Annotated in this window: 51 protein-coding genes, 1 tRNA gene, 1 rRNA gene and 1 pseudogene (1 of these 54 running past the window's edge); 23 read left to right on the forward strand and 31 right to left on the reverse strand. The window is 38.4% G+C overall.

The annotated features are described in order from the left end of the window. Window positions 1–55: 55 nt before the first annotated feature. The 3 genes from FJR06_RS00405 to FJR06_RS00415 all read right to left on the reverse strand — a co-directional run bounded on the left by FJR06_RS00405 (window position 56) and on the right by FJR06_RS00415 (window position 2,816). A 16S ribosomal RNA gene (locus tag FJR06_RS00405) occupies window positions 56–1,484 on the reverse strand. Window positions 1,485–1,764: 280 nt separating this feature from the next. Continuing rightward, window positions 1,765–2,436, reverse strand: a complete 672-nt coding sequence (gene tsaB, locus FJR06_RS00410) for a tRNA (adenosine(37)-N6)-threonylcarbamoyltransferase complex dimerization subunit type 1 TsaB (protein WP_015081550.1) — start codon at window positions 2,434–2,436, stop codon at window positions 1,765–1,767. A 131-nt stretch (window positions 2,437–2,567) separates the two neighbouring features. Beyond that, window positions 2,568–2,816: a Ycf34 family protein gene (locus FJR06_RS00415; RefSeq protein ID WP_015081549.1), complete on the reverse strand. Its 249-nt coding sequence runs from the start codon at window positions 2,814–2,816 to the stop codon at window positions 2,568–2,570. Window positions 2,817–2,902: 86 nt separating this feature from the next. Between FJR06_RS00415 and FJR06_RS00420 the strand changes: the two genes are divergently transcribed. The 4 genes from FJR06_RS00420 to FJR06_RS00435 all read left to right on the forward strand — a co-directional run bounded on the left by FJR06_RS00420 (window position 2,903) and on the right by FJR06_RS00435 (window position 8,236). Continuing rightward, window positions 2,903–4,174 carry a CCA tRNA nucleotidyltransferase gene (locus FJR06_RS00420; protein WP_041458547.1) on the forward strand — a complete coding sequence of 424 codons (1,272 nt, stop codon included), beginning with the start codon at window positions 2,903–2,905 and terminating at the stop codon, window positions 4,172–4,174. Between the two features lie 47 nt (window positions 4,175–4,221). Then, window positions 4,222–5,019 carry a Tab2/Atab2 family RNA-binding protein gene (locus FJR06_RS00425; protein ID WP_015081547.1) on the forward strand — a complete coding sequence of 266 codons (798 nt, stop codon included), beginning with the start codon at window positions 4,222–4,224 and terminating at the stop codon, window positions 5,017–5,019. A 552-nt stretch (window positions 5,020–5,571) separates the two neighbouring features. Next, on the forward strand, window positions 5,572–7,146 hold the full coding sequence (locus FJR06_RS00430; protein WP_168650286.1) for a reverse transcriptase domain-containing protein: 1,575 nt from the start codon (window positions 5,572–5,574) through the stop codon (window positions 7,144–7,146). A 328-nt stretch (window positions 7,147–7,474) separates the two neighbouring features. Next, window positions 7,475–8,236, forward strand: coding sequence for a metallophosphoesterase family protein (locus FJR06_RS00435; RefSeq protein WP_015081545.1), 762 nt, complete (start codon window positions 7,475–7,477; stop codon window positions 8,234–8,236). Here the strand turns inward: FJR06_RS00435 and FJR06_RS00440 are convergent, their stop codons facing one another. Beyond that, entirely contained in the window at window positions 8,237–9,100 is an 864-nt protein-coding gene (locus FJR06_RS00440) for a M48 family metallopeptidase (protein WP_015081544.1), read from the reverse strand. Between the two features lie 285 nt (window positions 9,101–9,385). On the opposite strand from FJR06_RS00440, the gene FJR06_RS00445 reads away from it, so the two are divergent. Both FJR06_RS00445 and FJR06_RS00450 read left to right on the forward strand, forming a co-directional pair. Continuing rightward, window positions 9,386–9,919 (forward strand): DUF4330 domain-containing protein, encoded by a 534-nt coding sequence (locus FJR06_RS00445; protein WP_015081543.1) that lies wholly within the window; start codon window positions 9,386–9,388, stop codon window positions 9,917–9,919. 92 nt (window positions 9,920–10,011) lie between these two features. Continuing rightward, window positions 10,012–10,767 carry an ABC transporter ATP-binding protein gene (locus FJR06_RS00450; protein ID WP_168650288.1) on the forward strand — a complete coding sequence of 252 codons (756 nt, stop codon included), beginning with the start codon at window positions 10,012–10,014 and terminating at the stop codon, window positions 10,765–10,767. Window position 10,768: 1 nt separating this feature from the next. Here the strand turns inward: FJR06_RS00450 and FJR06_RS00455 are convergent, their stop codons facing one another. After that, window positions 10,769–11,455 carry a glycoside hydrolase family protein gene (locus tag FJR06_RS00455; RefSeq protein WP_015081541.1) on the reverse strand — a complete coding sequence of 229 codons (687 nt, stop codon included), beginning with the start codon at window positions 11,453–11,455 and terminating at the stop codon, window positions 10,769–10,771. 351 nt (window positions 11,456–11,806) lie between these two features. Between FJR06_RS00455 and FJR06_RS00460 the strand changes: the two genes are divergently transcribed. Then, complete coding sequence (locus tag FJR06_RS00460; RefSeq protein ID WP_168650290.1) at window positions 11,807–12,424, forward strand: DUF1997 domain-containing protein; 618 nt, start codon at window positions 11,807–11,809, stop codon at window positions 12,422–12,424. 68 nt (window positions 12,425–12,492) lie between these two features. Here the strand turns inward: FJR06_RS00460 and FJR06_RS00465 are convergent, their stop codons facing one another. Next, the gene (locus FJR06_RS00465; protein WP_015081539.1) at window positions 12,493–12,963 is read right to left on the reverse strand and encodes a DUF4079 domain-containing protein; all 471 of its coding nucleotides are present in this window, start codon (window positions 12,961–12,963) and stop codon (window positions 12,493–12,495) included. Window positions 12,964–13,098: 135 nt separating this feature from the next. On the opposite strand from FJR06_RS00465, the gene FJR06_RS00470 reads away from it, so the two are divergent. After that, the gene (locus FJR06_RS00470; protein ID WP_168650292.1) at window positions 13,099–14,382 is read left to right on the forward strand and encodes an ankyrin repeat domain-containing protein; all 1,284 of its coding nucleotides are present in this window, start codon (window positions 13,099–13,101) and stop codon (window positions 14,380–14,382) included. 10 nt (window positions 14,383–14,392) lie between these two features. Here the strand turns inward: FJR06_RS00470 and queD are convergent, their stop codons facing one another. The 10 genes from queD to FJR06_RS00520 all read right to left on the reverse strand — a co-directional run bounded on the left by queD (window position 14,393) and on the right by FJR06_RS00520 (window position 23,473). Next, entirely contained in the window at window positions 14,393–14,857 is a 465-nt protein-coding gene (gene queD / locus FJR06_RS00475) for a 6-carboxytetrahydropterin synthase QueD (RefSeq protein ID WP_015081537.1), read from the reverse strand. Then, window positions 14,854–15,480, reverse strand: coding sequence for a 7-carboxy-7-deazaguanine synthase QueE (locus FJR06_RS00480; protein WP_015081536.1), 627 nt, complete (start codon window positions 15,478–15,480; stop codon window positions 14,854–14,856). Before FJR06_RS00480 ends, queD begins: the two co-directional genes overlap by 4 nt. Before the next feature lie 905 nt (window positions 15,481–16,385). Beyond that, window positions 16,386–16,459, reverse strand: a tRNA-Val gene (locus FJR06_RS00485). Between the two features lie 70 nt (window positions 16,460–16,529). Next, window positions 16,530–17,309 (reverse strand): photosystem II S4 domain protein, encoded by a 780-nt coding sequence (locus tag FJR06_RS00490; protein ID WP_015081534.1) that lies wholly within the window; start codon window positions 17,307–17,309, stop codon window positions 16,530–16,532. A gap of 75 nt (window positions 17,310–17,384) precedes the next feature. Next, a complete protein-coding gene (locus FJR06_RS00495; RefSeq protein ID WP_015081533.1) occupies window positions 17,385–17,885 on the reverse strand; it encodes a hypothetical protein in 501 nt (166 codons plus the stop codon). 18 nt (window positions 17,886–17,903) lie between these two features. Beyond that, window positions 17,904–18,287 (reverse strand): hypothetical protein, encoded by a 384-nt coding sequence (locus tag FJR06_RS00500; protein WP_168650295.1) that lies wholly within the window; start codon window positions 18,285–18,287, stop codon window positions 17,904–17,906. Between the two features lie 342 nt (window positions 18,288–18,629). Then, window positions 18,630–20,648 carry a TolC family protein gene (locus FJR06_RS00505; protein ID WP_168650297.1) on the reverse strand — a complete coding sequence of 673 codons (2,019 nt, stop codon included), beginning with the start codon at window positions 20,646–20,648 and terminating at the stop codon, window positions 18,630–18,632. A 109-nt stretch (window positions 20,649–20,757) separates the two neighbouring features. Further along, the gene (gene kaiC, locus FJR06_RS00510; RefSeq protein ID WP_148765326.1) at window positions 20,758–22,314 is read right to left on the reverse strand and encodes a circadian clock protein KaiC; all 1,557 of its coding nucleotides are present in this window, start codon (window positions 22,312–22,314) and stop codon (window positions 20,758–20,760) included. Window positions 22,315–22,480: 166 nt separating this feature from the next. Then, entirely contained in the window at window positions 22,481–22,795 is a 315-nt protein-coding gene (gene kaiB, locus FJR06_RS00515; protein ID WP_015081529.1) for a circadian clock protein KaiB, read from the reverse strand. A gap of 99 nt (window positions 22,796–22,894) precedes the next feature. Further along, the gene (locus FJR06_RS00520) at window positions 22,895–23,473 is read right to left on the reverse strand and encodes a circadian clock protein KaiA (RefSeq protein WP_015081528.1); all 579 of its coding nucleotides are present in this window, start codon (window positions 23,471–23,473) and stop codon (window positions 22,895–22,897) included. A 627-nt stretch (window positions 23,474–24,100) separates the two neighbouring features. Between FJR06_RS00520 and FJR06_RS00525 the strand changes: the two genes are divergently transcribed. Next, window positions 24,101–27,337, forward strand: coding sequence for an ATP-binding protein (locus tag FJR06_RS00525; RefSeq protein WP_168650299.1), 3,237 nt, complete (start codon window positions 24,101–24,103; stop codon window positions 27,335–27,337). A 114-nt stretch (window positions 27,338–27,451) separates the two neighbouring features. Here the strand turns inward: FJR06_RS00525 and FJR06_RS00530 are convergent, their stop codons facing one another. From FJR06_RS00530 to FJR06_RS00540, 3 genes are read right to left on the reverse strand one after another with little or no spacing between them, the layout of a single operon-like run. Next, on the reverse strand, window positions 27,452–29,281 hold the full coding sequence (locus FJR06_RS00530) for a glycosyltransferase family 39 protein (RefSeq protein WP_168650301.1): 1,830 nt from the start codon (window positions 29,279–29,281) through the stop codon (window positions 27,452–27,454). Between the two features lie 50 nt (window positions 29,282–29,331). Then, window positions 29,332–29,502, reverse strand: coding sequence for a hypothetical protein (locus tag FJR06_RS00535; protein WP_168650303.1), 171 nt, complete (start codon window positions 29,500–29,502; stop codon window positions 29,332–29,334). Further along, window positions 29,499–30,098: a hypothetical protein gene (locus FJR06_RS00540; protein WP_015081525.1), complete on the reverse strand. Its 600-nt coding sequence runs from the start codon at window positions 30,096–30,098 to the stop codon at window positions 29,499–29,501. Before FJR06_RS00540 ends, FJR06_RS00535 begins: the two co-directional genes overlap by 4 nt. A 152-nt stretch (window positions 30,099–30,250) precedes the next feature. Between FJR06_RS00540 and FJR06_RS00545 the strand changes: the two genes are divergently transcribed. Both FJR06_RS00545 and FJR06_RS00550 read left to right on the forward strand, forming a co-directional pair. Then, the gene (locus FJR06_RS00545; RefSeq protein WP_015081524.1) at window positions 30,251–30,583 is read left to right on the forward strand and encodes a DUF565 domain-containing protein; all 333 of its coding nucleotides are present in this window, start codon (window positions 30,251–30,253) and stop codon (window positions 30,581–30,583) included. A 4-nt stretch (window positions 30,584–30,587) separates the two neighbouring features. After that, window positions 30,588–31,625, forward strand: a complete 1,038-nt coding sequence (locus FJR06_RS00550) for a uridine kinase (protein ID WP_015081523.1) — start codon at window positions 30,588–30,590, stop codon at window positions 31,623–31,625. Here the strand turns inward: FJR06_RS00550 and FJR06_RS00555 are convergent. From FJR06_RS00555 to FJR06_RS00565, 3 genes are all read right to left on the reverse strand, one after another. Beyond that, entirely contained in the window at window positions 31,618–31,830 is a 213-nt protein-coding gene (locus tag FJR06_RS00555; RefSeq protein WP_015081522.1) for a type II toxin-antitoxin system HicA family toxin, read from the reverse strand. The two genes, FJR06_RS00550 and FJR06_RS00555, sit on opposite strands and share 8 nt — an antisense overlap. After that, entirely contained in the window at window positions 31,820–32,047 is a 228-nt protein-coding gene (locus FJR06_RS00560; RefSeq protein ID WP_015081521.1) for a type II toxin-antitoxin system HicB family antitoxin, read from the reverse strand. Before FJR06_RS00560 ends, FJR06_RS00555 begins: the two co-directional genes overlap by 11 nt. An 81-nt stretch (window positions 32,048–32,128) precedes the next feature. Beyond that, complete coding sequence (locus tag FJR06_RS00565) at window positions 32,129–33,586, reverse strand: YdiU family protein (protein WP_168650305.1); 1,458 nt, start codon at window positions 33,584–33,586, stop codon at window positions 32,129–32,131. Window positions 33,587–33,823: 237 nt separating this feature from the next. Between FJR06_RS00565 and FJR06_RS00570 the strand changes: the two genes are divergently transcribed. The 3 genes from FJR06_RS00570 to tumE all read left to right on the forward strand — a co-directional run bounded on the left by FJR06_RS00570 (window position 33,824) and on the right by tumE (window position 34,868). Beyond that, the gene (locus FJR06_RS00570; RefSeq protein WP_217359751.1) at window positions 33,824–34,006 is read left to right on the forward strand and encodes a hypothetical protein; all 183 of its coding nucleotides are present in this window, start codon (window positions 33,824–33,826) and stop codon (window positions 34,004–34,006) included. Between the two features lie 276 nt (window positions 34,007–34,282). Further along, the gene (gene tumA / locus FJR06_RS00575) at window positions 34,283–34,513 is read left to right on the forward strand and encodes an antitoxin TumA (protein ID WP_168650309.1); all 231 of its coding nucleotides are present in this window, start codon (window positions 34,283–34,285) and stop codon (window positions 34,511–34,513) included. Then, window positions 34,503–34,868, forward strand: coding sequence for a toxin TumE (gene tumE, locus FJR06_RS00580; protein ID WP_168650311.1), 366 nt, complete (start codon window positions 34,503–34,505; stop codon window positions 34,866–34,868). The genes tumA and tumE overlap by 11 nt, the downstream gene beginning before the upstream one ends. Window positions 34,869–35,067: 199 nt before the next feature. Here tumE and FJR06_RS00585 read toward each other — a convergent pair whose 3' ends face one another. The 3 genes and pseudogenes from FJR06_RS00585 to FJR06_RS00595 all read right to left on the reverse strand — a co-directional run bounded on the left by FJR06_RS00585 (window position 35,068) and on the right by FJR06_RS00595 (window position 36,699). Further along, a complete protein-coding gene (locus FJR06_RS00585; RefSeq protein ID WP_168650313.1) occupies window positions 35,068–35,919 on the reverse strand; it encodes a DUF6671 family protein in 852 nt (283 codons plus the stop codon). Between the two features lie 72 nt (window positions 35,920–35,991). Beyond that, window positions 35,992–36,258 (reverse strand): annotated as a pseudogene (locus FJR06_RS00590) (GNAT family N-acetyltransferase); the annotation flags it as partial. Between the two features lie 21 nt (window positions 36,259–36,279). Then, window positions 36,280–36,699: an ATP-binding protein gene (locus tag FJR06_RS00595; RefSeq protein WP_168650315.1), complete on the reverse strand. Its 420-nt coding sequence runs from the start codon at window positions 36,697–36,699 to the stop codon at window positions 36,280–36,282. 122 nt (window positions 36,700–36,821) lie between these two features. Here FJR06_RS00595 and FJR06_RS00600 point away from each other — a divergent pair, with 122 nt between their 5' ends. Next, window positions 36,822–38,027: a SpoIIE family protein phosphatase gene (locus FJR06_RS00600; protein WP_168650347.1), complete on the forward strand. Its 1,206-nt coding sequence runs from the start codon at window positions 36,822–36,824 to the stop codon at window positions 38,025–38,027. A 14-nt stretch (window positions 38,028–38,041) separates the two neighbouring features. On the opposite strand, the gene FJR06_RS00605 is transcribed toward FJR06_RS00600, so the two are convergent. Continuing rightward, window positions 38,042–38,395 carry an STAS domain-containing protein gene (locus FJR06_RS00605; protein WP_168650317.1) on the reverse strand — a complete coding sequence of 118 codons (354 nt, stop codon included), beginning with the start codon at window positions 38,393–38,395 and terminating at the stop codon, window positions 38,042–38,044. Window positions 38,396–38,691: 296 nt separating this feature from the next. After that, window positions 38,692–40,722, reverse strand: coding sequence for a glycosyltransferase (locus FJR06_RS00610; protein ID WP_168650319.1), 2,031 nt, complete (start codon window positions 40,720–40,722; stop codon window positions 38,692–38,694). A gap of 278 nt (window positions 40,723–41,000) precedes the next feature. Here FJR06_RS00610 and FJR06_RS00615 point away from each other — a divergent pair, with 278 nt between their 5' ends. Both FJR06_RS00615 and FJR06_RS00620 read left to right on the forward strand, forming a co-directional pair. Beyond that, window positions 41,001–43,940: a DUF3131 domain-containing protein gene (locus tag FJR06_RS00615; protein ID WP_168650321.1), complete on the forward strand. Its 2,940-nt coding sequence runs from the start codon at window positions 41,001–41,003 to the stop codon at window positions 43,938–43,940. A 339-nt stretch (window positions 43,941–44,279) separates the two neighbouring features. Next, complete coding sequence (locus tag FJR06_RS00620; protein WP_168650323.1) at window positions 44,280–45,719, forward strand: hypothetical protein; 1,440 nt, start codon at window positions 44,280–44,282, stop codon at window positions 45,717–45,719. 258 nt (window positions 45,720–45,977) lie between these two features. On the opposite strand, the gene FJR06_RS00625 is transcribed toward FJR06_RS00620, so the two are convergent. The 3 genes from FJR06_RS00625 to opgC form a co-directional block, all read right to left on the reverse strand. Further along, window positions 45,978–47,366, reverse strand: a complete 1,389-nt coding sequence (locus tag FJR06_RS00625; RefSeq protein ID WP_168650349.1) for a DUF3131 domain-containing protein — start codon at window positions 47,364–47,366, stop codon at window positions 45,978–45,980. Between the two features lie 180 nt (window positions 47,367–47,546). Then, on the reverse strand, window positions 47,547–48,848 hold the full coding sequence (locus FJR06_RS00630; protein ID WP_168650325.1) for a DUF3131 domain-containing protein: 1,302 nt from the start codon (window positions 48,846–48,848) through the stop codon (window positions 47,547–47,549). A gap of 2 nt (window positions 48,849–48,850) precedes the next feature. After that, window positions 48,851–49,999, reverse strand: a complete 1,149-nt coding sequence (opgC, locus tag FJR06_RS00635; RefSeq protein ID WP_168650327.1) for an OpgC domain-containing protein — start codon at window positions 49,997–49,999, stop codon at window positions 48,851–48,853. A 336-nt stretch (window positions 50,000–50,335) separates the two neighbouring features. On the opposite strand from opgC, the gene FJR06_RS00640 reads away from it, so the two are divergent. Further along, the gene (locus FJR06_RS00640) at window positions 50,336–54,106 is read left to right on the forward strand and encodes a response regulator (protein WP_168650329.1); all 3,771 of its coding nucleotides are present in this window, start codon (window positions 50,336–50,338) and stop codon (window positions 54,104–54,106) included. Between the two features lie 347 nt (window positions 54,107–54,453). Here the strand turns inward: FJR06_RS00640 and FJR06_RS00645 are convergent, their stop codons facing one another. Continuing rightward, the gene (locus FJR06_RS00645; RefSeq protein ID WP_168650330.1) at window positions 54,454–55,026 is read right to left on the reverse strand and encodes a GNAT family N-acetyltransferase; all 573 of its coding nucleotides are present in this window, start codon (window positions 55,024–55,026) and stop codon (window positions 54,454–54,456) included. 78 nt (window positions 55,027–55,104) lie between these two features. Here FJR06_RS00645 and bioB point away from each other — a divergent pair, with 78 nt between their 5' ends. The 5 genes from bioB to FJR06_RS00670 form a co-directional block, all read left to right on the forward strand. Further along, window positions 55,105–56,106, forward strand: coding sequence for a biotin synthase BioB (gene bioB, locus FJR06_RS00650; protein WP_371723174.1), 1,002 nt, complete (start codon window positions 55,105–55,107; stop codon window positions 56,104–56,106). Between the two features lie 81 nt (window positions 56,107–56,187). After that, on the forward strand, window positions 56,188–56,508 hold the full coding sequence (locus tag FJR06_RS00655; RefSeq protein WP_168650331.1) for a hypothetical protein: 321 nt from the start codon (window positions 56,188–56,190) through the stop codon (window positions 56,506–56,508). Continuing rightward, window positions 56,505–56,870 (forward strand): hypothetical protein, encoded by a 366-nt coding sequence (locus FJR06_RS00660; RefSeq protein WP_015081515.1) that lies wholly within the window; start codon window positions 56,505–56,507, stop codon window positions 56,868–56,870. Before FJR06_RS00655 ends, FJR06_RS00660 begins: the two co-directional genes overlap by 4 nt. A 299-nt stretch (window positions 56,871–57,169) precedes the next feature. Continuing rightward, the gene (locus tag FJR06_RS00665) at window positions 57,170–57,667 is read left to right on the forward strand and encodes a hypothetical protein (RefSeq protein WP_015081514.1); all 498 of its coding nucleotides are present in this window, start codon (window positions 57,170–57,172) and stop codon (window positions 57,665–57,667) included. Window position 57,668: 1 nt separating this feature from the next. After that, on the forward strand, window positions 57,669–57,671 hold the start of the coding sequence (locus FJR06_RS00670) for a GUN4 domain-containing protein (protein ID WP_168650332.1). 1,086 nt of this gene lie beyond the right edge of the window; only the first 3 of its 1,089 coding nucleotides appear in the window; its start codon is at window positions 57,669–57,671; the stop codon falls past the right edge of the window.

Consider the following 57,671-nt stretch of genomic DNA (forward strand, 5'->3'; position numbering starts at 1 on the left):
GCTCTATTAGCAATTTTCATTGCTGTCGAAATTCTAAATGGATTAGGTCTCCCTAAAAGGAGGTGATCCAGCCACACCTTCCGGTACGGCTACCTTGTTACGACTTCACCCCAGTCATCAGTCCTACCTTAGGCATCCCCCTCCAAAAGGTTGGGGTAACGACTTCGGGCGTGACCAACTTCCATGGTGTGACGGGCGGTGTGTACAAGGCCCGGGAACGAATTCACTGCAGTATGCTGACCTGCAATTACTAGCGATTCCTCCTTCACGAAGGCGAGTTGCAGCCTTCGATCTGAACTGAGCTCCGGTTTATGAGATTCGCATCACATCGCTGTGTAGCTGCCCTTTGTCCGGAGCATTGTAGTACGTGTGTAGCCCAAGACGTAAGGGGCATGCTGACTTGACGTCATCCCCACCTTCCTCCGGTTTGTCACCGGCAGTCTCTCTAGAGTGCCCAACTTAATGCTGGCAACTAAAAACGAGGGTTGCGCTCGTTGCGGGACTTAACCCAACATCTCATTTTCGCCGGGATTCGTGACATGTCAAGCCTTGGTAAGGTTCTTCGCGTTGCATCGAATTAAACCACATACTCCACCGCTTGTGCGGGCCCCCGTCAATTCCTTTGAGTTTCACAGTTGCCTGCGTACTCCCCAGGCGGGATACTTAACGCGTTAGCTACGGTACAGCTCGGGTCGATACGAGCTACACCTAGTATCCATCGTTTACGGCTAGGACTACTGGGGTATCTAATCCCATTCGCTCCCCTAGCTTTCGTCCCTCAGTGTCAGTTTTGGCCTAGCAGAGCGCCTTCGCCACCGGTGTTCTTCCTGATATCTACGCATTTCACCGCTACACCAGGAATTCCCTCTGCCCCGACCATACTCTAGCTTTGTAGTTTCCACTGCTTTGATTTGGTTGAGCCAAACTCTTTAACAGCAGACATACAATGCCACCTGCGGACCCTTTACGCCCAATCATTCCGGATAACGCTTGCATCCTCCGTATTACCGCGGCTGCTGGCACGGAGTTAGCCGATGCTTATTCCTCAGGTACCGTCATTTTTTTCTTCCCTGAGAAAAGAGGTTTACAACCCAAGAGCCTTCCTCCCTCACGCGGTATTGCTCCGTCAGGCTTTCGCCCATTGCGGAAAATTCCCCACTGCTGCCTCCCGTAGGAGTCTGGGCCGTGTCTCAGTCCCAGTGTGGCTGATCATCCTCTCAGACCAGCTACTGATCGTCGCCTTGGTAGGCTCTTACCCCACCAACTAGCTAATCAGACGCAAGCTCTTCTTCAGGCAGCAAGCCTTTCACCTCTCGGCACATTCGGTATTAGCCACCGTTTCCAGTGGTTGTCCCCAACCTGAAGGTAGATTCTTACGCGTTACTCACCCGTCCGCCACTAAATCCCTAAAGATTCCGTTCGACTTGCATGTGTTAAGCATACCGCCAGCGTTCATCCTGAGCCAGGATCAAACTCTCCATTTTGTTTCTTTCGAGTTTGTCGGCTCCGAAATTAGTTAAAATCTCGAATCCTCTTTCAATTATCTTGACGACGAGGATTGGTTTAATCTATTCTTTCAAAGTATTATTTTTTCTCGGTTCAGTTGCCGTGAGTTGTTTTATCTCCCCGGCACTTAACTAATATAGCAATCCTTCCTTTTCCTGTCAAGGGGGTTGGGAAAATATTTTTTTGGGAGGGGAAATTTAATGCTTATTTTTAGCTATAAGCTTTATTTGGTAAGGATTAGGAGGATTTCGATAATCATCAAATATCTACAGGATGTTGTCCATAATAAGGAAGAGCCTCAGACCAATGGGGATTTTTACCGTGCTGCCAATCTAAATATGCTAATTCCAAAATACTGTTAACGGTGGCTGCTAACTGGGATGTGGCGGAAATTAATTGATAACTTGTATGCTCAGAAGATTGGACTGCTAGGGTTTCTTGCCATGCGGTTGGGGTGAATACTGTATCTGGTAATAGAGCAGTAATGCCAGAATTATCAGGGTTGGGTTGATAAACAGCACCAAAAACTTGTCCCCTCTGTGCTGGCATTTCTACGGCAATTATTGGCTGTTGGCAATTTTTTTGGGCTTTATGGGCTTGCCAAGCTAATGCGGCTAGGGTGGAAACTGTAAATACTGGAATGTTTAGCTGTTGTGCTAGTGTCCGCGCGGTGACAACTCCGATGCGAGTTCCTGTAAAACCACCAGGACCTTGGGCTACGGCGATAAATTCTAGGTCTGCCCAGGTTCGTGGTTTAATCACTTCAATTAGGTATTTATGGATATGACTGGATAAGTCACGTCCTAAGTTCCAAACTTGAGATTGGGGATAATCTGTAAAGTTGCTAATTGCTAAACCGAGTTCTGGTGTGGTGGTATGCAATGCTAAGGCGTATTTATCCGGTGAGAGATGTTTAATTATCTTTGTCAAGGTAAATGCAAATATATTTTTCTGATAAATAATACAGCAGAATTAAGGATTGGAGGGGAAAACATGAATAAGAATTGGTGTTGCTGATTTCGAGTGTGAATATTCAGCAACATTTCAGAAACTACTCTCAGTTATGTCGGGACTAATTCACCTGGACGTAATTTGGACCATTTACCTATTTCTGATTTGAAGCTGAGACAACCAACAACGTCCCATTCCATTTCAATGATTTCGCCTTGTGTGCGAATATTGACGTTGATGGAGGGTTCGTTGGGGTCAAAATCTGGTGTTTCTGTCAGGTGTGGCTGTTGGTGCTGGGTTTCTACGGCGTTGTAGGTGACGCAGCGGTCTACATAGTGGCAATTCACGCAAATACACATAATAGAACCAACTTTGGGAAGCTTTATAGTTAATGTAGCTTAATGCAAAATAATCGGCATTGGTTACTAGGTTGATTTTTATGATCATGGATGAATTAGTTGTTTCTCGTCTCGCTGCCAAAAATTGGCCTTTTAGTCTGGAATATTTGCCACAACCTGTTTATATGGTGGGTGGTGCGGTGCGTGATGCGATTTTGGGTAGGGTGCGGGAATATGTGGATTTAGATTTTATTATCCCAGCGGATGCGGTGAAGGTAGCGAGAAAGATTGCTCAACGTTATCAAGCTGGTTTTGTGTTACTTGATGCCGAAAGACAAATTGCCCGTGTGGTGTTTCCTCATGCTACGGCTGATTTTGCTCAACAGGAGGGAGAAAGTTTAATTACGGATTTGCATAGAAGGGATTTTACTATTAATGCGATCGCTTATAATCCCCATACTCAAGAAATTATTGATCCTCTGGAAGGATTTAAGGATATAGAATCTAGTCTATTAAGAATGATATCACCTGTAAATCTGCAAAATGATCCTTTGCGGTTAATGCGGGCTTATCGTCAAGCTGCCCAACTTGGTTTTACTATTGAACCAGCTACTCAAGAGACAATTCGCAGTTTAGCAAAAAGTATTAATCAAGTGGCAGCGGAACGAGTACGGGTAGAAATTGGTTATTTGTTGGCAAATTCTCAAGGGACATTTTGGCTAAATGCTGCTTGGAAAGATGGTGTTTTGACTAGTTTCTTTAAAAACGCGACTGAGGAAAGTTTTATTAAGTTAACTGCTGTTGATCAAGCTTATACTTTAATTAGTGAAAATTGGCAACAACTAGGAGAAGAATTAGCAAATTATGTACGGGAGACTGTGAAAACTTCTTGGTTAGCTACTGCTAAACTTGCTTGTCTGGTTGACTCAAAGCCAGAAATTGCCGAAATCGAATTACAGGAACTTACCTATAGTCGGGCAGAAATTCGGGCTGTGACAACGGGATTAAGACTATTTTCGGAAATAAAAGCGGTAAAGATGCCTTTGCGAAAACAGTATTTTTTGTTTCGGGAAATGGGAAGTTTATTTCCGGCTGTCTTGGTATTAGCTTTAGCAAATGATATTGTAGCTAAGGGAATGTTTGAAGAAAGTATGTTTGTTACTTATGAACCTTTAATCAAGCGTTATCTTGACAAAAACGATGCAGTTGCTCATCCTATTCCTTTACTCAATGGTAAAGACATGATGATGGCGTTAAACATTCCCGCTTCACCATTGATAGGTGAATTATTAATGGAGGTTGGTGTTGCTCAAGCTGAGGGGAAAATTTCTACAGTAGAAGCAGCGATAGAATTTGCCAGGAATTTAGTTAAAAAGTAAACTTGCTAAATTCGGTTTTGAGTTATTTAATTTTTATGGAGTAGGGAATGAGTCTGATTTGGCAAGCTGATTTTTATCGTATTCCGCTACAAAATGTTGAAGAGCAAATATTATGGGAATTATTAGTCTGTGATCCAACTCGCAGTTTTGAATTTACAGCCAGTTGTCCCCAATCCCAGGCTAATTCTACTTGGGTCGCCCAACAATTACAATTAGCTGGTCAGGAAAAGTTACCAGATGTAATTCAAGTATTTCGTCCTCAGTCTTTAAGTTTAATCACAACTGCGGGAAATAATCTAGGTATTTATGTTGAAGCTACTCGGAGAACTTTAGCGTTAAAACAGTGGTTAACAGCGAAACAATATCCTGTAATTGTAGATAAACTACCTCCATTACCATTACCGGAAAATCTCTGGGGGGAAGAATGGCGGTTTGCGACGATTCCATCTGGTGATATTGTGGATGAGTTTACAGAACGACCAATTCCTTTTTTGCAAATACCAGATTTTCTCAAACCAATTAATCTGGGTTTAGCTTCAACAGTACCTATCCCTGGTGTAGTGATTTACGGTGGACGAAAATCTATGCGTTTAGCGCAGTGGTTAAAGGAAAGTAATCCTGTATCATTAAACTATATTGGTGGTGCGCCTGATGGGTTGGTATTAGAAGCTGGTTTGCTAGATAGGTGGGTTTTGGCGACTTTTACAGATGAGGAAGTTACTGCTGCTGGGAAGTTATATCAAGAGCGAAAACAGCTAAGTCAGGGATTGCATTTTTTATTGGTGCAACCAGATGATTCGGGAATGACTTATAGTGGTTTGTGGTTATTGCAAGATGAAGATTAGTGCGATTCGTTGTTAGTTGAATCACGGTATCCAGCCCGTACATAAGCTAACCAACCCAATCCAATCATGGAAAAAGGTTGAACTCTCGGTCTGATATGGGTGAAAGTCCCATCTACCAGACTCAGGTATGAATCCCTACCTGCCCACGATGACCCGACTCGGTTTCGGGAGGTCGAAGCTGGGAACAGGGCGCAATCAGACATCCGTTGTGGGGTGACACTGGTGCTAACGGGGAGTTCCCATGGTGAAACAGAGCCTAAAAAAAGCAACTTACATCTAAGCAGGACACAACAACAACACCTGACTTCATTGGAGTTAATTCCCGCCGAACGTTTAAGCTAGTATCGGCAAGAGTCTAGGGAATCCGGCAGTTGAATTGGCTACACCTAACGGAACGAACAATCAACCGAGGGAACGAATAAAAACGGGTTGAGGGTCTAAGGGCGGATTCGTTCCCTAAGTAGGCTGGACGAGCAGCGGAACTCCCTCAATTCGGGTAGGACAGACCGTAATTGGTCTGAGGTGTTCAGAATACACAGACTGGAGCAGAGCATGATTAGACACAGAGACAACTCTAGTGAATCTTGGAAGACGTTACCCTGGAAGAAATTCCGCCGTAACTTATTCCGCCTACAAAAGCGCGTGTATAAAGCGGTTCAAGTTGGAGACAAGCGTAAAGCAAAGTCCCTACAAAAGCTGATTCTGAAATCAACCGCAGCGAGATTACTGGCTATCCGTCAAGTAACACAGCTAAATACTGGGAAAAAGACCGCAGGAATAGACGGGAAAACCGCGCTCACATTTGAACAAAGGTTTCAATTGAGTGAAAAGCTCAAAACCGAATGTAACGACTGGAAACACCAGGGATTACGTGAAATACCCATCCCTAAAAAGGACGGCAAAACCCGGATTCTCAAAGTCCCCACTATTGCAGATAGGGCGTATCAATGCCTTGTTAAATACGCATTAGAACCAGCCCACGAGGCAACTTTCCACGCCAGGAGCTACGGTTTTAGGACAGGACGTTCAGCCCATGACGCACAGAAAGTCTTGTTCAATAATCTAAACTCAAAAGCCAACGGAATAGATAAAAGGGTTATAGAACTCGATATCGAAAAATGTTTCGACCGGATAAATCACACCGCCATCATGGATAAACTCATAGCTCCTTATAGCATAAAACAGGGAATATTCCGCTGTCTCAAAGCCGGAGTTAATCCAGAATTTCCCGAACAAGGAACACCTCAAGGGGGTGTGGTAAGTCCACTTTTAGCTAACATCGCTTTGAATGGGATTGAAAGTATTCATAGATATCATGCGATGTCTAACTACAGAATTACAGACAAAACCTCAAAGGAGAGTATTGTTGAACCAACAATCCGTTATGCGGATGACATGGTGATAATACTCAGACCCCAAGACGATGCCACAGAAATACTTGACAAAATCAGTCAGTTCCTAGCAGAACGGGGAATGAAAGTCAGTGAGAAAAAGACAAAGCTAACCGCCGCGACAGATGGGTTCGATTTCCTCGGCTGGCACTTTAAAGTCCAGAAAAACGGAAAGTTCAGATGCGTCCCATCAGTGGACAATTATAAAACTTTTCGCAAGAAAGTAAAATTCATCGTCAACAACTCGAATTATGGTGCTACCACAAAGGCTGAGAAATTAGCCCCTGTAGTTAGAGGCTGGAGGAATTACCACCGCTTCTGCAAGATGGACGGGTCGCGTAACTCGCTATACCACATCGAAACAAGAGCATTCAAGGTATTCAATAAGGAAACCAAGCAAAACCGCTACACTAGCAAGAAATTACTAGATAAGGCGTTTCCATCAGTTCCTTATTCCGAACATAAACACATCAATGTCAAAGGAGAGAAATCACCCTACGACGGAGATTTGAGCTACTGGAGCGAGCGTAACAGCAAGCTCTATGACAATCATACCTCTAAAGCCCTCAAACGGCAAAACCATAAATGTGGTCATTGTGGGTTAAAAATGCTCAGTGACGAGAAGGTACATTTACATCATATAGATGGAAACCACCAAAACTGGAAAACTAAAAACCTTCTAGCTATTCACGAAAGTTGCCACGATTATATTCACATGAGCAAAAGCGAAAGCTAAGAACATCGGGAGCCGTGTACACGGAAACGGGTACGCACGGATCTAACTGAGAGGGGCGGGAAATAATATTCCCCCTCGACTCAACCAAAACTGATGCTTGTTATATTTTGTTACCGAGAACGAGCCTACTTAAGCATGAAAATTTGTGTATGATAGGAGTCTTGGGTGTTAGTAATTATTTATATGGGAACTTGGCAAGTTAACCAAATGTCTACATAATTATTAAAGAAATCATAACTTAGTCAAGTTTTCTTGACCTTTTAAACGAAAATTAGACCAATCAAAGTTTAGTCGAAATATTCAGCTAATTCATTTAAGCTAGAAGCAAATGAGCGAAATTAGTCAACGCAGGGTTGTTATTGGTGATGTGCATGGACACTATGAATGTTTGATGTTGCTGTTGGCAAAAATAGCGCCTACATCAGAGGATCAAGTATATTTTTTGGGAGACTTAATTGATCGTGGTCCAAAAAGCGCCCAAGTAGTTGAGTTTGTTAAAGAAAATGATTACCCTTGTTTGCTAGGTAATCATGAGCAGATGTTATTAAATATCATGACTGGTAAGAATACTTCGTCCACAAATATGCAAACGTGGTTATACAGTGGAGGACAGGCTACTATTGCTAGTTACCAATCTGCAACAATTCCTAAACAACATCTGGATTGGTTTGAGAGTTTGCCCACATATTTAGATTTGGGAGATTTTTGGTTAACTCATGCAGGTGTTGATCCAGAAAAGAGTGTCCAAGAACAGACGGCGGAAGAATTATGCTGGATTAGGGATGAGTTTCATCGGATAGAGAAACCATATTTTGCAGATAAGTTGATTATAGTTGGTCATACTATAACTTTTACTTTACCTGGTGTGGCTCCTGGTAATTTGGCACAGGGCCAGGGCTGGTTAGATATTGATACTGGCGCTTATCATCCCCGTAGTGGTTGGTTGACGGGGCTGGATATTACGAATAAGTTGGTTTATCAGGCCAATGTGTTCAGTAGGGCTGTGCGGACTGTGGCTTGGGAAGAGGTGATGACAATTGTTCAGCCACAAGAGTTCGCAGGTAGCCGCCGTCATAGAAAACGAGCATAATTATGGCAAAAATGCTCTCATTTTGCTTTGATATACCGGATTATCTAAACCATGATTTTGACTACTTGGTTGATTTTTAATCTGATTTTGCAGGGAGATTACGCGATCGCTCGCCCCTGGATGTGTACTTAAAAATGTAGGTACGGAGCTACTTCTTTGTAGCTTTTTCATAAAAGAAACCATTGCTGACTGAGCATAACCAGTGCGGGTTATGTTTGCTAATCCTCTTTTATCAGCATCAAATTCGTCTTGGCGACTGCGGGGAAGATTAAGGGCGAGTTGCACGCCAATTCCTACTGCCTTGCTTTTATCTAAACCGGATACGGTAGCTACACCACTGGCTATAGCTTGTTGTCGCATTTGTTTAATTAAATGTTTGCCTTCGATATGTCCCATTTCATGAGCTAATACACTGGCAAATTCGGCTTCATTGTCTGCTGTTTTTAACAAACCTGTATTCACATAAATAAAACCACCGGCAGTTGCAAAGGCATTAACAGCAGGATCTTCGACTACTTGAAAAGTATAGGGAATATTTGGACGAGTGCTATTAGCTGCTAAACGTCTACCGATTTGTTCAACATAGCTGTTTAGTTGTGAATTACGAGAAATTCTGACTTCTTGCTGTATTTCTTGATTTATTTGCTGCCCAAGATCAACTTCCTGGCGATCGGATATATTAGATAGATTAAATATCTGGGTTACTTGTGGGACTATACGGATCAGATCGCTAAAACCTATAGCTTTACTTGATAATTGTGTACTCAGGCACACAGTTAAAGCAACGCTTACAGAAATGAACGGATACAAACAGCGCCGCTGCCACAAACGATAATTTGTCCAAATTCCTTGCGAGTTAATCATAATCGAGTTATATGAGATTGGTGTGAGAACTTAAAATTAGAGGACGAATTTTCAGTTTACTAAGTTGCATTTTCAACTCCAGATAGGGCAAATAGTCAATTCAAATAACTTACTGCTACTATGACACTGAATCTCCTGCAATCATGATAAACTGTCGCATAACCATAATGTCTAGTTTCTGTCAATTCTGATTCAGTGATCAAGATTGTGGATCATTTGAAAAAACTTGACGGTACAATCAATTACTTAGCTGAAAACTTAACTGCAACTTATCCAAACCTGATTATGGCTATTTTAGATTCTAAAGGTCGCTTGTTCGGTAAAATTAACCTATTAGATTTAGGGGCTGCATTAGTAATTTTGCTAGTGATAGTGGGTATCTTTATTTTCCCTGGTACTTCTGGTTCTGTGGCTCAAGTGGGTGCGAAAACAGTACCCATTGAGGTAGATTTGTTGGTACGTGGACTCAATGTTCGTAATCCTCAACAGTTAGTTAAAGAAGGATTCACAAAAGGTGGTAAAACTAATGTGATTATCCGTAATCAACCCTATGGTCAAATTGGGATTAAATCGGTTGAGCAGTTAGAGAGAACACTGACAATTGGTCAACCAGATGGTTCTGTGAAAGAATTACCAGATCCTAGAAAAATTAACTTTAGTACAGATTTTCTCTTGACTTTAGAAGGACAAGCTACAGTCACTAAAGATGGGCCTGTTCTTGGTAATAGCAAAGTGAAAATTGGAATGCCTTTTGAATTGGAAGGTTTTAACTATAACTTCAATGCGTCTGTAATTGATATTCGATTACAGGATAAATAGCATTATATTTAAGGGTGAAATTCTCCTGATTTCATCCTCAAAATTAGTAAAAAAAATACATTTATAATTTTGTAATTAAGTGGGTAAATACTGTGGCACAGGCTTCGTCGTCTTGGAAACAATTCATCAATCAAATTTCAGAAATTAAGACAGCAAGCCAAAAACAGCAGATTTTTAAACATTTTTATGAACCTGGTGTTTTGCTGGGATTGTTAACAATTATTGTGGCTATGCTGCTGTGGAGTTGGCAATTACTATTAGCTGTTATTGTTGGCATTGGGAGCATGGTATTTACTTACTCAGTGCAAAAATGGAATTGGCAATTGCGCTGGCTAGAAATACGTAAGTTAATGAGTAGCACTAACAGTCGGTTAGCTTATTCTGTTGCTAGTGGTGGGATTGCGACTGTGATAACTTATATGGCTTCGGCAATTTGGGTTGATGCTCCTAGTCATTGGTTAGCTGCTGGTGCTATTGTTCAAGGAATGGGAACGCTATTAACTTTAATTTTGTTGGTGTGGCAAATATTCAGTGTTCAGGGAAATCAAGAGGAAGATTATCTTGATCAATTGTTAAACAATTTCACGGAAAAAGATCATTTAAAACGTTTACTTTCCATACGTCAACTCAATAAACTGATTACCCGTCAGCGAGTTGATACGGCAATACAACAAGATATCGGGGAATGTTTACAACTGCTACTGAGTCAGGAAAAAGAAGTAATGATTCGGGAAGCAGCTTTAGATTGTTTGCAAAATTTAAATGGGTTGCAAGTGCTAAAACCTATTCAATCAAAGGTATTTATGCCTGTATCAGCAACAGCGAAGAATAAAATTCTTGTAGATTGATCTAATTTTCCGATTTTGTCCTTTTGATTTCGGGATTTTGCTTTAATTCTTCTGTTAAGATTTGCTGATAAATCTTGGGTAAGGAACTACTAACAGAATTATTTTCTATCCCGTACCCCAAACTTGTCCATGTGGGAGAAAGTTTCCGCAAAACGTCATTTAATTTTTGTTGCTGTAATAGCTTAGGAATATTTACACCCCAAACTTTTGCATCATTCAACCAACGGTAAACTACTACATCTTGATACTCTGCTTCAAAGCTATAATTAGTCCAAAGCATCATCTTTGCGGGTTTTGGGTGATAACGAGGGGCAATTTGATCCCACGTAGTATTAATAATTTGATATCTACCTGCGGCTGTGGAACAATTACCTGTATTCGGTCCTGTGATGATGGTGACACATTTTTGAGGATGATGGCTGAGATCATTAATTTGTTCACCACCATACAAGAGAGAATAAGGACGATTACCACTAGCTTCGCTGGCAGATATGGTTCGCATTAATGCCCGAATATAAGGATCTCCACCTTTCATGACTAGGGGAGGCTGTTTTCTAGTAAATACGGGTTCGGGAGATAATTGTATATCTCCAAAAATATACCACTGAAATAGGTACACAAAGCCCAAAAGTGAGGCTATGGGAGCAATGAGTTTTTCTACACCTTTAGGTTCAAAGCTTTTCAGAATTCAACTCCTCTCAATTTCTTCTCTTGACTAATTACAAAAACTTACACTTTGCTTTCGGAAAAATTAAAAACTTCAGTAATATTGCTATGATCACCTATTGGCTTATTTAGTTACAATATCAACTATTGGATGACGATTATCAAGAAAGTCATAAAAAGCTAGATATTTTCTAGTTAGTCAATTAGGAATGCTAAGTAGATACATATAAATCTGCCTTGTTGATTTATTTTATGTGAAGTTAATGGCAAATTGTTGAGATTTTCGTAAAAATTGGATTTTAATGGGAAAAAACTTCCCTCAATTGGGAATGATGAATATAGACAAACTTCAAAATATACAAAAAATAAATTTATGGTGACAAACAATAGTGAATATCAATCTTGGAAAGTAGCAGATGATACTGGTTTTAAAAAAGATCATCCAACTCCAACTAAATTTTATGGCAATTATCAAGATAGTATGGAAATGTATGCACCTGTGGAGCAGGTTGAGGAGTATTTTAATACTCATGCTTCCTGGTTTGGCCGTTGTGCAGAACCCATGAAGGTACTCCCGCTAGGGGAAAATAGTTATGCTCTAGCGGTGGGTAAATTTGGTGCTTTTGGTTACGAAGTAGAACCAAAGATTGGCTTGGAGTTGCTAAACCCCCAAAATCGTCAATTCCACATTCGGACTATTCCTGTACCTGATTATCAAGCACCTGGTTATGAGGTGGATTACAAATCATCAACACAATTGATAGGTGATTTAGATGGGGTTACACGGGTGGAATGGGAGTTGGATTTGGTTGTTGAGTTGCAGTTTCCCAGATTTATTCAGCGATTACCCTATTCTTTAATTCAGTCTACAGGCGATCGCATCCTTAATCAAATTGTCCGTCAGGTTTCCCATGGTCTCACACACAAGGTACAAAAAGACTTTTATCAATCCTTGGATATACCTTTTCCTCAAAAGAAACAGAAGAAATAGGGAACAGGGAACAGGGAACAGGGAACAGGGAACAAACAACTGACAACTAACAACTGACAACTAACAATCTACGCTTTCGTGAGAATTCTTTGGATAATTTCGACACCAGAGAGGGCTTGCCAGATGAAAAGCCCCAAAATAGCAAAATTTAACAATATATGAGTTATCCGCGCCCAATTTGCGCCTTTTTGCATGAAAGGAGATAGGGATGCAGAAAAAGCAATTAAACCCGTCATACTTAATCCAGCTAATAGATGCGGTCCGACAAACAACTTACCATTATTAATGTAGGTAACAGCCATACCACCAATGGAACCGGCTACCATCAGAGCTAACATAATAGAACCAATTTGGTGGTGTTTGATGGTGTAACGCCCTTTAATTAGTTCTTTCTTTTCTTCTCCCTGAGCATTTCTGGTACGCTGTACTTGTAATCCTAAATATGCAGCATACAAGGAAAGTGCTAATAATACCCACATAGTAACTGGGTGAGCAAAGTTCAACCAGAATCTGATTGTTGGAGTCAGTTCAAAAGCCATATTTTTTACTTCCGGTTATTAAATCTTCATAAAACTTAGCATACATTTATTTTTCTTACGTAGAAATTTTTCAATCTTACCAAAGTGTAATCTGGAGTTGGAATCAGTCACATCTACCCAAACAGGACATAACCAATGATAGAAAATAAAAATACCTCGTTGCTGAAGGCTGTGAAAACTGGTGATATTCAAGGAGTATTTGCACTGCTGTCCGCTGGTGCTAAAGTGGATGTTAGCGATGAAAATGGGACTACAGCATTGATGTTTGCGGCGAATTTGGGTTATACAGAAATTGTGCGATCGCTCTTGGATGCCGATGCTAACATTAACTTAACTAGAAAAACCTATAGTTTAACAGCATTAATGCTGGCTGCTAGTGCTAATCAAATAGATGTTGTCAAATTGTTAGTCTCTAAAGGGGCAAATGTCAATGCTACCAATGATGATGGTAGTACCGCATTAATGATAGCAGCACTGAAAGGTTATCTGGAGATTGTGCAAATTTTATTAGCGGCTGGTGCTGATATCAGCATTACCGACAAAGATAATGATACCGCCTTAAAACTGGCAATAAAACACAAACATCCAGCAGTTGTTAAAGCATTATCACAAAATAGCAATATTGTCAATAGCCAAGATTCAGAAGGTGATACAGGATTAATAATTGCGGCAGATTTAAGTTATTTAGAAATAGTACAAGCATTGCTGTCATCTGGGGCTGATGTCAATATCAAAAATGTTGATCATGGAACAGCACTATTAGCAGCCGCAGCAACAGGAAATACTGCTATTATCACCGCTTTATTAGACGCAGGTGCGGAAATTAATCATCAAGATAAAGAAGGTGAAACAGCCTTACATCTTGCGGTTGTGGAAGAATATATAGATGTGGTCAAAATATTACTTCAACGAGGGGCAGATGTGCAAATTAGAAACCATCTGGGAGATACACCTTTATTGATAGCAGCATTCCAGGGATATAGTCAAATAGTAGCCGTTTTACTGGGCGCGGGGGCAGATATGGAAAAGAAAAACTTTGGAGAAGTTGCTCTTACCTTAGCAGTATCCAAAGGGCATTTCTCAACTGTGAAACTATTACTTGAGAATGGTGCAGATATTAATAAATTAGCAGATGATGGTAAAACAGCCTTAGTCAAAGCCATAGCTGCAAACTATCCTGAAATATGCCAATTGTTATTAGCACAAGGAGCAAATGTGAATTTGCAAAACTCGGCTGGCGCAACTGCTTTAATGTGGGCTGTAGCGGAAGGTTATAGTCAAGCCGTGGTAATGTTACTACAAGCTGGAGCGGATGTTGATTTGAAAAATCAGGGTGGTTATACTGCTTTAATGATTGCAGAATTCAATAATTATCGCAGTATTTGGACAATATTAAAACAAGCTGGAGCGCAGGAGTAAAAATTCCAGTTTAGATGATTTTGACACCATCATCATTTTGACGAGATTGCAGTAAATTCAAACTTTCACCAGAATTCAACCAACCAGATATGCGGGTTTTGGAATACAAACAGATAGAAGTGCAAGTTTCATCAATTCTCACTGCTGTTAATCCCGCTAATCCTGCTTGTTCTAATTTTTCATAAATCCAAGCAGCAATTGCTTCGCTGGTTGGTGATTCCAAACCCATAGATTCATTTAAATAATAGTGATCTAAATAATTCTCAAGCAAGGGTTTGAGATATTTTTTAATATCTGAATAGTCCATTACCATACCCTGTTTAGCACCTTTTGTTATTAACGTATCACCAGCTACATAAACAACTCCACGCCAACTATGTCCATGCAGCCTGGAGCATTTACCATCATGGTAAGGTAATTTATGTGCTGCTTCAAAGCGGAATTCTTTAGCCAGTAGCCACTGATGATTGGTCATTGTACCCCGATATACTTGTGTGTTTGTAAGGATAGTTTATAATCAGGTTTTTGTTGTAATATCTGCAAAATCAGTGGGATTGATTTCGACGAACTGTTCCACTCAGGTTGTAAGTAGACAAGCAAATTAGGGTGAGTAGATAGATGTTCTTGGTAAAAATCAATTTCTCCACCAGTCTCTATGACTATCTTAACTTCGTTAGCTCGACTCCAAAACTGACTTTTTACTGGGTATTTAGGGTTAATATGTTCTTTGGGAGATAGAGTAATCCAAGCTGCTGGGGAAACTGCTTGCCAAAAAGAGCCTGATGTTTCAATGTTAACTCGTTTGTCCGCGGCTAATAAAGCTTGAACTAAGTCAGGTAAATGCTTGTGAATGAATGGTTCTCCGCCAGATATTACCACTCTGGGAGATTTGATTTCCGCTAGAAGTTCAGCTATGGGACGTTCTACTCGTGGTAAATTCGCTCCTGGGTCAGCATAACCAGTATCGCACCAGGGACAACCGACTGGACAACCTGATAAGCGAATAAAGTCTACTAAGCAACCAGTCCAGTATCCTTCTCCCTGAACTGTACTTTGAAAAGTTTCATGAATCGGTAACTTGATTTCTAACAGCGACATTTTTAAAATCCATAACCAATCTAGTTATAAGCTTGCCATATAAAGCTTTATATTTAAAAATACTTAATAAGAGGTTAAAAAAACAACAATTTACAAATTATTAAAAAAAAGAGAAACATCAAGATGAAGTTCTGACACGACAAGGGTAAAAAGAAGTAAATTTACCTTTTACCGTTACCTTGTTTCTGCCTTGATGTTTCCTACTGTGCTAGATGTGGATAATATACATTGTTTGATTTTAGAGAGAAGTATTGGAATTATCACTTTTTATGTAAAAAAACTACTTTAGTTACGAATAAATCTCTCGTAAGTATGATTTTTTGAATATTTTTGGTAGTTTTGAGTAATCATGAAGAAAATATAAAAATTATAATTACTCCTCCTAATTAAAGAGAAAACACCAATTATTAGTTATGATTTGTTACATTACCCTAGCTGGCTAAAGCTAAAAAGGGATCTTCGGTACTTGTTATGCTAAATTATTTTTTTTAAATCCCAAAATTCTTGTTATATAAGGATTTTACGTTAATTCATTAGTTATTTTAACAAATTTGGTATCAAGAACAATAAAACCCTTTATTTATATGGGTTATGGGGTAAATAAACTCATATTTGGCATAACAGGTACGGAAGAACCTAAATATTTTTCTGATGATGAGATGAGTTATTTAGCCAGGGAATAAATTCCCTGTCTAATAGCTAAAGTCGGTTAAAACCGACTAAATAGGGTTTTTATGTTATTGTTTTTTTTGATTTGTGGGTAATAATGTAAATTTTATTTTTCACTTAAACCCGATTTTTTGGTAATCTAATTCTAAATTTGAACTAATTGCACCTATTTTTCAACCATCAACTTGCCGTTGTGGCAATCTCAAACTTTAGCGAACAACTCACAGATAAAAATATGGACGGTATTGGACTCGAACCAACGACCCCATCGATGTCAACGATGTACTCTAACCACCTGAGCTAACCGTCCGTAATCAACACAGATCAACAATCTATCATATAAAACATAATCTGTCAATCCCTAAAACCAAAATTTTATCCTACATATATCTAGTCAACTGCACCCGATAGCGATCCTTTTTCGTCACCGCAATTTCCCCAACTTCCAATCGCCCTTTCCCCCGAATAGCGATTAAATCCCCTGTTTTAACATGGGAACTGGCTTGAGTGACTTCCTTCCAATTGACACGCACATCATTAGAGTCAATCAAATCCACCATTTTACTCCGGGACATCCCAAACCCAGCCGAAGCCACCGCATCTAACCGCAAAGAAGCTTCCACAGTCGTCATTTCCTTCTTCTTAGGTTCACGGATTTTTAACTCATTAATCTCAATGCGTCGAGTTTTCACCGGCACAGAACGCACCTGTTGCAAACTCATCTCTAAAAATTCTACTAATTCAGGGACAACAATCACCTGCGCCCCTCTTTCTCCCAACACAATTACATCTCCCGTTTTTTCCCGCACAATTCCTGTTCCCAGCATTGCGCCTAAAAAATCTCGGTGATTTGCGGTATCAAACAAGAAATTACCAGCAATATCTAAAGCCACAATCGCCACTTCGGACTGATCTAATGGTAAATCAGCACGAGCGATCGCTAACCTTTGTCTTTCCGCCTGTGGATATCCACCCCACGCTACCGAATGCACCTCCGTTAAGCGGCTAAATACCCGTTGAATTTCCGCTAACTCCGGCGGAGACAAAAAATCTGTAAATACCACTTCCCAGGTCTTTATAGCTTGATCTGCTTGATCAATTACACGGGCAACAGTATCGCGGTTTTCAACACCTTTTAAAAGTTCTTCTCTAGGTAGCATGGAATTATAGGAGTGACAGGGAGCAGGAGCAAATAGATCCCCGACTTCTTTGAGAAGTCGGGGATCTGGTATGTATTAATTAGTTTCCGCATAACCTTGAATATTTTCTGGTTCAAACTGGCGTAAAATACGAGTAGCTTGACGAGTCAGATTTTCCGAACCTTGCACCACAATTAAATACTTACCTGCATCTAAACGATTGCGATAGGGTAAAGCATCACCACCACCCTCAAATAAACCCACGCCACCACCTACAAACACACTACCCATGGCACCGCTACCAGCGCCCAAGATGCCGCCTACCACATGATTTCCGATTTCCCCAGCCCAAGCGAAGGTATCTAAACCAGTGATGAGACTGAAGGTAAAACCAGCAAAAAAGCCAAATGGTACTAACCAAATCGCCATTAATTTTACTTGTTTTTTCGCCTGTTCTTTGGGGTCAATTAAACCAAACTCATCAGCACTTTTGTATCCTCTACCGAGAATAGTGCCATTTATGCCTTCTCTTTCTAAAGCTAAATCAGCGGCTTCGGCTTGGATGCGATCTGATAATACAGCAACAAGATAATTCATCAATTTTAAAATTCAGGATTAATGTGACTTTAGCAAATCCAAAGGCTCACAAAAATTATTCACACCTTGTTTAAGAATATAAATTAAAACGGGTGTAGCCAGACTTTTGGGAAAACTCGGTATTGTCCTCAGATGTACTATCATCTCTTGAATTGACCCATTTAACAAGTCTTCTCGATATTCTTGTTCACAAATTACCGCTCGCCATTTTTTGGCTAAGGCATCTAACCAATCGGAATTAGTTTGTTCTGGTTCTTGTCCAGCCCGAATAGCCAGAGTCATTACCGCATCTTCTAAATCTCCATCGCAATCCTCTATCAAGTCTAATGCTTCCATTGCTTGAGGATCATCTACCAAATGAGAACGAAATTTTGCAATCTCTTGTGATGTAACTTTAGTCATGAGTTTTTGACTAGACCGGGGTTTGAAAACTATTTTACAACATTGGGAATAGTGATAGGTATACTCAACACGGCTTAATTATTTGATTTTGCGGGTAGGGGTAAAGCAAGAGCTTCATTGGTGTCAAATTAGGCTAAAAATGGCTTATTTGTTGGCTGACAAACCCGCCCGGAACTTAAGTTCCGGTCTAAAAGCTAAAGTGCGTTAAAACGCACTCTAGTTAACTCAAAATCAAAAGTTATCCTATTTTTGCTAAAATAGTCGGTTTTAACCGACTTTAGCTTTTAGACAGGGAATTTATTCCCTGGCTGGCTTTAAGTTGACCCATTTACCCATCACCTCTTACTTGACTCCTGAGTTCTGTAATTGATTTAAACCCCTGGATGTAACATATCTTTGTAATTCTGTTAAAGCACGGTTGTAATCTAAGATGGCTTTGACGCGATTACCTTCAGAACGGGTGAGGTCATTTAATGCGTTAATTACATCAGTTTGAGTCCCGACACCGGCTTGGAATCTCAACCGCGCTAACCGCAGAGACTCTTTAGCTTGTTCTAAAGCCACATTAGAAGTTTGTACATTTTCCAAATTTGATGCTTGGGTAGAATATGCTTGTTCTACTTGAAAGCGGATTTGGTTGCGCTGTTCAGAAAACTGAGTTTCGGCGATCGCAATATTGGTCTTAGATTGGGCTGCTCTGGCTTTTGCTGCTCCCCCATCATATAAATTGAGACTAGCCTGCAATCTCACAGAATAACCATCAACCACGCTTGTTCCATCATCAAATTGATCGAATAAGTTATACTGACCGAGTAAACTTACCTGGGGACCTAGAGATGCTAAAGCCTGTTTTCTTTGAGCCTCACTAATATTCCGATCTGCTAAAGTTTGTTGTAGTTCAGGACGATTTTGATAAGCCAAAACGATACTTTGTTCTAGTGGCTGTTGCCATAAACCTGCCAATTTGACAGGATCGGACGCAGTAATACTCACTGACTGGGGCAAATTCAACAGTGGTGCTAACTTACGGCGGGCAATTTGTTGTTGAGAAAAGGCACTAGTTAAGTCCTGTTGGGAGTTAGCTAAATTTACCTGCGATCGCAACACATCGAAACGAGTCCCCACACCAGCCCGTTCTAAAGCCACTGCATCTTTCAAACTAGCCTGGGCATTATTTACAGCTGACTGGGAAATTCTCACATTTTCATCAGCTTGTTGCAAGTCATAATATGCCTTAGATACATCTAGCCGAATTTGCTCAGATTGCCTTTCCACATCCAACTCCTGCTTACGTATCCGTTCCTGAGCTTCTTTAATAGCCCCATTACGTCTACCAGAAGTATAAAGATCATATCTTATCTGTCCTGTACCAGTAAACGCCGTAGTAGAAGAAGCATCATCTACCGATAATCCAGCATCCTGTTGTCCTTTAACACGCAATGTATCGCTAACAGTGCGACTATTCTCAACATTCGCATTCAAATCTACACTGGGTAGGAAAGCGGCTTGCGCCTCGCGGAGAACTGATTTACTCCGTTGCAGTTGTAGTACAGACACTTGTAAATCATTATTATTCCGTTTAGCCAGTTCCAGCGCCTGTGACAAACTAATTGGCTGAGTTCCTTGAACCTTCACTTCCTCTGCTTGCGTTGGATATAGCAGCGGATTAGGACTAGGATTCAAATCATTAGAAACATTAGGAAAATCTACGGGCTGACTAGGTGTAGGTTGTACATTCTCCACGGTGGGAGGTGTAGGCTTTACATTCTCCGCCGGAGGTGTACTGGTTTCTGAAGTAGTAGGAACAGTTGTTTGTGCTATCCAAGTATCAGTATTTTGAGGTAAGCAGGTGTTAGAAGTAAGAAGTAAAGCCGCTTGACTCTTTGACTGAGACTGTGGACAATTACCAGATTTTAGTAACTTTGCTACCTCTACATCACCTTGGTGATCAGAGTTACTTAAATTACTTGATTGTGGATTACTAACAGCCAGAAAATTATTATTTGATAAATCAGAAAAACCGACAAATCTACTGTGATCTTGTTTAGAAATTTTTTCTCCGTCAATGCTGAGATAATTGTCAGCAACAACTACAGGTAGACTGTGGTTGCCGATAGGCTGGATACTACCTTGACTGAAATAATTAGCAGGTAATAATCCTGGGTTACTTTTAATGTTACTTTTGGGCTGTAGGCTATTGTCTGTGAATGGATTCCCACTATTAGTAGAAATTAACACACTAGGAGAAGACGTTAGCTGTAACTGACTTACTTGAATAACATTAGCCCAAGCGGGCTGAGTTGTTAATACTGCTGCTGTCACACCAGGTAAGAAACAATGGAATAATTGCTGTCCTTTCACCGCATCCCCTCACACAAAAAATATTAATTTAGCGGCAGAATACTTGTCTTCACCACAAAATATAGCACGATCTAGAGATTTAGGCAGAAATATCGGACTATACCCTGTGTTAAACATCTGAACTCGGTTTGTCTTCAAAACGTTTGACAATCCGAGAAAGTTCTGCTTTTTCGTTTATAGTAACGCGGTTAGGCGCACCACTAATAATTCGCTCATAGTTACGGAATGAATCTTTAATATCAGGACCATCTGCCGTAATATTATATTCACGAATTCCCTTATCGTGCCACGAGCCGCGCATTTTAAATACGTTAATTGCCCGTGACATTTCTCCCCGAATTTCTACATATTGTAACATCAAAATTGTGTCTGTAATCGTAGAAATGTGGGAGTCAGTAATGGAATTAGAACCCAGGAATTGATCTGTAGTATTGGTAAAGAAACCAGTAATTTCTTCTTGTTTAGCATAACCTGTCACCCCAATTACAAACTGACGAAAAGCATTATTACTAACGCCTCTAGCCATTGCGGAAAGTGAATCAATGGCAATGCGAGCAGGTTTGAAATGGGAGATTTCTGATTTAATAATTTGTAAGTGATCTTCTAAACCAGTGGATTCAGGATAGGTACAAATGATTTTCAGTAATCCTTGATGTTCTAATTCTTCAAAATCAATTCCCCAGGAAGAAGCATTCCGGGAAAGTTGGGCGCGAGATTCTTCATAAGCAAATAATATGGCTCGTTCACCATTAACACAGCCATCTTGAATAAACTTACTCACTAATAAAGTTTTCCCAGTTCCTGTAGCTCCTGTGGCTAAAATAATCGAATCTTTAAAGAAACCACCACCACACATTTCATCAAGAATTTTCACTCCAGAAGATACGCGCACATTAGAAGATCGTTGTGTTAAACGCATTGCTCCCAAGGGGAATATATTGACTCCTTCATTGGTAATTGTGAAGGGATATTCGCCTTTCATGTGAGTTGTTCCCCGTAACTTGAGGATTTCAATAGTTCGGCGGCGACGTTCTCCTTCTAAGACGTTACGAGCAATTATTACATTATCAGAAACAAATTCTTCAACTCCAAAAGATGCTACTGGTCCATATTCTTCACCCCGTTCAGTGGTAATGATGGTGGTGACATTCAATAATTTCAGCCGTGCTACTAACCGAAAAATTTCTCGCCGGACTACTCCTATCGCTTCATATTGTTGAAATATGGCGGTCATGGAATCAATGGAAACCCGTTTAGCTTTATATTTACGAATGGCATATTGTAAACGTTCAATCAGGGCTGATAAATCAAAATTACCTACGATATCTTGACCTTCAGGATCAGGAGATGCGTCGAGAATAAATAATTTACCTTCATCAATTAAACCTTGTAAATTCCAATCAAAAATATGGGCATTTTTAATAATGTCACTGGGTGATTCTTCAAATGTGACAAATACTCCTGGTTCGTCGAAGTAAGTGATGCCATTATAAAGAAATTGCAGTGATAATAAAGTTTTGCCAGTTCCTGAAGTTCCACTAATTAAAGTAGTTCTACCAACAGGTAAACCGCCATGACTAATATCGTCAAAGCCCTCGATCATCGTGCGAATTTTTTCGACACCAATAGGTATTTTTTTGGGTTCAGGTTGCTCTTTTTTATTCATGGTTTGTCTAATATGGATATTCACCCCAGGTTTTTAAAATCAAGAAAGTTTTTAATTATTTTTAATAACTAAATAAATATACCAAATTGCAGGTAAAAAGAATTCCCGAATTTTCATCAAAGAATGGCTAACACCACGGCTTTACTCTTGCCTCCTGCATTTTGTGTTATTCTTTCCCATATTCTTCACTCAATTCTTCATACAGCAGATCCAACCCAATTAATACTCTTTCTCTATCTGTTAAATCACCAATAATTTTTCGCACAGGTGGGGGCAGAATTTTTGATAGTGTTGGTGTGGCGAGTATTTTATCCTCTTCGGCCAACTGGGGGTTTTTCAGGACATCAATTACTTTTAAAGCATAAACTCCTTTAAATTCTTCTTCTAAGATATTTTTGAGGGTTTTTAAAGCCCGCATTGAATTAGGGGTATTTCCTGCTACATATAGCTTGAGAACATAGGTTTTTTTAGCTTCATTCATACAATATAAACTCCTAAAAACATAGAGGTGAAAGACCAAAAGCCGTATTCTTTACATACACAATCAAGCATTAATTCATCATGAATGCAAATGCAAGTTCTACTTTGGAATATTCAACGGAATTTTAGCAACAGAACAGCGATAAATTTCACAAAGATGTGCCAAAATATCTATTAAGGTTAAACGGTAATCGAGCAATGTTTCATCACTTCTGCCTTCCATCCTTAATTGCTTAGAAAATTCATCAATGACTTCCATGTGCATTTCTATAATTTGTGGTATGGGAATACCTGTATAAAATAGGGTATTAACAAATTTATCAAGTTTTTCTGGTAGTGTTTTGTCACTGATAAAATAATTGATAATTATTTGACGGTAATCTGATTTAAGTGAATTTAAAATTTCCTGTTTTTCGATAGCAGCCATGTCCTGAAAATTTTGTGTCTTTTTTTCCTGGCTAACTGCAAGGAAATAATTATCTTTTTGATCTGGGTTTTGTGGCTGACAATGGGGCAAATAGTGTATTTGACAAAGTATAGGTTGCCAGTAACATTGAGTGATTAATTTCTCAAGGAAGTTCCATATTTGAACAATTAAACTTTTGTGCCTCTCTTCTACAAATGGTCTATCGAGAATTTGTTTTATATTTGTTTGTAAAAGCAATATAGGTAATAACATCTACTATTTATAGATCATGAATTTTTGAAAGTGCAATACACTGTCACGCAATCAATTATACATAACAAGGCTAAGTAGTATAACTGATAAATTCTTTGATGGCTCATTGCATTGAGAGAGAGTCATGGCTAATGGATAATGTGTATGAGGATATCCGACGGCAGATAGATGACATTATTTCACTTATTGATAAGATACTTAAACGAACTTAAAGAATTGTCGCATTTTAAATCATTATAATTCCTCAAGGTTCTAAAGCGAATCTTTGGAGCCATAATTATTGTTGTAGTTGTCACCATAGAAAATGATGATTTCCAACACCAGTAGCTTTTCTGGTAAATATGGTTACTTGCTCCGGGTAGAAACTCACATATTGGATCACAAGGGTAAAAATTATTAGTGATTGACTTCGAGACAATGTATGTCCATGACGGAGTGTGACCACAAGCTATAGCTAAATAGCTAGTTTGAAGAGGTCTGTCAATTGTCACCAGAATCGCTGATAGCGTCGCCCATTTTCAATATTCCTGGAGGATATTGCTTCAGGCTTGAAAACTATCTAAACCAAGTGCTGATGGTAATGCTGAAGTTGATCACAAGCAGAAAGACCACCGAGGACTTATTTTAATGCTACAGTACCCACTTGATGAATTTATAGTAACTGTACCAATGTGCTGGCAAACGAATACTCTGGCAGCAGTGCTGGATATTTTTGTCGAAGAACAGTGCGATCGCTTGGTAATAGTTAATTCCCAACAATGCCCAATTGGTGTATTGTATTCTGCTCGATTACTGCCACAATTCTTAGCCGCGGATGCTGATAACCACCTCTTAAATTTGCATTTGCAACAACCACTCTCACAGGTGGATAAATCCCTCATAGCGCCAATACAGACCATACCAGCCGCAGCAAATCTGGAAAAATTTAGTTTATTTCTCAAACATCAAGAAGCACAACAAAAAAGTAACTTAGATTGGGCGCTAGTTGATTCAGATGGTAAATATTTAGGAATCCTAAATACTTTAAGCCTATTAATATTGTTAGCTCAGAAGAAAATTTCCATTAATTTAACCAAAGCAGAAGAAAGTCACAAATATGTGACAAACACCAAAACTTCTCCACACCAAAAAAACATCAAAGATACAGCCAATAAATACCAGCCAAAAATACACAAGTCTATAGTCCACTTATTAGCTAGATTGCCCTGGCCAATGATGTTACAAACTGGTCAAGGCGAAGTAGTTATGCAAAACCTCCCTTGGTGGCAACAACTAGGAACATCAAAAGATCCTGAAGGCATTAGAAAACAGGTAGAGACTATACTTACTCCAAAATATATTTATACCAATTCTCAAGAAAATCAGAGAACCGATACTTTCACGACGCAGAAACACAGTATCTCACCGACAGTTTTTTCTCCTGACTCACCATCAGCTCTCCCTTTTTTGCAAGAACCATCTCTGCCTATAAATGACGGTTCTAACCACTGTGTTTTCGATAAGAAATTGGGTATTTGTACTTGTGTGGTGGAAATTAAAACTGGTCAGGAACGAGTTTGGGAATTTGCAAAAATTCCTTTAGATAGTAACGAGTTAAAAATTTGGGTTTCGGAGTCAGAATTACCAGAAAATTCAGAAGAACTATGGTTAATATTAGCCACAGATGTAACTGAACAACAACAACTTTGCAAAGAGTTGGCAGCAAAAAATGCCGATTTGATTCAACTCAATCGCTTAAAAGATGAATTTTTAGCTTGCATTAGTCATGAATTAAAAACACCGTTAACAGCAGTTTTAGGACTATCTCGCCTTCTGGTAGATCAACAGTTGGGACAATTAAATGAGCGTCAAGCTCGTTATGCTGGATTAATTCATCAAAGTGGTAGACATTTGATGAGTGTGGTGAATGATATTTTAGATTTAACGCGAATGGAAACGGGACAGATGGAACTTACCCTCACCTCGGTACAAATTCAAGTAGTATGTGAACGGGCTTTCTCAGACGTTAAAAACATTCATTATCAAACTCACAAAACTAAACAATCATCCCCAGCAGAAAATCAAAATTTATCTAATTCTAATCACCAATTTAGCCTAGTAATTGAACCAGGTTTAGAAGAAATGGTAGCAGATGAATTACGCTTGCGACAGATGTTAGTACATTTACTTTCTAATGCCTTTAAATTCACGGAAATATCTGGGGAAATTGGTTTACGGGTTAGCCGTTGGGAAGGCTGGATTGCCTTTACTATTTGGGATACAGGGATTGGAATTCCTGAACAACAACAACATTTAATCTTTCAAAAATTCCAGCAATTAGAAAACCCACTCACTCGTCAGTTTGAAGGAACGGGTTTAGGATTAGTATTAACTAGAGCTTTGGCTCGTTTACATGGTGGAGATGTCAGTTTCTTATCTCGTGAGGGGAAAGGGAGTCAGTTTACTTTGCTTTTACCTCCAAGTCCACCAAAAGCCAGTTTTAATGAGTCTGAAGACATAGCGACCAAGAGGGAAATAGGCAATATCATCAATTCTTCTCCTCAAAACCTCAATAGTTCTTCCCAAAGACTGGTGTTAGTAGTGGAAGCAGTAGCTCAATATATTGAAGAATTAACTGAACAACTTAAAGGTTTAGGTTATCGTGTTGTTATTGCTAGATCAGGAACAGAGGCACTAGAAAAAGCTCGACGTTTGCAACCAAAGGCAATATTTTTAAATCCTTTACTACCTTTACTTTCTGGTTGGGATGTGATGACTTTACTAAAATCTGATGTTTTAACTCGTCATATTCATGTTATTGTCACAGCCACAGCGGCCGAAAAGGAACAAGCATTTAATAAACAGGCTGATAGTTTTTTGAGTTTACCAATTAAGCATCAAGCATTGGCATCATTGTTAGAAAAAATATCAACAACAACTGAATTTAAGAATTCAGTGATGGAAAATCATCAGATCAATTCTCAAAATATTCCTTTGCGAATTCTCAGGTTAGTAAATCCGGAAATAGAGACTATTAATCTCTACCCTTCTCTGCGAGAACATCGAGTTATTGAAGTAGATGATTTAGATCAAGCAGATTTATTAGCGCGAGTTTGGCAGTTTGATGTAATTTTACTAGATATGGAAATTTCTACTGCTCGCACTTATTTAGAACAATTAACAAAACATCAAAGATTGGCAACTTTACCATTGGTAACTTGTGATGTTGCGACTACTTTAGCTGCTTCCCAAATACCAGGATTGTCTGTATTTCCTTGTTTAAGTCCCTTAACACAGAAAAATAATCATCAAAATTATCAACAAGATGCTTTAGCATCTGTATTACAAATTGCTGCTGGTATTTGTTGTCCAATAAATATTTTAGTTGTAGATATAAGTATGCTGAGTGATTTATCCACGGTAAAACGCAAACCACTTAAAGATTATCAGTCAGTCAAAAGTTCTTTTATTAATTTTGAAGATGAGCAAATTAATCGAGGATATGAGTGGTTTCAAGCTTTAATTCAATACTTACAAACTGCTGGTTTTAGAGCTTCTATTGCCGGTTGTTGGTCGGAAGTTGTCCAACAAGTCAGTCATCAAAGTGTTGATTTACTTTTGATTTGCTTGAACGAGACGGCAATGAATAAGGAAGTCCAAAAAGCTCTTGAATCATTAGGGAATTTACCATTTAATTTGCCGCCAATTTTGGTACTTGACCAAAAATTAAATGAACCCAATTATGGAAATGTAACAAAATCTCGGAAACAACGATATACATCTTCTGTAGAAACTGCGGTTCGGGGAATTGCTACCCAGATATTACCCCGTTCGATTTCAATGGAGGAACTATTAATTCAGATTAATCAATCTTTAGCAAATTAGACTATGATTTATTTGATTTATTTGATTTATTTGATTCATTTGATTGTGATGATGAAAATAATCCTCACAACAATCAATCATCACATAAATCACATCAATCAAAAAAATCATAGTTTAAGACAAGTTATCTCGTTTAGCTGTTTTCAAAGGAATGCGAATGAGATGATAAGCGCCTTTGGTGGCTAAGTTTTTGTAAGTATCAGGTGGTAAATCCATTTCCTGAAATTTTCCCTGTTCAACTAAGATTAACAATGATGGTGGTCTGTTTTCTTGTGATGATTGCTTTTGAATATATTCAAGAGCTTGTTGAGAAAATTTAATGTAATTAACGTTTTTGCGCGTGTAGAAAGTCACGGTAGGTTTTTTGAACCCAACCATAATTAATTCTTCATTGGGTTGTTTTGATTCAACAACTAGGGATGATAATTCTCTCAGAGGTAGTTGACGCTGTTGGTCCATAATCGAAACAGCAGGCATTAAAGCAATAGCAATAAAGGCTATAAATCCTAATAAATTAATTGTAATTATCTGTTGATAACGGTGACTTAATATTAAGATAGCCGAAGTAACTGTAGATAGTAACCAAATTATTCCCGCAAATTTGAGGATTCCTGATTTCTCCATTTGTACATATAATTCAGGAGCAGCAGGATCAGGCCCAGCAATTTGGGTAAGATTAAATAGGGCAATGGAAATAACTGTTAGAAAAGCTACGTTTACCCAAGCACTGATGCGTAAAAATTTGGGAGGAGTCGGAGTTTGTGAATTGGGGAAAAGATCACTCCAAAATAATGCCACAAGAATAGCTGCTGCTGGCATTAAGGGTAATACATAACTGGGTAATTTGGTAACAGAAATTGTGAAAAATCCAAATACACCCAAAAACCATAAACAAACAAATAAACCTAATTGTTGAGAGCGTTCTTGCTTTAACCACTGCGATCGCTGCAAAAGATTTACTCTAACTAGAGCCGCAGGGATGTACACTGAATATGGTGCAAAGCCCAACAAAACGACTAAAAAGTAAAAATACCAAGGGGCTGAATGGCCATTAACAACTTCGGTAAAACGGTCTATATTGTGATAGATAAAAAAGGCATTAATAAAATTCCAGCCGTTGCGCCAAGTTACCAAAACATACCAAGGAAGTGAGATAACTAAAACTATCGCCATTCCTAAAATCGGCTGCATTTCTCGCCATAGTTCCCAAAATTTCCCCACATACAAGGCAAAAGCAATCATAATTAGTCCTGGTAAGACAATGCCTACAGGACCTTTAGTTAATATTGCCCCAGCAATTAAGACATAACTGGCTAAATACCATTTATTGGGAAGTCGCCAATTAGCAGTGACGATTGGGGAATTATTCTGAGCATATCCCAGGAAAAAACATAATAAAGTTGAACCTATACAGCCGTTGAGTAACATATCAGAAACCCCGGCTCTGCCCCAAACAATCATTTCTGCGTTGAGTGCCATTAAAGCAGCGGCAATGGCGGCTGTAAAGTAACGTCTAGGCAAATTAGTAACTTGTTCTAATTCATCTTTTTTGGCAAAGTACCACTGCACAGTGTAAAATGCCAAAGCAATTACGCCCATTGCTGCGAATGCTGAAGGGATACGCACAGCCCATTCATTTACTCCCATAATAGAGTAAGCGATCGCTTGACACCAATAAATTAAAGCAGGTTTATCAAAGCGAGTTTCACCATTAAAAAACGGCGTAATCCAATCACCAGTTACCAGCATTTGTCGGGAAGCTTCCGCAAACAGCGGTTCAGTCTCATCAATTAAGCCTACATTACCCAAATTCCAGCCAAAAGCTATCCAACCAATTACCAATAACCACAGGGACGAAACAGCCACAGCTAGGACTGGACGCTGTTCTAAATTATTCAACCACTTATCCACCACTTGCCAAGAAACACTCAATTTTATACTCATGAATTCATACTTAAAGACACTGAAATCGCGTCCTGCCAATACACAATAGTTTACAATTCAAAAAAACTCCTGAACTCCTTCCTTCTTCCTCCTGAACTCCTTCCTTCTTCCTCCTGAACTCCTGAACTCCTGAACTCCTGACTCCTGACTCCTGACTCCTGACTCCTGAACTCCTGACTCCTGACTCCTGAACTCCTGACTCCTGAATTCTCCAATATCACCTATTTTGTAACACTAACTGCCATTCTTGAGTTTGCGGATTCCATTGGGGAGAGGAAGTTTCTCCCACAACATAGGGACCCCAATAACGTCGAGAACCATCTTGAGCAAAAGCCACCAAAATATCACCTTTCTCAAGTCTTAAATTAGCTTGAGGTAAAGATAAAACTAACCCGCTCTCACTTCCTTCTTCAGGAGCAAAATCCCAATGAGCCGGAATATCAGATTTAGATTTATTCGCAGTCGCACTTTTGAGGGATGATTGTCTAGCTAACAATGCTAGACGGACAGGTTGAGTAGTTTTGTTGCTAATGCGAAGCAATCCAGCAGCCTTGTTTTTACTATCAGAGTTAACCTGATAGGCTACAACTGTGGACTGATTTTTTTGCGGACTTGATTCTACTGAGTCACTTGGTGTACTATCTAAGTTAATTTCATCCCCATTTTTACCACTATTTGTCATCATAGATGGGGTTGTTTCTGGATTTGTAGACTGAAAAGATATCCGCATATCTAAGCATCCTGTCATGATCCCCATGAATCCTAAGGCAGAAAGACTGATAATGAAGTTACCATACCGATCAAGGAAGTTTTTCATAATGATATAGCTTTAGAAATAAGATTTTTTGTAAGCTAAACCCGATGGTTACAAATGATCCCCAACCGTAATTAGAGTGGTTTACTTAGGTTCTCCAAAATAAATTATCCAGTTTCATCAAGTCAAAACGACTTTTTCTGTTCCCTATTCCCATGCAAAATACTCGCTTGAACAACCTATTAGAAACAATTTTCAGTAGCTTGAGTGAATGGTTTCTGAATCCTTGGCGGCGGTTATCGCTAATACTAATTAGTTTTTTGTTTGGCTTTTTTTTGGGATCAGCAGTATCAACAACCGCTGGACAAAAGGCAGAATTAGACATTGTGGTTGCTGGATTTTTAGTGCTACTGACCGAAATTACCAGTAGAATATTTTACAGTCGGAGTTTTTTTGTTCGCCAAGCATTTTGGGTAGAAATACTCAACTATCTCAAGGTTGGTTTTATCTACAGTCTATTTCTAGAAGCGTTAAAACTGGGTTCGTGATTTTATGAGTAGTGAATGGTTGAGTCAAATTTTAACAACAGACACATCTTGGCAAGTGTCAGCACAAGCCGCAGCATTGGCAGATCCTTTGCGAGCTAAGGTGTTTAATATTACTTCTGATAATGTGGCTGAAGTTATCCAAAAGAGAGGGGATTTACTGAAGTTAGTTTTCCCTAATTTTAGTCAATTTTGTCAAACTACCCTAAAAATTCAACCCCCAGAAGTGTTACAGGTATTGTGGGATTTATGGCTACCCTTGGGAATCCAAATTGCAGCACAACGTCAACAGTTAGGGAAACCTTTTGTCCAGGGAATTTTAGGCGCACAAGGAACTGGTAAAACTACAATGTCCCAGATACTGGGTTTGATTCTCCAGCAGTTAGGATATCGGACGTTAAGTTTGTCTTTGGATGACTTGTACAAAACTTATAGCGAGCGTTTGGCTTTATTACAGCAAGATTCCCGGTTAGTTTGGCGCGGTCCGCCCGGAACCCACGATATTCACCTAGCTTTAATTGTACTCGATCAGATTCACCAAGGCAAGAGTCCTGTGATAGTTCCTAGATTTGATAAATCTGCTCATGGGGGTGCAGGCGATCGCACTACTCCTGAAGTTATCACAAATCCTATAGATATTGTTCTGTTTGAAGGCTGGTTTGTGGGCGTAAAACCAATTCCTCCTAAAGTGTTATTAACTCCACCACCACCTATTCTTACAGACGTAGATAAACAATTTGCCTCTGATATGAATAATCAGCTAAAAGATTATTTACCACTGTGGGAAAGATTAGATAGTTTAATAGTTCTTTATCCCACAGATTACCGTTATTCTTTAGCATGGCGCAAGCAAGCAGAAAGACAAATGATTGCTGCTGGTAAATCAGGAATGAGTGACGCAGAAATAGAAGAATTTGTAAATTATTTTTGGCGTTCTTTACATCCAGAATTATTCATTAATCCCTTAATTCAATCATCATCTGTTGATTTAGTAATTGAAATTAATAGTGATCATAGTTTTGGGAAAATCAGAAAAACTATCTAAGATTATTAAATTCATCTTCTGTGATTTCTAATTGGTTAAGAATTTCCTGGAATAGCCAACCGCCGATTTCAGCATTTCCATGAATAGGAATAGTTGTTGCGCGACCATCGGGATGCTTCCAGCGAGCATGACTACCTTTTTGACGAATTTTCTCAAAGCCTAATTTTTTGGCAACTTTTTCTAAAGTTTTGGCTTTAGCTGGCATAAGCAATAGTTACCTCAATATCATTAGGTAAGGATTTACCAGCCTCTAAATATTCTGCTGATATCATTTCAAAAACATGGTTTAACTCTGAACGAGCTTCTTCATGGGTTTTTCCCCACGCATGACATCCTTTAATTGCTGGAACGTAAGCAACAAATGTTCCATTATCATCGGGGCGTAAAATAATTGTATAGTCAATTAGTTTTTTGTTTATCATATTATTTCCTGTTAAATACTTGCGATTAAAAAGGCGAATTTCCTGACTCATGGGCGAGGAAACCCCGCCCCTACTGACAAACTACTTTCCTGTTTGCAGTGTTTCCACTAAATCATAAAAAGGTTGCCAATTATCATCTTCAGTGATTCGTTCCCAAACAGACTCAATCACAGGTCTTAATAAAGCTGTTTTGGGATTAGCTTCAATCAAAGTTTGGTGAATTTTATCCATTTGTTCAGGATCAAAATGATTGAGAATTTGATGATAGAGGAAACACCAATTATCAAAAGTGGGTGATTTTCCTAATGCGGGGCTAATTTCAGAACCATTCATCACAAAAGCTGGATCATCTCGCCATTTACTAGAAAAGGTAGCAGCTATATCAGCAAAGAATTGATGATAACCAACTTGACTATCATGTAAAAAGGTAATAGTTAACCGCAAAAATTCATCAGCTTCCGCTAATTGTAAATCTTCAAAACCCAATTTTTTCAACATCAAAGCTCGATATTCAGCCTGGTAATATTCAGCAAACTTGGATAAAGCAATATCCAAATCACCTTGGTGAATTATCGCCTTTAAAGGTTCTTGCAAAAGCTCTAAATTTAATTTGCAAATCCCTGGTTGTTGACTGTAACAATAACGTTTATAATAATCGAAATATGCCGCCGTAAATTGGAGATCGTAAGTAGGAATAAAGGCATAGGGTCCATAGTCAAAACTTTCCCCGGTAATTGACATATTATCAGTATTCAGAACTGCATGACAAAAACCCGCTGCCATCCATTGGGCTACTAATTCAGCAACACGCTGCACTAATTCGGCATAAAATAAAGCATATTTATCATTTTCGGCTTGCAAATGCGGGTAATACTGTTCAATTACATGATCTAACAGTTTTTGAGTTAAATCATGTCGTTTGAAATAGTTTAATCGTTCAAAAGTACCAAAACGAATATGAGATTTACTCATGCGAATCATGACAGAAGAACGAGTTGGAGAAGGTTCATCACCGCGCCACAAACCCAAACCCGTTTCAATCATACTTAAACAGCGAGAAGTGCGAACACCTAAACGATGAAGTGCTTCAGCGGCAAGAACTTCCCGCACTCCTCCTTTGAGTGTTAACATCCCGTCACCACCGCGAGAGTAGGGGGTTCTTCCCGAACCTTTTGTGCCAAAATCATATAATTCCCCATCAATACCCCGCACTTGTCCATAGAGAAAGCCTCTACCGTCACCTAATTGGGAGTTATATTGTCCAAATTGATAACCGTGATAACGGAGGGCTAATAGGGGTTCTCGTCCCTCAAATTTACCAAAAGCGTTAATAAAATCTTCGTCTTTAACTACTTGGGGCGCAACTCCTAATCGTGGCAGTAGTGCGTCATTGCGCCAGCGTAACATAAGTTGGGGAAATTCCTCGGCTACAACTTGATCATAGTAGTCATTACCTAAAGACTCTATAGCTGGTTCATAGTTGAGGGTAAGTAAAGGATTAGTAGCATGAGTGTGATTGAGAGTTTCATCCAGAGTCATTATAATTAGGCTTAATTGATATTTATTTAATAATAGACAAAAAAAGCTTACGATCTTTCTATTTAATAACCTGATGGTTTTTTCTCACGCAGAGGCGCAAAGAGGAAGAGTTTTAGAAATAGAATTGAATCATTTCACACCTTGGGTCTATTTGTAACAAATTGCAAACATGGATTTGTTGCATTTGGTGATTTTTGCGGTAAACTCTGGGAATATTGCGCTTTTAAGGCTGGGGTGATGGGTCAGACTAGCAATTTGCTGTACTTAAATACCAATCAAAGCACCGCTAAAGGTTTCCTCTTTGGGTTACAGATTCCTTTTCTTCCTGATTTTCTCCTTGATCATACCCTGTTGGGAAAAGAACCAAGCGATCGCATTCAGGAATATTCCCGACGCTGGACAGAATTTGTCTCTGGTTGATGGCGAAATCAGGAAGATGTTACTTATGATCAAAATCCTGTTATTCAACATTTTTCCAAACAAGAACAACGGGAAGCCTATCAACGCTACCAAGAATCTATGGACGTTAATAAGCTCTCCTTTGAAGAATGGCTAGATCAAAACCCAGAATTTCAGTATCTTTCTGAAGAACAGCAACGAGAAGCTTATGAAAATTATTTATCTTCTTGAGGATAAAATCAAGATCTGATTAAAATTACAATATGATTAAGTTAATCAACTTAAACAGATAAATGAATGCGTAAACAAGTTATCGAATATACATCTCCACTAGATGCGTTGATTGCCCTTACCAAACAGTTAAATGTTTATGAAATCAAGTACCAAATGAGTTCAGAAGATTTTTTTGCCAAATATAACCAAGGAAAAACTTCTGATGATGAAGTGTTTGTCGAATGGGCAGGAAATTATCAGCATTATCTAGCTTTACATCAAGAAATAACCAGCAAACTCCAAGATGTCGCGTAAACTTATCCAAGCGTATTTAGATGAAATTGAGCAACTTTTACTCAATTGCTCTAATGCATACATTGAGGAATATAGTGCAGTCATTTTAACGACAGAGCGGGCTAATCTTCGCATTAGGATACGTTTTGCAATTAGATATTTACTAGCAGTCAGTGAAGCCTTTGTTGTTGTAGATAATCAGATTAAATATATTGATTACCGCTATCACTTTCAAGATGAGCAAAATAGTCTGATTTTTCGTTATGACAGTACACCACACTTTCCCAACTTGTCTAGTTTCCCCCACCATAAACATCTTTTTGACAATGTAATTGCTTGCGAAAAACCACATATACAGCACTTCCCGGTGTTATGAGGTACATATCTAGCGGGCAAGATGCCCGCACTACAAGAGTTTCATGATTCAACTTTGTACCTCATAAGAGCGGAAACCGCTGTAGCTGATGTTCTACAAGAAGTGATGGAGTTTTTAAAGTAGCTTATAAAAATTATTTATTTTCTTGAGAATGATAAATAAAAAAATAGATCCCCGACTTCTTCAAAAAATTGCGGCTTTAAGGATTACAATATTCACATAAACTAGGATCAGCAAATTCTTGATTGTTAGGAAATAATTGTTGTTGGGTAAAACCGCATTTTTGACATTGAAAAATTACTGCTTTAATTAATGAAGTTGGCTGATGACAAAGTTCACAAGGTAGTCCAGGGATTTTTTGATTAATCATAAAACCAGGAGTATTACATTGGGGACATAAACTATTAATTTTATTAATTAAGTCTTGAGTAGCAAAGGCAATATTTTTCATCCTGGTAGGATTATACATTGCTCTCATATCTGTTTCTATATGAAATTTACCATTTGTGTTTTTTATGGCAATTTCTACGGAATTGATTAGGTTTTCTTTGCTGGTAATACCTTTAATAAATTCTGTTTTTCCTGTAGATATATTAGCAAATGAAATTACTAAACCATGTTCAGGAAAACCAACTTTGTGAGCAAATTCTTCAGCTTCTTCTAAACTAGATATAGTTTGCTGATTGAAATTAGTTTCTATGGAAAATAATTCACCAATAATTTCTAAATCATTTTCTTGATCCAGAAAAATAATGATTTCTCGGTTAGCATAAATATAGGGAATTAGGGGATGAGGTGCAAAACTTCCTTCACTAGCGATGGCTATTTTTTCATCATCCATTTCCAAGGCTTTTTTAGCTTTTAACCTAGCAGTAATAATTTGTGTATCTGGACGTTTTATTTCTCTAGTAAAAGTTCCAAAAACATCAGTATTTAAGCCTTGAGGAACTATCAAATTAATTCCTAAATGTTCTTTCAATAAAGGAGAAATTACTTTTTCTTTATTGTGCATTGTCGCCAAAATAGCCACGCGATTATTATATATTGACATAATTTATTTCTCCATAATTATCTTCAGATCCCTGACTTGTCCAAGAAGTCGGGGATCTGAGGTATTATAATATTATAAATCTGATCGCCACTGGGAATTTGTCAAACTTGTAAAAATATGATCTTCCCATTTACCATTAATCATTAAATAATCTCTAGCATATCCTTCAACTACAAAACCAGCCCTTTTAAGAACATTACCACTGCGGCGATTATGGGGCATATAATTAGCCATAATGCGGTGCAGATTTAATTCTTGAAAAACATACTTAGTGGAAATAGACAAGGCTTCTGTCATGTAACCATAACCTGGTGCTGATTCTGCTAAACTGTATCCTAATTGCAAAATAAGTTTCATATTCTAACAATAATGTTTACTGATAAATAAACAATAACGATTGTCATCTGTTAGTTTATAAGACATTTTGTCAGCAATGGAGGACATTATTTGCAATCCCCGTCCTCGTTCTTGATCATTATCCTCTAATGCTGAAGTTATTTGCAATTGCTTTTCTAACTCAAAAGGTTCTCCCAAAGACCATATCCGAATTTCTATATCTTCTTCGAGTCTAATAACTTCTAATTCAATCGGAGTTTCTCTGGGTAATTTTTTGTGGGCGTGTTCTACAACATTAATAAATCCTTCTACTAGTAGTGTTTGTAATTCCCACCAAATTGTTTGATTATTAAATGGGGGCTGGTTGATTTGCTCCAGCCAGGATAAAACTTCACTTGTAGCATTAATATCTGTATTGGTTTTTAGGTAGATTTTATGATTCATTGGTCAATCCATAGAATATTTGACTATGAGTGTATGTTCAAAATGTGAAAAATGTAAATCCTTTGACAAGATTTAATGTAGAGTAATTAATAAGTAATTATTCAAACTGTTTCATGGTCAAAATGTTTAAAATCCTCGTCATTGATGATGATCCTATCTTACGAATGGTTTTGAAAAAAACGCTGAAAACCCAGGGCTATGATGTTACCATAGCGGCTAATGGCGAAGAGGGAATAATAGAAGCCAAAAAATTATGTCCCGCTCTCATTATCTGTGATTGGGTAATGTCTGGGATAGATGGTTTACAAGTATGTCGTCAGATTAAGTCAGATCCGGAATTAGCTACAACTTTTTTTATTCTTCTGACTGCAAAAGGAGCTTCTTTAGGAGAGGAAGATGATCGTGTTAGAGGATTGGATGCAGGAGCAGATGAATTTATCTCTAAACCCATTGAGATGAATGAATTAAAAGCACGGGTAAGAGCAGGATTAAGGCTACATCAATTAAGTCGAGATTTGCAGCATCAAAAGCAAATTTTAGAGCAGTTAAATCGAGATTTGCAGCATCAAAAGCAGGTTTTAGAAACCGAACTAGCTGAAGCTGCTGATTATGTGCGATCGCTTTTACCATTACCACTTGTAGGGTCAGTGACCATAGAATCTTTATTTGTACCTTCAGCACAGTTGGGAGGGGATTGTTTTGATTACTATTGGATTGATGATGAGCATTTGGCAATTTATCTATTAGATGTCTCTGGTCATGGTGTAGGCTCGGCTTTGTTATCTGTATCTGTATTGAATATCTTGCGATCGCAGTCTCTACCAAATACTAATTTTTGTCAACCAGCAGAAGTTCTCAAGGCACTCAATGAAAGTTTTCAAATGAGTAAACATGGCGATAAATACTTTACCATTTTGTACTGTGTTTTTAATCGTGTTAATCATCAGCTAGTTTATGGCAATGCTGGACATCCACCGGCTGTATTAATATTTGGAAATGCCCCCTCCAGCATTGAGGTTATAAAACTAGAATCTCTAGATTTACCTATTGGCTTTTTACGAGATATCAGTTTTGAAACTGCTATTTTGGAAGTTGCAGAAAACAGCACTTTATATATTTTTAGTGATGGTGCTTACGAACTGCTGCAACCAGAGGGACAAATTTGGGGTTTCGACTCCTTCGTTAATTTATTGCTCACCCATAATCAGTCAAATAACAATCATATTAATCAACTCTTACCTGAGATTATAAATATCAGCGGTAACGAAAATTTTGATGATGATTTGTCTTTACTACAAGTCAATTTTAGTGGATATCAAAATCCCTAAGATGTGAACTTTTATCAAGGGTGTTTGAAAATTTTTTGGCGATTTTCTAGTTCTAATACTTTGCTGTCAAACACTTCTCTATTACTTAATATGTTCAAAACTCGATTGATTTTCGTTAATTCAAATAACATTTTGACTTGATCATTAATGGAACATACAAATAGTTCTCCTTTAGCATTTCTCACACTTTGCATTGCTCCCACTAAAGCACCTAAACCAGAACTATCAATAAAGCTCACCTTTGACATATCAATCAATAGCATATTAACTCCATTATTAATGATATCAGTAATTTGACGACGTAATTCGTTACCGGAGGTGGCGTTTAAAATTCCTGATGGTTCAAAGACGTGAATTTTAGAAGTCATAAATTATCTTCCTTTCTGTGTTAGTTTGTGAATTTGCTATTGAAAATCGTTATATCTATTTAAAATTCTACTACTATTTAAGGCATTTTGTATAACTTAAAAAATAGATTTACAAGCAATAAAGAGTTTCATTTTTGAGATTATACAAGTTCAAAAAAAGTCAAGAATAGATCTAAACAAGAAAAGCCCGATATAACCAGTTTCCAAACCTCTCCCCACGGGGTTAGGGGGTTAAGTTTTGTGGTTCTATACAATACGTTTGAAACACCCTTTTCGAGATAATTAATGAATTACCTCTACTTTACTTCTGTTTTGTGTAAGTCCTGCGGTTGCCAAACAGCAGCACTGATAATTGCCCAAAGTAGAGATAAAATATATATACCCCATAATGTGTTGATCAAATAAACCCAAGGAGTTTCTAACTGACCAATAGCGAAACGATATATACTCCATATTATACCTAAAATCATCAAAATAAACACAGTTAGTTGTGGCCAGATTAGCTGGAGATAAATTCCTGATTGTCGCTGCTTAGGTGTAACCTGAAATTTAATAGGTTGTCCGGTTAATACACTCCATGCAGATTGAATGAATAGGGGAAATAAAGAGATAGAATATTGTTCTGAACGCCATAATTCCGCAGCATTAATTCCCCAACCAGCGGCTAAAAAAGTCAACCTATTAATTATAAAAGCTGGAAGAAAATGGATAGTAAAATCAAAGCCATAAGTTTCCACGGGGATAGTTCCCGTAAAAAAATAGATAATGGGACAAGCAATGAAAATCAAAGTTGCAAACCCAGAAAAATAACTATATGTTGTCTTAAAATAGTGTAATCGTTGCCAAAATGTCAGTCCTGGTTTGGTGAGAGGATTTTCTCTCATTAACACTTGAATTGTGCCTTGAGACCAGCGCATTCGCTGTTTGAGGGTAGAACTTAAATCATCAGGAGCAAGTCCTTCTGCTAATAATTCATGATGATAAATTGATTTCCAACCAGAACTATGCAACCGCATGGCTGTATTCATATCTTCGGTAATACTATTACTAGAAACACCACCAATTAATTCAAATTCATCTAATTTTTTGCCATCTTTGACAAATTCATCTGCAAAATATTGTAAACCCACACTAACTAATGCTTCTCTTCTTAGGACTGCATTTGTACCTGTGTAGAAAGCTGAATTCATACCATCTTTACCTTGTTGAATCGGCCCATAAAATAAATTGGCTCGATGTCCAAAGGGGTCTCCAGGGGGAATATTATAAAAATCTTGAGGAGTTTGCACAAATGCAATACGGTTTGGTTGATATTTTCCTGAATACAAATTATAGGTATAGAAATATGTCAAAACTCGCTTTAAAAATGCTGGTTTAGGAACATGATCTGCATCTAAAGTAAGAATAAAATCTCCTGCGGTCTCTCCAGAAAAAATGGCGTAATTGAGATTACCTGCTTTAGCATGATGAGGTACTCCTGGTTGTTTAGGACGAGCAATATACCGCAACCTAACCAGTTGCACAAGTTCTAATTCTTTTTGACGAATTGCTAATTCTAATGCGCTACGTTCATGATTAAGATGTTCATATATAGTTGATTTACTGGCATGATAACTATTTTGATGTTGAGGATTTAACCAGAGAATAAACTGTTGTAAACTGTGGACAAATCTAGCGGGAATATCCTCGAAAGTATTTAAAGTATTTAAAGATGATTTTTGCAGCCATTCTTCAGCGGCTTTTACTTCAGGTGCTAGATTTTCTAGTTGCTCAATTCGTTGATTTAAAGTAGATAATTCCGCGTCAATTCGATTAGCTTCCTGTTGTAATAATGGTGATTGTAAATCCTCTAGAGCTAATCTTTCTGACATAGCTCGCATTTGTTCAGAATTACCATCATCTAATACATATACACGCAGCTTTGTGGTTGGATAATCTATTGCTAAAGCTGCTCTAGCAGTTTCTTCCACCATTTCCGAGGGTTCATTATAGCAGGTTATAAACACATCTACATTTGCCCAATCACAGTTAGGAAGGGGTGGGCTTAACTGATTGAGAGACTTAACCTGTCGGACTATAGGCCGCCATAATCCGATGACAAACATAACTCCCCCGAAATAGCTGTAAATTTCCGCCAGCAATAAAGGAATAGACAGCCATAGAGCATCAAAGTTGATAGAATGGGTTATCCGCCATTGTAAATACCAAGCACCAAAAATTAAGTTGATTTCCGCTAAATACCGAAAAAGTAGGGTTCTTTTTTTCAGTGTTGAACGGCTATTACCGGAAAAATTCGCTGAATCATAACTAGAGGACGCTGAATTCATTTTGCTACCAAAAATAAAATTTAAATTAGTCAATTAGCGGTTGTTTGTTTTTATAAGAGTCACGTATTTGATTTTTGATTTGAACTCCCATGGTTGTCCATAGCCAGCCTATAGTCCTTGATATTTTTTAGACATCATTGAGGATTCCTGTAGCTTGCTAAAGTAGAGTTGTTATTTAATGTATCAGATTTTTGGTGTCATTTCTAACTATAGCGAAGTGATTCTCTCTTCTCTAGCACTCTAGTCCTCCCTGAATGGTTCTCAAATTTTATTTATAAATGATACAGCAACACCGTCACTACAAACTATTAAGATGGATTGCATTGTTCCTAAGTGGAGCATTTCTGCAATTTCTGTTCTGTGTGCCTACAGTATCTTTAGCACAAAATTCTACTCCTAATGGCTGTAGTCAAATTTCAGCGCCTCTAACACCGGAGGAACAGATTTACGCTCGTGCAGCTTGGCAGTATTTTGTCAATAACTATCAAGCAAATACAGGGTTTACTAATTCTACTGGTGGTTATCCTTCTGGTACTCTCTGGGACATTGGTAATTACCTAATGGCTTTGAATGCAGCGCGGTGGATGAATTTGATTAACCAGTCAGAATTTGATTCGCGCTTTAACAAATTTCTTACCAATTTTGCTAATCTTAGTTTATTTGAAAACGCTTTACCAAATAAGGTATACAATGCTGCTAATGGAAAAATGACTGATTATGGTAATAAACCTGTAGAAAAGGGGCTAGGTTGGTCAGCTTTGGATATTGGTCGCATATTGGCTGCTTTTCATATTATTGGCACTTGTCATCCTCAGTATAAAAATTGGCTAAAGGGAGTTCTCAGTAAGTGGCAGTTAGCAAGATCACTGAAAGATGACCAACTTTACGGAGCGCTTGTTTTACCTAATGGTAAAACATTGTTGGTACAAGAAGGGCGACTTGGTTATGAGGAATATGCTGTTAGGGGTTATGAACTATGGGGATTTAAAGCACCCAAAGCAGCGGCTTTAGAGCCTTTCAAACTTGTAGATATTAATGGGGTGAAAATTCCTGTTGATACCCGTGATTTTCAAAGCACTAATGCTAATAATTATGTAGTTGGTGAATCCTATATTCTTGATGGCATTGAATTTGGCTTAGAAGGTTATTTAAAAAAATATGCTGCTGATGTTTTAGAAGTACAAAAGCGACGCTTTGAATCTACGGGACAACTAACTGCTGTTTCTGAAGACAATATTGATCAACCCCCTTATTTTCTCTACAATACTATATACTCCAATGGAGTTGCTTGGGCGACAATTACGGAGAAAAATAAGCCCTATACAGAGTTGCGGAGTATTAGCACTAAAGCTGCCTTTGGTTGGCGCTATCTTTACCCAGGTAATGCTTATGCTCAAAAGGTTTTTGATGCGGTTAAGGATTTACGTGATCCTAAAGGTGGTGGCTTCTACGCTGGACTGTATGAAGAAACAAAAAAACCTAATAAATCCCTGACAGGTAATACTAATGGCCTAATCATGGAGATTTTATATTATAAAGCCAGAGGAAATCGCCCCTTAATTGGTGGTAGTGGGGTGAGTTTTGCAAAAATACCGTCTGGTGATTCTAAACCCTCAGATTCTAAACCCTCAGATTCTAAACCCTCAGATTCTAAACCCTCAAATTCTAAACCCTCAAATTCTAAACCCTCAGATTCTAAACCCTCAGATTCTAAACCCTCAAATTCTAAACCCTCAGATTCTAAACCCTCAGATTCTAAATCACCTGCTGCAAATTCGCCGACTCCAGCCCAAAGTCCTATTCCCATAAATGTTACACCTGCTAAGACTAATACAGCGACTAACCCACCTCCGCTGATAGTTAAACCTATTCCATCCTTGGGTGTCCCGCAGCCAGCTAAACCATTACCTAAACCGTTAACAGTTGTACAAAGACGCTACGCTCAAGCGGCCTGGAACTATTTCTCCGCTAATTCTCAGCCTAGCACAGGATTGGTGAGCGATCGCTCTGATGTTAAGGGTTCAACATTGTGGGGATTAGGAGATTATCTAACAGCGCTCAATGCAGCATGGGCAATGGATATAATTTCTCCCAAGGAATTTGATCAGCGCAGCCGACAGTTGTTGAGTGCTTTAGCGCAGATACCGCTGTATGCAGGGGAATTACCGAGTCGGGGTTATGATCCGCGAACATTGCAACCAGTAGATTATGGTGGTAATCTAGTCCCTGAAGGTACTGGTTGGTCGTCTTTAGATGTGGGAAGACTATTAGCAGCCCTTTATAATTTAAAAACAGATCATCCCGAATACACGGAAGTTGTTGATCAAATTGCTCTCGATTGGTCATACTTGCGGGTTGTGCGGGAAGGTATTCTTTCTAGCGCCAATGTCACCAAAGATAAAAGTGGGCGGTTAGTCCCCAGAATTAATCCTGAAACCCGTTTGGGTTATGAAGAATATGCTGCTAGAGGTTTTCAATTGTGGGGATTTAATGTTGATAAATCTGCTGTGGGTGGTGAATATAAAACAACATCAGTGGAGGGGGTAGAAGTCCCCACTGAACGGCTTCGTAAAGATACAAAATCAAAGGTTAATCAATATACCGTTAGTAATCCTTTTCTGCTGTATGCTCTAGAGTTTGGTTTAGATCCAAAAATGCGATCGCTCTTTACATCAGTATATCAAGCTCAAGCCCAACGCTACCTTAAGACTGAGACTCTTACAGCCTCAGCTACCACTCTCATTGAGCGTCAACCTTACACCGTCCACAGTTCGATTATTGGTCAAAATCAGCCTTGGGCAGCCTTAGATGATGATGGTAAACTACTACCAGAGGGAAGATTAGTCAGTTCGGCCGTAGCATTTGCCTATTATGCCTTACTGCCTAAAGATACCTATACTCAGGAATTAATCAAGGCAACAACGGACTTATATAACCCTTTGCTGGGATTTTATGAAGGTTTTTATGAAAAAACAGGTAAAACCGCTCTTGGTTCTACTAGTAGCACTAACAGTATGATTCTACAATCTTTACTGTATACAGCAACAAAGCAACAACCCCTTCTCCGTCCTAATACGGATATGAAATCACCCTGGTGGCGAGCAGTAGCTGATGGTAATTCTGGTCGGGGTCTACCGAATACTTCTACTCAAAAAACACAATTTGTGACTAATAGCACTGAACATTACTGGATTACTGTCAAAGATGACAGGAATTAACTTTTGGATGATTTAGATACTTGAGGTTAGTAGAATTACTTGATTCTTGTCGCTATGGAGGAGATAAATGAAGATAAACCTGATATACTAACCCAGATTCATAAATACTGATATGAAATTGTATTATATAGGATTTCCGCAAAACAGCGGGAAAGCGGTAATCTCTTCCGATATCTTGCTATATTAATTACTACTGCCTAAAAATAAGGTTTATGAGTCCACGCAAGCTATCAGCCATGTCTGCTGTTAATCTTGGATACATTAACTCACCCTAGTAAATTGGTAAAGGTATTAATATGAGAATATTCATTCTATTCCCTTACGTAGCTGTTTTGTAAAATGTTACTCTCACTGGACTTACGACAACGAATACTATATTTATTTTTTCCACTAAGTATCATCACTAGTTTCGGGATTAAGTCTGTATCTGCTGATCCTATCCAACCAGATGAAAATTGGGGTTCAGTCTCACTTTTGATAGAACCCGTCCCTGTGGTTGATAATTTACCAGATTCACGCCAAAATAACGAAGATATTACAGAAACAGATTCCTCTCTTTTTTTCCCACTAGATGAAAACTCGAACTCATTTCCAGAATTAACCGCACAAATTACAAATTTTGGTATTTTAGAAAACTTAAACATAGTTTTTGACAGCAGCTTTCCTCCTCAGAATTTGCAGTCAATACCAGTATTAATTGCTGCACCTGAAAACTTTAATCCTCAGCTAAGGTTAACTTCCCAACGAGTATCTCCTCCGCAAGCACAACCAAATTCTACAGTACAACCAACTTCACAACCAACTTCTACAGCACAACCAACTTCACAACCAAATTCTACAGTACAACCAACTTCACAACCAACTTCTACTACACCTGTGCGGCCAGCATTTATTTTGGAAAGTATCCAAACAGGGTTTCGTAGGGACATGAATAGTTCCCAGCAGGAGAGCCAAACTATTGAACCAGTGTTTCAATTTCGGTTATTCAATGGAGAGAAAATTAAATTAAAAACTGCCTTTAATAAGTTGAGTCAACCGAAATTTGCATCTCTTACTAATATTCCCCTTCAGTTGGGATGGGAAGGCAAAACAGGTAAATATGCTATAAAATTAGGAGCAGGAATTGATCTATTTAATCGCTTACCAATGGCTCTCAATTTCAATGCTCAGATAGATAGACCAATTGCTGTTAAACTCAATCCAGATTATAGCATCAAGTCAGGTTTATTTTTATCAGCAGTCGTAGAACAAGGTCTTTATAAAACTAGTGTGAAAACACTGGAAAATCAAATTACAGCTACACGCTCTGGCTTCAATACTTTTTGGCAAATTGACCCTAATACTAGCTTTTTTGGCTCTTATCGTGTGGGTTTATATAATGATGGTAATTTTGAACAACAGATTTTTAATCGCTTGGAACATAAGTGGGGTGAATTTTGGTTTGCTGGTAATGTTTTTGCTTGGAAGTATGCAAGTGACAATCAAGAGAGTAGTGGCTATTTTTCTCCAGTATCTTCTCTAGTTTATAACGGTGAAATCGGATGGGGAAAAAACATTTTTCCTTTTTTAAATTGTCGCTTAAATACCACCTTGGGAAGACAAAGAGTTAACGGTGATAAAAGTGGAGGTACTGGCTATCAAACTCGCTGTACAGTCAAAATATCACCAAATATAGGCTTAGACTTAGGTTATAGTTTAGGTAAGTCTCACAATCTCATGACTGGGGAAAGTCTGTACAATAATCAGATATTAACAGGCCAATTACAGATAAAATTTTGACCTGTTTTTTGACTGATCATTCAATATTTCAAAAGTAGAGTAAACAGTAAAACTCATGTTTTTAAACATGAGATTGAAATAATGACACTGTTTTTTTCGTGCTACGCATCTTTTAAAAACATCTTTTTTTTGACTGAGCTTTAAACTGGTGCAAATGAGTGTTTCTTATCTGTTCCCTGTTCCCTGTTCCCTTTTTTTGTAAAAGCAGGGAAATTGAAATCATAATCGAATTTCACAGCATCAAAATAACCTTTTCCTTTACTCTTTTATTCCAGCCCAAACAGTGAGAGGTTTACCAACTTTTTTATACAGCAAACTTTCTAAAATTACACCATTATTATTGGCAGTAAGAGCTTTATTTGGCTGATTTAAAGTTTCATAAAACCCGTTATACCAACCTTGATCAGATTTGAGTTGAGTTTGCACAAAATTAAATAATTTGCCTGTGTAATCAGTATTATACAAGACGTGCCAACCTACTGCGGCCTTAGCGCTGAGAAAACGTAGATCATTATATTTTCCCCCTGTTGCTGTGATAGTTGCCCAAGGTTGTCCATTCACAAATAAACTACTATAAACAAAGTAAGGAGCGCGATCTAAATTATCTTCCGTGACAGCAGTTAAAAATTTAGTTCTTTGATAACGAGCTTCTTGTGCAGCTAAAATTCGGTCTGAAAATGCTTTAGGTAAAGCTTGAAATCCGGTTTCAATGCCATCTAAAATATAAGGCTCACTGAGAACATAATTATTTGCACCTGAATTTTGATAATCCCGTCGATCATAAGGAACACCCTGTCCATAAAGATCCACAAAGTCTGTATTAGATGTGTAATCTAAAGCTTTTTTAACATCTAAACCCCAGAGTTTTAATCCATAAGCTGCGTAATTTTCATAACCTAAACGCCCTTCTTGGTTATACTGTTCTTCACCAGCAATAACAGAAGTACCGTACATTTGCCCGTTTTTGACTAAGCGCTTGATTTGCCAATGTTTCCAAACGGCTTCTGTTTGCGATCGCATTTTGGGATATTTTGTACCAACAATATTCAGCCATATAGCTAAACGTCCTAAATCCAAAGCAGACCAACCAATTTCTTCTCGTTTATCTAATTGACCATAATTTACAGGTATCAATGTTTTTGAATTATAGACTTTATTCGGTAATTCTCCTTTATACAAAGGCATAGACGCTAGAGTTTTTAACATCTGACTCATTTTGCTCTCAAACTCTTCTACGGTAATGATATTAAGTTCTTTAGCACTGACCAAAGCAGCCATAGCAGCGGCTTGGTCCCACATAGTAACAGAGGTAAAATTATTTACAGAATTAACTAAACCAGTTTGATCGTTCCAATTACGTTGGAAGTATAACCAAGCTTGACGCGCCATTGCAGTTTCCTCTGTAGTTAATGTCCCACTTCCGGGCGCAATATAGGGTCTTTTGGCGGTTGTCAATTCGGTAGCGGCAATGGGTTTACCTGCGACAATTGTTAATTTAGTATTCAGCTTGCTAATATTATCAGTATTTATAGTTAAATTCTTTGACAAAGAATTGAAACCTGTAATTGCAATTACAGCGGTTATAACTCCGCCAAAGGTAGCGAGAAAAGATAGTTTTTTTGATGGTGGCTCAAAATCAGAATTCATCATGGAATTGGTAATTGGTAATTGGTAATATAATTGAGGGTTTTTTCTTGTCTAGTTTTTTAAGTCAGGACTTACGCAAAATATCTTTCCCTAAGCCCCCATTCCTGTTCTCTATGTCTAGAGTGGTTAGTATATTCCGTGACTCATGCGTAAGTCCCATACAGGATAGATAGGAGATGATTAGGGTTCTTTAGCCCAAACCGTCAAGGGTTTGCCCACACGACGATATAGTATTGCTTCTAACACTATACCGTTAGTATTCACAGTTAAGGCTCGATTTGGTTCTTGAGTTTCCTCATAAAAACCTGCAAAAACGCCACGACTTGGATCAGCGAGCCAGCGCATACCCTTATAAAGTCTTTCTGTATAGCGAGTTTGAAACAGCATATTCCAGCCTATTGCGGCTTTAACACTACTACCCCGATAAACAAAAGCATCTTTACCAGATGAGTCTATACTTTTCCAAGGTTGACCATTGACAAAAATACAATTGTAGACAAACCAAGGCTCCCGATCTAAATTATCCTCAGACCAGGCTGTGAGTTGATTGGTAGCTTGATAGCGACGTTGTTGAGCTTGGAGTAACTTGGCTGCATATTCCGCAGGTAAAGCCTGAAAACCACTTTCCAACCCATCCAAAATATAGGGTTCACTAGTGACATAATTATGATAGGTTGTGCGTTTATCCGCTGGTACTTCCACACCCATGACATTGACAAACTGAGTTTCGGCTTTGGTATCGAGTGCTTTGGGGGCTACAATCCCAATTTTTTGTAATCTATAGGCTGCATATTGTTCATAACCTAGCCGTCCTTCTTGGTTCCAGGTTTCCTTACCATTTTTAATCCCTGTCCCCATTAGCTGTCCATTCTCTACTAACCGCTTTAACTGCCAACGAGCCGTGACGGCTTTACTAGCCGCAGCGTGTTTAGGGTATCGAGTTTCGATGATATCTAGCCATTGCACTAGTCGTGCTAAATCAATGGCCGAAAACCCAATTTCTTCGGGTTTTTCCAACTTTCCGTAGTTAACCGGGATTAAAGTTTTCGCGTTATAGGCTTTGTTTGGTAACTCATTCCGGTACAAAGGTATTTTGGCTAGGGTGGCCAATACTTCCTCTATCCATTTATCAAATTCTGCTGCCTTGAGTAAGCCTAATTCCCGTGCTGCCACCATACCAGCTAACTGACTACCCACGTCCCACATTGTTGTACTGGGAAAGTCCGCAGCAGAAGAAACTAAACCCGTGGATAAACGATTTTTCTCGAAATAGCGCCAAGCTGTACGGGCTAATTGTATATCTTCTGCATTCAGCCGATTTTGACCAACGGAAGTCACTGGAATTGGGAGAATGGTAGTCTCACGCCATTGTATTCCTTTATGCACTCCAAAGCCAACTAAAGCGATCGCCGCAGCGACAATAGTTTGTTTTAATAAACTAGGTTGGATCGGAGTAGGATTGATAGTTGTATCTTGTGTCATGGTTAGCGGGGGATAATATTAAACAACACTTCTTTTTTCACCAGCCACCAGAAGCAGCCCACAGCTACAGCCTGAGCGATAGTAGTGACTATGGGATTACCATCAACTAAAGCCGGAATTAAAAACCAAATTACTGTGACTGGAACGTGAACAATATAGACGTACAAGGAGTTTTGACCCAAACTAATCAACAGTTTCCCCAGAATTTTATTTAACGGTTGCCAAAATGTATCCACAATGATGTACAGCAAAGGGAAAAAACCGATGTGATTAATTAAACGCAAAAAACCCACCCGACTGCGGTCTGTCCATGCTAACCAAGCAACTCTATCTGAGAATTTGGCTGGCCAAACACCAAGCTGAATATCATAATGTGCGGTTGTAATTGAGCCAATGACGATTAATACCAAGCCTATAACTAGGGGGATTTTCGGGATTTTTCCCCATAATTCTTGTAGTTTTTGACGATAATAACCTGCTAATACGCCATGCACATATAAAATTTGCCAACCAGCTAAGGCAAAGTAAGGATGTTCTCTGTCTAAAGGATGGAAACTCAAAGCATAAGGATGTAATTGTTGGATACTCCAAAATGTCCAGGAAATAGCCAAAACAGGCAACCAAAAGCCTTTCCTTAACATCCAGAAAATGGCTGGGGAAAACAGCAACAGCAATACATACAGTTGTAAAATGTCAATGACAGGTGGTGCTAAATGGAATGTAGCTGCCGCTAGTAATATTTGCCACCAAGTCCCAGGCGCGAAATCAAAAGCCGGACGGGTCCAACCGGGGGCAATTATACTTAATAAACCCAGGACAGACATTAAAATGAAACTGGTGAGATAAAGTTTTCCAGAACGCTCTAACAGTTTTTTCATGGCTTCGGAAAAGCCAACTTTATTGATACGTCCTAATGTCACCATTCCTAATACCAGTCCAGAGAGAAATACAAAGCCTTCGGCTGCACTGGCGTAAATATGTCCCCTGTTGATAGCACTGAAATAAGAAGAACTTTCTAAATGATTGAATACCATGGAAACAATGGCAATGCCCCGGAGAAAATCAATCCTTAGATCTCGGTTTCCGTAGAGCGTGGGATCATAGCGCCAGGATATAGGAGGATTGTTTTTTGTAATTGTATTGTTATGCACAGGATATGGTTACTTTCGGTTATTTAACTACTTGGTTCTAGAACAGGAACTAACTAAATATTTTTTCGTAGGTTTTCAACTCTTCTCTGTAATGGAGTACGCATCGAATGAGAATTACTGATAAGATAATACCCTAAAGCCAGAAATAAAGTCTAAAAATCCTGAATTTTCTGATCTGCTTGCAGCAGCGCTTCCCTATCAGTAGGTAAGTGGCAAATAAGTAAAATACCATATCATTGAATTTACTTATGTATGATTACATATTTTGGTGTTTTTACGTCTACATACTCAAGATAGCCAAAATCACAATACTTTTCACTAGGGGTAAATTTAAATATGAAAGCATTATTACGCAATGACGAAGCCGGAAGAATTGAAGCACTTTTACAATACAGAATTCTTGATACTCAGTCCGAACAGGAGTTTGATGATATTACCCGTTTAGCTTCTTTTATTTGTGGAACTCCCATGGCCGTAATGACCTTAGTTGATACGGACCGCCAATGGTTTAAATCTAAAGTTGGACTAGAAGCATCAGAAACACCCCGTAGTATTGGTTTTTGCAATCATGCTATCCAGCAAGCAGATCCCATGATCATTCCCGATGCTACTTTAGATCCAAGATTTGTGGATAACCCTTTGGTGACATCAGATCCCAATATCCGTTTTTATGCGGGCATACCCCTAATTAATGATGAAGGTTATGGCTTGGGAGCGCTTTGTGTTCTTGATGACATACCAAGACAACTCGCATCACAACAGATAGAGGCATTAAATATTTTAGGTCGCCAAGTCATGAAACAATTAGAATGGCGACGTAATTTAGATAGTTTGCTCCTCTCAACGGTATTAGATACAGTTAATGCTTTAGTGATAGTTCTTAACCCAGAAGGGGAAATTATTGGATTTAATCGAGCTTGTGAAGAAACCACGGGTTATTCTTACAATGAAGTTAGAAATCAATGCTTTTGGAGCGTATTTACAGAACCGAAACGCCGTCGAACGGTGCGATCTATTTTTGAAAAAATTAAATCAAGTAAAGGGTTAAAAGAATATGAAAACTATTGGCGAATAAAAGACGGAAATCTGCGGCTAATTAATTGGTCAAATAGAACGGTTTTAAATGAAAATGGTGAAATTGAATTTATTGTTTGTACCGGCATAGATATCACTGAACGCAAACAAGCTGAAGAGTCTCTAAAACAGCAATTAGCAGCAGTAGAAGCGGCGAGTGATGGCATTAGTATTGTTGATAAACAGGGTAATTATCTTTATCTAAATAGCTCTTATGTGAATATATTTGGCTATAGTGATGCCACGGAATTGCTAGGAAAAAAATGGCAAGAAGTTTATGAACAAGAGCAGATTAAATTGTTTGAAAAAAAGATATTTCCTGAACTAATGAAACAAGGTTACTGGCATGGAGAAACAATTGCTCAGAGAAAAGATAGCAGTGACTTTGCCGCAGAAATGTCTCTGACAAAGTTGAAAGATGGCGGATTCATTTGTGTAGGCCGTGATATCAGTAAACGCAAAGAAGCCGAGGAAGAACTAAAATACTTCAACTTGCGATCGCAATTATTAGCTGATATTACTTTAAAAATCCGCGATTCTTTGCAGATAGATGATATTTTGCAAACTAGTGTTACAGAAGTACAAAAACTGTTGAAAACTGACCGTGTAGTGATTCTAGAGTTGTTGGCCGATGGCTCTTTAACAGCGCGGAAAGAAGCATTAATTCCTGGTATTCCAGTTGTTATGGGGGCAAATATTGTTGAACCCTGTTTGACAAAAAATTACATCGAGAAATATACTCAAGGATGGATTGGTGTAATTAATGATATTGAAAAAGCTAACATTCAGCCTTGTCATATCGAACTATTACAAAAGTTTAATGTCAAAGCTAACCTGGTTGTTCCTATTTTTCTCAAAGATGAATTTTGGGGTTTACTAATTGCTCATCATTGTACCCAACCCCGTCAATGGACTAACTGGGAAATAGAATTTCTCAAATCTTTATCTGATCAAATAGGTATTGCTTTAGCTCAAGCTAAATTACTGCAAGCGGAAATTCTACAAAGACGAGAACTGGAAATTGCTCGTCGTCAAGCTGAGTTAGCATCTCTATCCAAAAGTAGTTTTTTAGCGAATATGAGTCATGAAATTCGTACTCCCATGAATGGCATTTTGGGCATGACTGGTTTATTATTAGAAACTCCCCTCAACCCAGAACAAAGAGATTTTTTAGAAATAGTTCGTGTGAGTGGTGATGCTCTTTTATCTCTGATTAACGAGATTTTAGACTTATCCAAACTTGAAGCTGGAGAAATGATCATCGAAAGCATAGATTTCGATCTTTGCAATTGTCTGGAAGAAGTGCTAGATTTATTAGCTCCTCAAGCACATCAAAAAGGACTAGAAATTGCCACACTGGTAGAACAGAATGTCTATAAATATCTGAGGGGAGATGTGGGACGCTTACGACAAATTATCATGAATCTGATTGGTAATGCTATGAAATTTACCAAAGAAGGAGAGGTATTATTAGAAGTAGAATTGAAGTCAGAAACTCAGGATCTAGTCATTCTCAATTTTACTGTTATAGATACAGGAATTGGTATTAGTCTTCAAGATCAAAACAAACTTTTTCAAGCATTTAGCCAAGTTGATGCTTCTATTACCCGTCAATATGGTGGCACAGGTTTGGGATTAGCAATTTGTCAACAATTAGTAAGTTTAATGGGAGGAAAAATTGGCGTAAAAAGTCAACTGGGTAAAGGATCTCAATTTTGGTTTGAGCTACCTTTTATGAAGCAAATCCAGCCTTCTTCTCGGATTTTGGAGCTTGATATATTGACTAATAAGCGGTTGTTAGTAATAGATGACAATGGCACTAACCGGAGAATTATTTATCATCAAGCTACTCATTGGGGAATGTGGGTGGATGAAGCTGCTTGTGCAAATACTGGTCTTGCAGCTTTACAAAAGGCTGCTGCCGAAAATCACCCCTATGATATTGTTCTAATTGATATGCAAATGCCTGCGATAGATGGTCTAACGCTGGGATCACAAATTAAGGCTAATTCTGCTATTAGCAATATTCCTTTAGTTCTATTGACTTCTAGTAATCAAAAGGATGAATGGAAAAAAGCAATCAACATAGGATTTATTAGTTATTTAGTTAAACCAATAAAACCTTCTCGTTTGCTAGATACTATCATGGATATTTTAGGAAGCCAACCAAAATTAGATAATTTCCAATCTTCTAAAATTGAGCAACCTTCTATAATTGTGTTGGATCAAAAAATACCTGATTCTACAAAATCAAAGTTAAAATTGCTCGTAGCCGAAGATAATCCAGTTAATCAAAAAGTTATCCTCAAGCAACTCCACAGTTTAGGCTATAAAGCTGATATCGTCGCCAATGGCCAAGAAGTTTTGGAAATGTTGGATAACATTGCCTATGATTTGATTTTGATGGACTGTCAAATGCCAATTCTCGATGGTTTAAAAACTACAAAAGTAATTCGTTCTCGGCAAATAAATTCATTTGTTAATCACCGACAACCTATAGTTATTGCTATTACTGCTAATGCCATGAAGGAGGATCAACAGAATTGTTTAGATGCTGGTATGGATGACTATTTTAGCAAACCAATTACTAAGGATAAATTAGCAACATTATTAGAGCTTTGGAGTTCGAGAATTATAGCGGGACGAGTAGTGACTATTCCTGAACCTGAGTCAGTAGTTTTAATTACAAATAATCCGTTAACAGATTTACCAATTGATTGGGAACATCTACATCAAATCTCAGAAAATGATCCAGAATTTGAGTTAGAAATATTAAAAGTTTTTGTGGAAGATAGCCTGTTTCATGTAGAGGCAATTAAAGCCGCAATTGCCGTTAATGACTTTCCTCAACTGGCCAGAGAAGCTCATCATCTTAAAGGTTCTAGTGGTAATTTTGGCGCTACAGCCATGCAGAAAATTGCAGAAGAACTAAAACAACTCAGTCGCAAACAGAGTTTTGTTGGTGCTGATGAATTGGTACTAGAATTAGTTGATTTTATAAACAAGATTCAAGCTTTTTTAACTAAGTCCTGAAAAAGTTTTTTCGTTCTCTTACAAGGTTATGAGGTCAGGGGTAACTTACAGCATTTTCCGCTCTGATGAGGTACAAATTTGAATCATGAAAATCTTGTGGTGCGGGTATCTTGCCCGCTAGATATGTACCTCATAACACCGGGAAGTTCTGTATATCCGATATTCCGCACTTCATAATGTAGTATAAGCCTTTTTAAGAATACCCTTAATAAAACTTAAAATATTTGATAAAATATGTATGGTTAAAATAGCCCCGCGATTATTTATATTGACATAATTTATTTTTCCATAATTATCTTCAGATCCCCGACTTTTTGGAGAAGTTGGGGATCTGGTGTATTATAATATTATAAATCTGATCGCCAGTGGGGATTTGTTAAACTTGTAAAAATATGATCTTCCCATTTACCATTAATCATTAAATAATCTCTAGCATATCCTTCAACTACAAAACCAGCCCTTTTAAGAACATTACCACTGCGGCGATTATGGGGCATATAATTAGCCATAATGCGGTGCAGATTTAATTCTTGAAAAACATACTTAGTGGAAATAGACAAGGCTTCTGTCATGTAACCATAACCTTGTGCTGATTCTGCTAAACTGTATCCTAATTGACAAAATTGAGCAGCACTATAGACAAAGTTGCTAAAATTAGCTGTTCCCATAACTTTTCTAGGCTGGTGTTTCCGATAAATAAATAGTTTTAATGAATAGTTGTTCACAAATTCCCAGAAACTCGTTTCTACTTGATACTCCCAATAATCGTCAGTGAAAAAATTTTCATCCCATTGAGGATAAAATGGCGTAAGATATTCTTTATTTTCCGTAAAATATTTGAGTATGTAGGGAATATCCTCCATCACTGCCATTCTTAATATTAGGCGATCGCTTGTCAGAATTGGTGGCTCTGATGTCATATCCTCAAATTTAAATATTTTGTATCAGCTATACTAATTTGAACATTAAACCAAAAGACTGCAAAAAGGATAATTACGGTGGGAATACGCTACAATTGGCAAACAACAGAGATATTGACAATATATAATACACCATTTCTAGAGCTAATTTATCAAGCTGCTACAGTGCATCGTCAATATCATCAACCGCAACAAATACAAGTTTGTAAGCTTATCTCTATTAAAACCGGTGCTTGTCCAGAAGATTGCGGTTACTGCGCTCAATCTTCCCGTTACAAAACCGAGGTAAAACCCGAAGCACTGTTAGAAAAAGAAACGGTGATAAATATTGCCAAAACAGCTAAAGAAAGCGGTGTAAGTCGCGTTTGTATGGGTGCTGCTTGGCGAGAAGTTCGGGACAATTCCCAATTTGAAGAAGTCCTGGATATGGTCAAGGACGTAACGGGTATGGGTTTAGAGGTATGCTGTACCTTGGGAATGTTGACAGAAAACCAAGCCAAGCGGTTAGAGGATGCGGGATTATATGCTTATAACCATAATCTCGACACCTCAGAGGAATACTACAGCACTGTAATTACAACTCGAACTTATAGCGATCGCCTAAATACAATTGCCAATGTTCGCCAAACTAATGTTACCGTATGTTCGGGCGGTATTCTCGGTTTAGGGGAAAATGTTAGCGATAGAGTCGGAATGTTACATACTCTCTCAAATTTACAACCTCACCCCGAATCTGTACCCATCAATATTCTTTCCCAAGTTCCCGGTACACCTTTAGAAAATCAACCTGATGTCCCCATTTGGGATGTAGTGCGGATGATTGCGACTGCTAGAATTATTATGCCTAAATCTGACGTGCGTTTGAGTGCAGGTAGGGCGAGACTTTCCCAAGTAGAACAAGCTTTATGCTTCATGGCTGGTGCAAATTCCATCTTCTCCAGCGATGATAATAAAATGTTGACAGTGACTACTCCCTGTCCTGATTATGACGCAGATAAAGAAATGTTGAACTTGCTAGGTTTGGAAATGCGTCCACCATTCCAAAAGCAAGAAAAAACACCTAATGCAGTGATGATATAACAATTGAAAATTACCTCTCCCTGACTGGGAGAGGACTCGAATATGCTAGAATTTAGGGTGAACTTTAAGCAGGTGATGAAGATGACACAATCCACACCCCAAAGAGTTGTCCGTCGTGGTCGAGTATTTCCAGAAATTCAGTGGACTGATGAACAAAAAGCTCAAGATAGAGCTAGAAGACAGGCATTTTCTGAGCGTTGTTGGGTAATTTTTGAGCGTTTAAAACCAGAAATATTAGATAAATATTATGGTTGGTATATTGCTATTGAACCTGATAGCGGTGATTATTTTATTGATCAGGATAAAGAAGTAGCCAGTAAAATGGCCAGAGAAAAGTATCCTCATGTTATTCATCATATTTATGGCATTAATGAAACGGGAGTTAGTGGCAGCATAAGATAGAGGGCAGATTTGGAGAAAATGGACAAGTTTATTTTGAAATTGATTTAATTGGTGGGGATAATTTCAGTTTTCCTGTAGAAACAATGTTAGATACAGGATTTACTGAATTTTTAGCCATGAATAAACAAGATGTACAAAGTCTTGATTGGCCTTTTTTAAGACAAAATAAATTAAGAACTGCTCAAGGAGAAACTGATTTTGATGTTTATCATGGTAGGGTAATTATAGATGGTCAAGAGTGGGAAATTCCTGTATTTGCTGGAGATGAAATACAGGAAATTTTACTGGGTTCTCGATGGTTGAAGTTGTTTGTTTTAGTCGCTAATTATGGTGAAGATAGGGTCAGTTTAGAATTGATTTAATTAAACAATTTCTTATTAATAATAAAGTGGGTTGCGGGTTGTATCTAGAACGAAATAGCCCTGGGTGGTAATTGCCAGAATATTTGGTCTTTATTCCAAATTTTAGGGCTAGGATGCCTAAAAAGACAATATAATTAGATTTAGGGACTTCCAAGAAATAAATTATCCTGATTAACGAACCACAGAGGCGCAGAGGACACAGAGGAATAAGGGTTTGAGAGATTTTTGTGTTAGGTGGTTGAGTATTTTTTATTTGGAAGTCCCTTAACAAATTACTGATTTTATTAACGTTGCTTTTTATGCCCAAGCATGATCCCGCAAAATTAAAAAAAGTATCTATTAGTCTTCCCTTTGGTATAGGTTCTGCGGAATGGGAAGCTGACACAACGGAACGAAAAGCCGCTTGGTCGTTATATGTGGAACTGGTAACGCGTATTGCTGTCCAGTCTTTAGAAGTTGACCAGGGGTTAGTGCGGGAAGCCTTGAACTCTCTGTATAGTTTATTCGGAACTACCCGTGAAGTTCTCAAAGCTGCTGGACCTGATGTAGGTGCTTCTAAAAACTCAGTCGGGGGTATTGCTATTGCGGTGCTGAATAATGGGTTAAGACCATTTTTGGCTAAATGGCATCCTGTGTTACAGGCTTGGGAAGCAAGACGACCTCTGGGGGTGAGTCCCAAGGAACATGAGGTGAGTTGGTCAGAAGAATCAAAGTTGCGAAGTGAGTTGGCTGCTTTACGAGATGGTTTGGAACAGTATGCAAAGGCGTTGGCGACTATTGCAGGTGTGGAGGAATAAAATG

This window comes from Dolichospermum sp. UHCC 0352, assembly GCF_009711925.1.
Taxonomy (GTDB): domain Bacteria; phylum Cyanobacteriota; class Cyanobacteriia; order Cyanobacteriales; family Nostocaceae; genus Dolichospermum; species Dolichospermum lemmermannii.

Coding starts and splice junctions, on each gene's coding strand:
- FJR06_RS00415 (WP_015081549.1), bottom strand. CDS start 2,816: ATGTGTATTTGCGTGAATTGCCACTATGTAGACCGCTGCGTCACCTAC.
- FJR06_RS00420 (WP_041458547.1), top strand. CDS start 2,903: ATGGATGAATTAGTTGTTTCTCGTCTCGCTGCCAAAAATTGGCCTTTT.
- FJR06_RS00425 (WP_015081547.1), top strand. CDS start 4,222: ATGAGTCTGATTTGGCAAGCTGATTTTTATCGTATTCCGCTACAAAAT.
- FJR06_RS00430 (WP_168650286.1), top strand. CDS start 5,572: ATGATTAGACACAGAGACAACTCTAGTGAATCTTGGAAGACGTTACCC.
- FJR06_RS00435 (WP_015081545.1), top strand. CDS start 7,475: ATGAGCGAAATTAGTCAACGCAGGGTTGTTATTGGTGATGTGCATGGA.
- FJR06_RS00440 (WP_015081544.1), bottom strand. CDS start 9,100: ATGATTAACTCGCAAGGAATTTGGACAAATTATCGTTTGTGGCAGCGG.
- FJR06_RS00445 (WP_015081543.1), top strand. CDS start 9,386: ATGGCTATTTTAGATTCTAAAGGTCGCTTGTTCGGTAAAATTAACCTA.
- FJR06_RS00460 (WP_168650290.1), top strand. CDS start 11,807: ATGGTGACAAACAATAGTGAATATCAATCTTGGAAAGTAGCAGATGAT.
- FJR06_RS00465 (WP_015081539.1), bottom strand. CDS start 12,963: ATGGCTTTTGAACTGACTCCAACAATCAGATTCTGGTTGAACTTTGCT.
- FJR06_RS00470 (WP_168650292.1), top strand. CDS start 13,099: ATGATAGAAAATAAAAATACCTCGTTGCTGAAGGCTGTGAAAACTGGT.
- queD (WP_015081537.1), bottom strand. CDS start 14,857: ATGACCAATCATCAGTGGCTACTGGCTAAAGAATTCCGCTTTGAAGCA.
- FJR06_RS00480 (WP_015081536.1), bottom strand. CDS start 15,480: ATGTCGCTGTTAGAAATCAAGTTACCGATTCATGAAACTTTTCAAAGT.
- FJR06_RS00490 (WP_015081534.1), bottom strand. CDS start 17,309: ATGCTACCTAGAGAAGAACTTTTAAAAGGTGTTGAAAACCGCGATACT.
- FJR06_RS00495 (WP_015081533.1), bottom strand. CDS start 17,885: ATGAATTATCTTGTTGCTGTATTATCAGATCGCATCCAAGCCGAAGCC.
- FJR06_RS00500 (WP_168650295.1), bottom strand. CDS start 18,287: ATGACTAAAGTTACATCACAAGAGATTGCAAAATTTCGTTCTCATTTG.
- kaiC (WP_148765326.1), bottom strand. CDS start 22,314: ATGAATAAAAAAGAGCAACCTGAACCCAAAAAAATACCTATTGGTGTC.
- kaiB (WP_015081529.1), bottom strand. CDS start 22,795: ATGAATGAAGCTAAAAAAACCTATGTTCTCAAGCTATATGTAGCAGGA.
- FJR06_RS00520 (WP_015081528.1), bottom strand. CDS start 23,473: ATGTTATTACCTATATTGCTTTTACAAACAAATATAAAACAAATTCTC.
- FJR06_RS00525 (WP_168650299.1), top strand. CDS start 24,101: ATGCTACAGTACCCACTTGATGAATTTATAGTAACTGTACCAATGTGC.
- FJR06_RS00530 (WP_168650301.1), bottom strand. CDS start 29,281: ATGAGTATAAAATTGAGTGTTTCTTGGCAAGTGGTGGATAAGTGGTTG.
- FJR06_RS00540 (WP_015081525.1), bottom strand. CDS start 30,098: ATGAAAAACTTCCTTGATCGGTATGGTAACTTCATTATCAGTCTTTCT.
- FJR06_RS00545 (WP_015081524.1), top strand. CDS start 30,251: ATGCAAAATACTCGCTTGAACAACCTATTAGAAACAATTTTCAGTAGC.
- FJR06_RS00550 (WP_015081523.1), top strand. CDS start 30,588: ATGAGTAGTGAATGGTTGAGTCAAATTTTAACAACAGACACATCTTGG.
- FJR06_RS00555 (WP_015081522.1), bottom strand. CDS start 31,830: ATGCCAGCTAAAGCCAAAACTTTAGAAAAAGTTGCCAAAAAATTAGGC.
- FJR06_RS00560 (WP_015081521.1), bottom strand. CDS start 32,047: ATGATAAACAAAAAACTAATTGACTATACAATTATTTTACGCCCCGAT.
- FJR06_RS00565 (WP_168650305.1), bottom strand. CDS start 33,586: ATGACTCTGGATGAAACTCTCAATCACACTCATGCTACTAATCCTTTA.
- FJR06_RS00570 (WP_217359751.1), top strand. CDS start 33,824: ATGGGTCAGACTAGCAATTTGCTGTACTTAAATACCAATCAAAGCACC.
- tumA (WP_168650309.1), top strand. CDS start 34,283: ATGCGTAAACAAGTTATCGAATATACATCTCCACTAGATGCGTTGATT.
- tumE (WP_168650311.1), top strand. CDS start 34,503: ATGTCGCGTAAACTTATCCAAGCGTATTTAGATGAAATTGAGCAACTT.
- FJR06_RS00585 (WP_168650313.1), bottom strand. CDS start 35,919: ATGTCAATATATAATAATCGCGTGGCTATTTTGGCGACAATGCACAAT.
- FJR06_RS00595 (WP_168650315.1), bottom strand. CDS start 36,699: ATGAATCATAAAATCTACCTAAAAACCAATACAGATATTAATGCTACA.
- FJR06_RS00600 (WP_168650347.1), top strand. CDS start 36,822: ATGTTTAAAATCCTCGTCATTGATGATGATCCTATCTTACGAATGGTT.
- FJR06_RS00605 (WP_168650317.1), bottom strand. CDS start 38,395: ATGACTTCTAAAATTCACGTCTTTGAACCATCAGGAATTTTAAACGCC.
- FJR06_RS00610 (WP_168650319.1), bottom strand. CDS start 40,722: ATGAATTCAGCGTCCTCTAGTTATGATTCAGCGAATTTTTCCGGTAAT.
- FJR06_RS00615 (WP_168650321.1), top strand. CDS start 41,001: ATGATACAGCAACACCGTCACTACAAACTATTAAGATGGATTGCATTG.
- FJR06_RS00620 (WP_168650323.1), top strand. CDS start 44,280: ATGTTACTCTCACTGGACTTACGACAACGAATACTATATTTATTTTTT.
- FJR06_RS00625 (WP_168650349.1), bottom strand. CDS start 47,366: ATGAATTCTGATTTTGAGCCACCATCAAAAAAACTATCTTTTCTCGCT.
- FJR06_RS00630 (WP_168650325.1), bottom strand. CDS start 48,848: ATGACACAAGATACAACTATCAATCCTACTCCGATCCAACCTAGTTTA.
- FJR06_RS00640 (WP_168650329.1), top strand. CDS start 50,336: ATGAAAGCATTATTACGCAATGACGAAGCCGGAAGAATTGAAGCACTT.
- FJR06_RS00645 (WP_168650330.1), bottom strand. CDS start 55,026: ATGACATCAGAGCCACCAATTCTGACAAGCGATCGCCTAATATTAAGA.
- FJR06_RS00655 (WP_168650331.1), top strand. CDS start 56,188: ATGACACAATCCACACCCCAAAGAGTTGTCCGTCGTGGTCGAGTATTT.
- FJR06_RS00665 (WP_015081514.1), top strand. CDS start 57,170: ATGCCCAAGCATGATCCCGCAAAATTAAAAAAAGTATCTATTAGTCTT.